Raw genomic sequence first — 57,251 nt, 5'->3', positions numbered from 1 at the left:
CCTTGACCAACGACACCGCATACCCCGGCACCAGGTCGCGCAGCTCCACCAACGGCAGGTAGAAACCGGTGAGCAGCCGCCGTACGAGCACCTCGTCCCCGCCCGTCACCGCCTTGTGGAAGGCCAGCGCGATCTCGGGTGCGAAGGCGAACACGGCGCTGGAGTACAGGCCCACCCCGAGTCCGCGGTAGGCGGGCACGGTCAGCTCGGCGGTGGGCAGGCCGTTGAAGAACGTGAACTCCCCGGCGGGCGCCGCCGCCCGGACGGTCAGGATGATGCGCTGGAGCAGGTCGAGGTCGCCGAGCCCGTCCTTGAAGCCGATGACGTTCGGCAGGGCGGCGAGCTCGGCCACGGCGGCGGGGGAGAAGCGCGCGTTCCCCCGCTGATAGATGATGACCGGCAGGTCGGTGGCGGAGGCCACTTCGCGCACGTACCGCACCAGCCCGGACGGCGGGCCGCTGACCAGGTACGGGGGCAGCAGCAGCAACCCGTCGGCGCCGCTGTCGGCGGCGGCCCGCGCGACGGCCCTGGCGATGGGCAGCGGCCCGCCCGCGCCCCCGAACACGGGCACCCGGCCCCGCGCCGCCGCCACCGACGTGGCCATGACCTTGGCGTAGTCGGCGAGGTCGAGGGCGTTGAACTCACCGGTGCCGCACGCGGCGAACACTCCTCCCGCCCCGGCCGCGACCCCGGCGGAGACGTGCTCGGCCAGCACCGGCTCCGAGACGGCCCCGTCGCCGTCGAAGGGGGTCACGGGAAAGAAGAGAACACCATCCAGCCGCATCGGCAGTCCTTCCAAAGAGGGGGTCTAGCGGATGCCCTCCCTGCGCAGAGTGGCAGCCAGCTTGCGGGTGTGCTTGATCACCGCTTCGGTGATGCGCTCGATCTCGGCGGGCGGCAGCGCGACCGGCATCGAGCAGCTGATCGCGTCGGTGGCCGGGATGCGGTAGTCGACCGCCACGGCCACGCAGGCGACGCCGGGGGTGCCCTGCTCGCGTTCGAGGGCCCAGCCCCGGGTGCGGACCTGGTCGAGTTCGCCGGTCAGCTTGGTCAGGTCGGTGATGGTGTGCTCGGTCAGCGCCTTCAGCGGGTCGGGCAGCAGGGCCACGACCTCGTCGTCGGTGAGCTGGGCGAGCAGCACCTGGCCGAGCGCGGTCACGTGCGCGGGCAGCCGCCGGCCCACCCTGGGGATCACGTGGCCCGCCTCGCGCGACTCGCGGGTGGCCAGGTAGAGGACGTGGGCCTCGTCCCTGCGGGCGAAGTGCACGGTCTGGCCGATCTCGTCCCGCAGGTCTTCCAGGGTCTCCTGGGCGAAGCGCAGTGCCGGGTCCTTGTCGAGGTAGGCGGTGCCGGTCAGCAGGGCGTGCGGCCCGATCCCGAACGCCGACCTGGTCGTGTCGGTCTCCACCCAGTTGAGCTCGACCAGGGTGCGCATGAGGGCGTGCAGGCTGCTGCGCGGGAAGCCGGTGCGCCGCTGCAGCTCCGACAGCGTCAGATGGTCGGAGGACTCTGCCAGGGTCTCCAGGATGCGTACGGTCCGCTCGGCGGACTTGACCAGCTGTGGCTCCATACTCGTCCCATCTCGGCGGCGGCTTCAGGGTGTCAGGATATGGGATCCCGTCCAGATACATGGACATCAACCCTTGATCGCGCCACTCGTCAGACCCCGCATGAACTGCCGCTGGAACGCCAGGAACGCGACGATCGACGGCAGCAGCGCCAGCAGCGAGGCCGCGAGCAGCACGCCGATGCCGACCTCCTCGTCCGAGCGGAGTGAGCGCAGGGCGATGGGCAGGGTCCAGGTGCTGGAGTCCGTCGAGACGATCAGGGGCAGCAGGTACTGGTCCCAGATCATGGTGAAGCCGAAGACGCCGATCACGCCGAGCGCCGGACGGCACAGCGGCACGATGATCGTCGCGAAGATGCGCAGCTCGCCCGCGCCGTCGATGCGGGCGGCCTCCTCCAGCTCGACCGGCACCTCCTTCATGAACTCGGTCATCACCAGGATCGAGAAGCCCCAGGCGCCGACGGGCAGGATCATCCCGGCGTACGTGCCGATCAGGTTCAGGTGCAGGACGGGCAGGTCGGCCAGGACCAGCGACAGCGGGATCGCGATGATCTCCTCGGGCAGCATCATCGTGGCCAGCATGAGCAGCATCACGACCGTCATGCCGCGGAACTTCTTGCGCGCCAGCGAGTACGCCGCGAACACGCTCACCAGCAGTTGCAGCAGCAGCCCGAACCCCACGACGACGAAGGAGTTGAACAGGTACAGATAGACGTTCTTCTCCCCGGCCTGGACGAAGTTCTCCAGCGTGAGGTCGTCGGGCCACAACGAGAAGGACGTCGGGTCGAGCGTCCTGCTGAACGCGCTGACCAGCAGCCCCACCAGCGGCCCGGTGAAGACCAGGACCATCGCGGAGTAGAGCGCGACCTTGCCGGCGGTGGCCAGTGCCCCCTTGCGCGCCTCCAGGCCCAGGGCGCTGTCGAACCTCATGTCGCCTGCCTCCTGCGCAGTGCCTGCACGACCAGGGTCAGCGCCAGCGTGGCCAGGAACAGCACGATCCCGCCCGCCGAGGCGACCCCCAGCTCGTTCTTCTGGAAGCCGAGCTTGTAGATCAGCGTCATCAGCACCTCCGACGAGCCGTTGGGGCCGCCGTTGGTCAGGACGTACACCTCGACGAACACCCGCAGCCCGCGGATGGCGGCCAGCGTGAACAGGATCCAGAACACCGGACGCAACGCCGGCAGCGTGATGTGCCGCAGCCGGTGCCGGGTGGAGGCGCCGTCGACGGCGGCGGCCTCGTACAGGCTGCGGTCCACGCCGACCAGGCCGGCCAGGAAGATCATCATGTCGTACGGCGTCCCCCGCCAGACGCTCATCAGCATGATCGACCAGAGCGAGGAGTCCTCGCTGCCCAGCCAGGGCTGAGGGTCGAGGCCCGCCCACCCGATGACGACGTTGAGCATGCCGGTGTCGCCCGGATGGAACATGATCCGCCACACCTCGGCCACCGCCGCCATCGTGGTGACGACCGGGAGGAAGGCCGCGGTCCTGACGAACCACAGGTAGCGGGCGGGCCCCTCGATGAGCAGCGCGAGCACGAGCCCGAGCAGGAGCGAGCCGAGCGTGGTGCCGAGCGCCAGCACGAGGCTGTGCCAGATGGCCGCGACGAACGCGTCGTCCGCGATGATCGTGCGGTAGTTGTCGAGGCCGACCCATTCGTCCGAGGCGTACTGGACCTTGTTGAAGCTCTTCCACAGGCCCAGGACCATCGGGATGAACTTGAAGTACAGGAACAGCAGCAGGGCGGGCGCGAGGAACAGCCAGGCGGCCAGCGTCCCGCGCCGCCGCGCCGGCCTGGCGCGGCGTCGCGGGGGTGCCGCCGTGGCCGCCGCCCGGGTGACGGTCGGGGTCATGACGCTTTCTGGCTCTGCAGTTCCTGGTTGAGCTTGGTGGTCAGCTCGTCCATCTTGGTCTTGACGTCGGCGCCGCAGTCGGCCCACACGGTGTTGATGACGTCGGCCGAGTCCTGCCGGATGGGCGCCCAGTTGGGCACCGGCGGCGCGTAGACGGCGTGTTCGTAGGACTCCTGGAACACCTTCCATCGCGGGTCCTGCCGCTCGGCGGCCAGGTCGACGCCCTTGTTCACGGGCAGGCGGACGATGGCGCCGTTGGCGTCCTTGTTCATGCCGATCCGCTGGCCCTCGGGGGAGATCGCGAACTCGGCGAACTTCTTCTGGGCTCCGGCCAGGCCGGAGCCGACCATGAGGTAGACGTTCTCGCCCTCGCCGAGGGTCCCGGGGCCGCCGGACGGGCCCTTGGGCACCGGCAGCACCTCTATCTTGTCGGTGCCGACGCTCTTGACGAACCGGGCCAGCACGTACGGGCCGACCAGGTAGATGCCGCCCTGTCCCTTCTCGAACACCTCGTGCGTGACGGTGGTGTCGTTGCTGACCGCGCCGGGGTTGACCGTCCTGCTCCGGCAGAACTGGTCCTGGAGGTACTGGACGGCCTCGACGGTCCTGGGGTCGTTCGTCATCGCGGTGAATCTGCCGGGGCCGGTGGACTTCACGAAGTCGCCGCCGTTGGCGTAGACGAGGGAGGAGGCGTACCAGGAGGCGTAGCCGCGTTTGGTGCCGGCCGGGATCACGAAGCCCGCGGTGTCCTTGCGTCCGTTGCCGTCGGGGTCCTTCTCGGTGAACGCCCGCGCCAGCCCGGCCAGGTCGGCCCAGGTCTGCGGCGGCTGCATGCCGACCTTCTCCCGCCAGTCCCTGCGGACGATGAGAGCGAAGGCCTGGGCGGAGAAGGGCGCGCCGTAGAACTTGCCGTCGGAGCCGGTGGCCGCCTTCCAGGCCAGGTCGGAGAGCTGGTCGCCACCGGCCAGCCCGGCCTGGTCGATCTCCTGGAGCCAGCCCTGCGAATGCATGTTGCCGAGCTGGGCGGTGTCGTTGATGACGATGTCGGGAAGCGCCTTCTGCGAGGCCTGCTGGTTCAGTTTCGTCTCGAAGTCGTCGAAGAGGGCGACGACTTTGGTCTTCACCCCGCTGGCCTTGGTGAACGCGTCGGCGAGTTTCACCGCCGTCTTCGCGGAATCGGAATCGGGCGCCTGCCTGATCCAGATCTCCAGCGTGTCGTCCTTGGCCGATCCCCCGGAACCGCAGCCCGTCAGCGTTGCGGCCAGGGTCGCGGCGAGCGCGACCCCCAGCAAACGGCGTGACATCAGACCGCCTCCCGTTCACATACGTGGATACGTGTCGTGTGCCTGAACTCGTTCCTGTGACGGTAACTACGGCGGGACAAGGCGGTCAATATTCAAGTATGTGAATTTAGATCAGAATTGTGTACAACGGTTGGCATGCGCATTCTGATGACCGGCGCCGCGGGAAATGTCGGCACGCTGCTCCGCCCGCGGCTGGCCCGTCCAGGTCGTACGCTGCGGCTCTCCGACCTCCTCCCGGTCGAGACGGGCCCGGACGAGGAATGGGCGGGCGCCGACCTCGCCGACCCCGCGGCCATGGCCGCGGCCATGAAAGGCGTGGACGCCGTCCTCCACCTGGGCGGCCAGAGCCGCGAGCGCCCGTGGGACGACATCGTGCACGCCAACATCACCGGCACCCAGGTCCTCATGGAGGCCGCCAGGAACGAGGGCGTCCGGCATCTGGTGCTCATGGGCAGCCACCACGCGGCCGGCTTCCACACCAGGCCGCGGGACGGCTCCGACCTGCCCGACTACGCCTTCCCGCGCCCGGACACCTACTACGGCGTCAGCAAGGTCGTCATGGAGGCGTTGGGCAGCCTGTACCACGACCGGTTCGGCATGAACGTGACCGTGATCCGGCTCGGCACCTGCAACGAGGGCTCGGCCGACACCCGCGGCCTGGCCACCTGGATCTCACCCGACGACCTCGCCCGGCTGGTCGAGGCCGGGCTCACCGCGTCCGGCCACCACGTCGTCTGGGGCGTCTCCGACAACGCCCGCCGGTGGTGGTCGCTGGCGGAGGCCCGCCGCATCGGCTACGACCCCCGCGACAGCTCCGAGCCCCAGGCCGCCGCGCTCATCGCCGAACAGGGCGAGCCCGACCTGTCGGACCCCGTGCACGACCGCGCCGGCGGGGTGTTCACGCTCAAGGAGCTCGGCGGCTCCTGGTAAGCAAACGGTTGCAGAAACCTTGACGGCTAGACTGCCAAAGGTCAAGGCTTGGCTCTGGCAACCGTTTGCAAGGAGGACGACGATGACGGTGACGATCAAGGACGTCGCACGCGCCTGCGGCGTGCACGTGTCGACCGTCTCGCGCACCTTCTCGGCGCCGCATCTGGTCAATCCTGCCACGCGGAACCGGGTGCTGGCCGCGGCCGACGACCTCGGCTACCGGCCCAACCGGGCGGCCAGGGCGCTGACGACCGGGCGCACGTTCAACCTCGGCCTCATCGTGGCCGACATCGCCAACCCCTTCTTCCCGCCGCTGATCAAGGCCGCGCAGGCGCAGGCGCGAGGGCGCGACTACCACGTCTTCGTGGCCGACACCGACGAGGACCCGCGGGTCGAGGAGGAGCTGATCCGCACGTTCGCCAAGCAGGTGGACGGCGTGCTGCTGTGCAGCCCCCGGCTGTCCAACCGGATGATCGAGCGCCTGGCCGAGGACGTCCCGTTCGTGCTGGTCAACCGGCGGATCAAGGGCATGCCCGCGGTGCTGATGGACGTCGGCAAGGGCGCCAGGCTCGCGCTGGAGCACCTGGCCGGGCTCGGCCACCGCAGGATCGCCCTGCTGTCCGGCCCGCCCGGCTCGTGGACCAGCAACGAGATGCAGGCCGCCGCGGCCGAGATGCCGGGCCTCGACCTGCTCTTCTTCGGCCCCAACCAGCCCACCGAGTCGGGCGGCCTGGCGGTGGCGCCCGAGGTGGCCGCCTGCGGGGCGACCGGCGTGCTGGCCTACAACGACCTCGTCGCGCTCGGCCTCATCGAGGGGCTGACGGCGATGGACATCGAGGTGCCGGGCCGGGTCAGTGTGATCGGGTTCGACGACATCCTGCCCGGGCGGCTCGGCCGGCCCAAGCTCACCACGGTGGCGATGCCCGCCGCGGCGGCCGGGCGGATGGCGGTCGACCTGCTGCTGCAATCAGAGGGCGAGGGCGCGGTGATCAACCTGGACACCGACCTCATCGTCCGCGAGTCCACGGGAAGGGCCAACACATGATCTTCGGAACGCTGCCGTCCGGCGAGACCGTCGAGCGCGTGGAGCTGTCGTCCGGACGGCTGCGCGCCGAGGTGCTCACCTACGGCGCCGTCCTGCGCTCGCTGGAGGTCTCCGGCCTCGACGTCGTGCTCGGCCTGGACACGCTGGAGGACTACCTGACCCGCAGCCGCTACTTCGGCGCCGTGGTCGGCCGTTACGGCAACCGCATCGCCGGCGGCCGGTTCACCCTCGACGGCCGCGAGCACCGCCTGCCGGTCAACAACGGCCCCAACAGCCTGCACGGCGGCACCGAGGGCTTCGACGCCAGGGTATGGACGATCACCGCCCGCACCCCCTCCTCGGTCACCCTCGAACTGACCAGCCCCGACGGCGACCAGGGCTACCCCGGCACGCTCACCGCCGCGGTCACCTACACCCTGGAGGACGACGCGATCCGCCTCGACTACGCCGCCGAGACCGACGCGCCGACCGTGCTCAACCTCACCAACCACTCCTACTTCAACCTGACCGGCGGCGGCGACGTGCTCGGCCACGTGGTCCGCATGGACGCCGGCCACTACCTCCCCGTGGACGACGGCAAGATCCCCACCGGCGAGCTCGCGCCGGTCAAGGGCACCCCCTTCGACTTCACCGGGCCGCACGCGGTGGGCGAGCGGATGGGCGGCGGCTACGACCACTGCTACGTGCTCGACGGCGACATCGAGGTCAGCGCGGGCGGCCTGACCATGCGGGTGACCACCACCGAGCCCGCCGTGCAGTTCTACGCGGGCGGCATGCTCGACGGGGTCGCCACGCCGTACGGGCCCTTCGCCGGGTTGTGCCTGGAGACCCAGCACCTCCCTGACTCGCCGAACCAGCCGCACTTCCCCTCCACCGTGCTGCGGCCCGGTGAGCGCCACACCTCCTCGACCACCTACCGGTTCACGGCCTGACCCCGCGCAGCTCCGTCGCGGCCTTGATGACCAGCAGCGCCACGTCGTCCTGCGACGGCTCCTGGGCGAACGTCTCGACCGCCTGCCGCACGCGTTCGGCCACCGCGTGGGCGCTCAGCCCCCGGCAGGTGGACAGCAGCGCCGACAGGCCGTCGTCGTCGTCGAGCAGCCGGTCGCCGTCGCGCCGCTCGGTCACGCCGTCGGTGACGCACAGCAGCACCTCCTCCGGCGCCAGCTCGAACGTCTCGACGTAGAACCTGGCGCCGGCCTCGATGCCGAGCAGCAGTTGCGGCGCGGCGACGGTGTCCACCACGCCGTCGGCGCGCAGCAGCAGCGGCGGCGGGTGCCCGGCCGACGCGATCGTGCACAGCGCACCGCCCTGGGGGAGCGGGGTCAGCTCGCCGCACAGCAGGCTCAGGAAGCGGCCTTCGTCCCCTTCCTCCAGCAAGGCCTGGTTGAGCCGGTCGAAGATGTCGGCCACCGTGTAGTGCTCCTTGGCCAGCAGCCGTACGGCGTGCCGGGCCAGGCCGGTCACCGCGGCCGCCTCCGGGCCGCTGCCGCACACGTCGCCGAGGGCGAAGCACCAGTGGTCGGAGACCGTGAACAGGTCGTAGAAGTCGCCGCCCACGTCGGCGCCCTCCTCGGCCGGCTCGTAGACGACCGCCGACTCCAGGCCCGGCATGGGGGCCGCGCGCATGGGCAGCAGGCTGCGTTGCAGCACCCGCGAGGTGGTCGCCTGCCGGGCGTACAACATGGCGGTGTGCAGGTTGAGCGCGACCAGCCGGCACAGGTCGGCCAGCAGGTCGGCCAGCTCCAGCGGCAGGGTCGGCTCGGCGCGGCCGATCACCAGCGCGCCGTGCGACCTGCCCTGCGTGAGCAGCGGGAACGACAGCACGGTCTCGGCGCCGACCGGCCAGCTCACCTCGTTGAGCGCGGTGCGCGGGATCGCCGGCAGCGACCTGCGCAGATTGGCGTTGTAGCGCTCCTCGCTGTGCCAGACGTGGGCGAGCCTGGTCATGCCCGCCAGATCGGTCAGGTAGACCGCCGCCCACGTCGCGATCTTCGGCACGACGAGCTGCGCGGTCAGCGCGGCGATCAGCTCCTCGTCGTGCACCCCGGCCAGCAGCTCGCCCGCCTCGGCCAGGAACGACAGCCGGCCGCGGTGGGCGCGCTCGCGCTCGGCCAGCCGCTCGCGCTGCACCGGCACGGCCACCTGGTCGGCGATGTGCTGGAGGCTGACCGTGAGCTCCTGGTCGAAACGGCCCGGCTGGGCCGCGGTCACCACGATGTAGCCGGTCACCTCGCCGCCCACGGTCATCGGCGCGCACGCCAGCGACCTGGCCCGGAGCTGCTGGGCCAGCTCGACGTCGCCGGCCAGCAGGTCGTCGATCATCGACGGCGTCCTGCCGTCGGGGCCGAACACGCCCGCGGCCAGCACGCCCACCAGCCCCGCCGTCGCGCCCGCGCCCGCCGCCACGCCGAACCGGTCGCCGCCCTCGGCGGCCAGCAGCACGTACGCCGCGTCGCCGCCGCTGCTGGTCTGGACGATCCGGGCGATGGTGTCCAGCAACTCCGCGAACGGCATGTCCCGGTCGAGCAGGTCCTTGATCCGCCGTCCGGCCTCCCTGCGCAGCGGCGCCGCCGGCGGCGTCAGCACGTAGCGGTGGTCGCCGGCCACCATCATCCAGACCGACCGCCGGTCCTCCGGCCCGCCGCGGCTGCGTACGTGGGAGACGTAGACGGGGATCAGCCGGCCGTCGAGGTGGCGCATGCGCGCCTCGCCCCGCCAGCGGCCCAGGGACAGCGTCGAGGCCAGGGACATCGCGTACGGGCCGTGGCCGCGCCAGGCCACCAGGTCGGCCAGCGGCCTGCCGACGGCCTGCTCGGACGTCCAGCCCAGCAGGTGCCCGGCCTCGGAGTTCCACGACAGCACGGTTCCGTCGCCGTCGGCGAGCAGCACGCCGACGTGCAGCCCCTCGATGGGCGCGGCCACGGTGGCGGGCGCCAGGCCCGGCGTGCCGACCATGACCTCCTGGTGGTCGGGCCCGTCGGTCAGCTCCATGCGCACCCACACCCGCTTGGCGGTCCTGGTGTAGGTGACGCCCCACGCGTCGGCCAGCATGGCGGCCAGCGCGAGCCCGCGCCCGGACGCGCGCACCGGGTCGGTGGACGGGCTCTCGGGCGTCGGGACCGTCCTGCCGGGCCGGTGGTCGTCGACCTCGATCTCCAGCCTGGCCGGGCTCGCCGCCACGTCGAGGCGGCAGGTCAGCTCGATGCCGGTGCCCGCGTGCAGCACGGCGTTGGTGACGAGCTCGCTGGTCAGCAGCACCGCGTCCTCCGCCAGATGGCTGAGGCGCCACTCGGCGAGCACCTGGCGGATGAAGCGGCGCGCGTGCGCCGGGGCGTGGGGAGTGCCGTCGAAGGCTGTGCTCGACACTCTGGTCGTGTCCACTGTGCGTCCTAGAACATCACTCGTTGTGGCAGTTGGGTCACAGTCAGAGTGTCAGATGGGTGCCGTTGATACCTCCGGTTGTGAAGAAGGTGCTCCCGGCCGGCACACGTCCCGGAAAAGGCCGGTCAGCACTGCCTGCATGTGGCCGAGGGGTGAACCCCGCGGCACCTTAAGGTGTTCACGTGCCACGACAAGCCCGCTACCGGGAGATCGCCCGACTCCTCGGCAGGTCCATCGAGTCGGGCGAGCTGGCGCCGGGCGAGCGCCTGCCCACCGAGGACGCGCTCGCCGAGCGCTACGGCGTCCACCGGCTGACCGCCCGCCAGGCGATGGTGGAGCTGCGCAAGGCCGGCCTGGTCGAGACCCGGCAGGGGCTCGGGAGCTTCGTCAGGCGGGCGCCGCGCCGGATCGAGGTCTCCATCGACCCCGAGACGCGCCGGCACCGCCCGTCGGACATCGCGGGCCTGGCGGGCGTGTTCGGCGGCGGTGAGCGGGTCGTGGAGCGCGCCGAGGCGGCCCATCCGGCGGCGGCCGGTCACCTGCGGCTGCCCGGCGGCCTCGTGCACGAGATCACCACCCTGCTCGGGAACGCCGAACGGCCCTGCGTGCTCAGCCGCTACCGCCTGGGCCCCGAGCTGGCCGGGCTGCGCCTCGACGCCAAGGCGGGCGTGCTCGGCTCCCTGGAGGCCGCCGGACACCCCAACCGCTACGCCTGGCACGCCATCTCGGCCGAGCCCGCCGACCTGCACGACCAGAGCATGCTGGAGATGCAGGCGGGCGAGGCGGTGCTGGTGCGGGAGGGGCTGCTCACGCACGACGGGCGGCCCCTGTGCCATGTCGAGCGGCGCTGCCGCGGCGACATGATCTCGTTCGTCACCCGATATGACTGAGCAGCACCTCGGTGTCCAGCTCGTGGACCGGCGGCGCGGCCGACAGCGGCACGAGCGTGGCCCGCGCCCCTGACGGGCCGAGGTCGGCACGGGTGAACGTCATGACCGTACGATGCGTGGCGCTACGGAACGTGATCAGCCATCTATATGATGAGAATTGGACATTCCCGGCGCACGGCGCGTCTCCGCGCGTGCGGCGGCGTCTCCGACGTACCTTTGGCATCATGGCCACCCGTACGCCGAAAAGCGCATCGAAGGGGCCGGCGAAGCGGTCGACCTCGCCTCGATCGACCCCCGCGAAGCGGCCGGCCACGGCGGCGGGGCGACCGAGGGCGAAGGCCGCGAGCTCCGGCCGCAAGTCCTCCGTGACCCATCCCGACCCGATCAGCTGGGTCTTCACGATGGTCGGCAAGCTGATCGTCGGGTTGTGGATGCTGCTCGCCAACGGCATCGGCAGCACCGCCCGCGCGCTCGGCAAGAACGCCCGCGAGCTCGACCCCGCCCACCGGCGCGACGGCGTGGGCCTGTCGGTGCTGGCCGGCGCGATCGTGCTGGCCGCGATGACCTGGCGCAACCCCGAGGGCACGGTCTCGGGCGTCGTGAACACCGTCGTGCACGCCGTGTTCGGCTCGCTGGCCTGGGCGCTGCCGTTGCTGCTCGGCCTGCTGGCCTGGCGCTACCTGCGCCACCCCGACCAGAACGCCGACACCGGCCGCATGGTCATCGGCTGGAGCGCGCTCATGATCGGCGTGCTCGGCGTCATCCACGTGGCCAACGACACCCCCTACCCTGCGGGCCAGGGGCAGGGCATGGACAAGGTGTCGGCCGCCGGTGGCATGGTCGGGTTCATCGTGTCGGCGCCGCCGATGAGCATCCTGCCGTCCTGGATCACGATCCCGCTGCTGCTGCTCCTGTCCGGGTTCGGCGTGCTGGTGATCACCGCCACGCCCGTCCACCGCATCCCCGAGCGGCTGTCGGAGCTGCGGCACATGCTGTTCGAGCGGCACGCCGAGCCGCTCGGGCACCGGGAGCCGGCCAAGCGCAGGCCGCGGACCAAGAAGGCGCAGGCCGAGGGCGCCGAGACGGTCAAGCCGTACGACACGCCGGTCCTCGCCGAGAAGGACAAGCTGGCCGACCACTCGCCGGAGATCGTGCCGGGGCTCGTCGACGGGGCCGCGGACGAGGAGCCGTCCGTCCCGGAGCGCAGGCCGGAGCCGCCGGAGCCGACGCCCGCGCCGCGCAAGGTCGAGCAGCTCGTGCTGTCGCCGCAGGCGGGGCCGTACAGCCTGCCCGACCTGCAGTTCCTCAAGCCCGGCAGCGCGCCCAAGCCGCAGACCAAGGCCAACACGACCGTGGTCAACGCGCTGACCAGCGTGCTGGAGCAGTTCTCCATCGACGCGCAGGTGATCGGCTTCACCCGCGGCCCGACGGTCACCCGCTACGAGATCGAGCTGGGCCCCGCGGTCAAGGTGGAGAAGGTCACCGCCCTCACCAAGAACATCGCCTACGCCGTCAAGTCGGCCGACGTCAGGATCTTGTCCCCGATCCCCGGCAAATCGGCGATCGGGGTCGAGATCCCGAACGCCGACAAGGACCTGGTGGCGCTCGGCGACGTGCTGCGCTCCCAGGTGGCCCAGGCCGACCATCATCCGATGATCGTGGGCCTGGGCAAGGACGTCGAGGGCCGTACCATCGTGGCGAACCTCGCCAAGATGCCCCACCTGCTCATCGCGGGCGCGACCGGCGCCGGCAAGTCGGTCTGCGTCAACGGCCTCATCACCAGCATCCTCATGCGCTCCACCCCCGACGAGGTGCGCATGGTGCTGGTCGACCCCAAGCGGGTCGAGCTCAGCGTCTACGAGGGCATCCCCCACCTCATCACCCCCATCATCACCAACCCGAAGAAGGCCGCGGAGGCCCTCGAATGGGTCGTGGGCGAGATGGACCGCCGCTACGACGATCTGGCCGCCAGCGGCTTCCGGCACGTCGACGAGTTCAACAAGGCCGTGCGCGCGGGCAAGCTCGTGCCGCCGCCGGGCAGCGAGCGGGTCTACCAGCCGTACCCGTACCTGCTGGTCATCGTGGACGAGCTGGCCGACCTCATGATGGTGGCCCCGCGCGACGTCGAGGACTCGATCGTGCGCATCACGCAGCTCGCCCGCGCGGCCGGCATCCACCTGGTGATCGCCACCCAGCGGCCCTCGGTCGACGTCGTCACCGGCCTGATCAAGGCCAACGTGCCGTCCAGGCTGGCCTTCGCGGTGTCGTCGCTGACCGACTCGCGGGTCATCCTCGACCAGCCCGGCGCCGACAAGCTGGTCGGCCAGGGTGACGCGCTGTTCCTGCCGATGGGCGCGAGCAAGCCCATCCGCATCCAGAACGCGTACGTCTCCGAGCGGGAGATCGCCGAGATCGTCACGCACTGCAAGGAGCAGATGCAGGTCGAGTACCGCGACGACGTGGCCGCCGCGCCGGTCAAGCGGGAGATCGACGAGGAGATCGGCGACGACCTCGACCTGCTGATCCAGGCCGCCGAGCTGATCGTGACCACCCAGTTCGGCTCGACCTCGATGTTGCAGCGCAAGCTGCGCGTCGGCTTCGCCAAGGCCGGACGGCTGATGGACCTGCTGGAGAGCCGCAACGTGGTCGGCCCCAGCGAGGGCTCCAAGGCCCGAGAAGTCCTGGTGAAACCGGACGATCTGCCTGGCCTGCTGGCCGACCTGCGTGGCGAATGACCCCAATGCACGGTTCCACGGCGATAACTGATTGAATATGAACCACTACGCACTGTCGTGGTGGGGAGGCGTTCGCTGTGCAGGAACAGAGCATCGGGGCCATGCTGGCAGCGGCCAGGCAGGCGGCGGGAATGACGGTCGCGCAGGTCAGCGCGGCCACGCGGATCCGAGAAACGATCATCAACCGCATCGAGCAGGAAGACTACGACCAGTGTGGGGGCGGCTTCTACGCCCGCGGCCACGTCAAGGCCATCGCCAAGGTCGTCGGCCTCGATCCCGAGGCCACCGTCCACCTGTTCGACCAGCAACACGGCGGGGCGCCGCAGCCCGTGCGCGCGGCCGCCGTGTTCCAGGCCGACCGCACGCTCGCCCTGCGCGAGCGCCGGGGGCCCAACTGGACGATGGCGCTCGGCGTGGCGCTGGCCGTCGTGGTGGTCTTCGGCGCGGTGCGGGTGCTCGGCGGCGCGAGCGACCAGGTGCGCACGGCCGACGTGCACGCCATCACGCCCAGTGCCAGCGTGCCGCCGAACACGCCGATCACCGAAGGGCCCCGCGCGGCGGCGGCCAAGGGCAAGGCGGGCAAGAACCTGGTGACCTTGAAGATCAAGGCCAGGCGTACGTCGTACGTGAACGTGCGCGACGGCCAGGGCCGCATGCTCTTCGCCGGGATGTTGAAGGAGGGGGACAGCTCGACCTGGCAGGCCGCCGACAGGCTGAGCCTGCTCCTCGCCGACGCCGGCGCGGTGTCCTTGCAGGTCAACGGCAAGAAGGTGGACAAACTCGGTGGCCGGGGGGAGATGGTGAGCCGCTCGTTCGGCCTCACCACGTCGCCTCCGCGGTAGTCCGGCGGGGAGGCCGTGCATCAGGTGGTGGCCAACTCCCGATACCGTAGTGTTCACCATGTCATCCCGCCGAACCGCATCGCTGATCACCCTGGGCTGCGCGCGCAACGAGGTCGACTCCGAGGAGCTGGCCGCGCGACTTGAGGCTGCCGGCTGGCAGCTGGGCGACGACGACCCCGACGTCGTCGTCGTCAACACGTGTGGCTTCATTGACTCGGCCAAGAAAGACTCCATCGACACGCTGCTCGCCGCCGCCGACTCCGGGGCGAAGGTGGTGGCCGCGGGTTGCATGGCCGAGCGCTACGGCAACGAGCTGGCCGAGGCACTGCCCGAGGCGAGCGCCGTCATCTCCTTCGACGACTACACCGAGATCGGCGGCCGGCTCGACGACGTGCTGGCCGGGCGGCCGCTCAAGCCGCACACGCCGCGCGACCGCCGCACGCTGCTGCCCATCTCGCCGGTCGAGCGCGGGAACGCGCCCAAGACCGGCATCCCGGGCCACGGCGAGCTGCCCGACGGGCTCGCGCCCGCCAGCGGCCCGCGCGTGTTGCGCAGGCGCCTCGACGAGAGCCCGGTCGCCTCGCTCAAGCTGGCCTCCGGCTGCGACCGGCGCTGCACGTTCTGCGCCATCCCGGCCTTCCGCGGCGCCTACGTCTCGCGCAACCCCGACGAGCTGCTCGCCGAGGCCGACTGGCTGGCCCACCGGGGCGTGCGCGAGCTCGTCCTGGTCTCCGAGAACTCCACCTCCTACGGCAAGGACCTGGGCGACCTGCGGGCGCTGGAGAAGCTGCTGCCGCAGCTCGCCGCCGTGCCGGGCATCGACCGGGTGCGGGTCAGCTACCTGCAGCCCGCCGAGCTGCGGCCGGGCCTGATCGACGTGATCACCGCCACCGAGGGCGTGGCCGACTACTTCGACCTGTCCTTCCAGCACGCCAGCGGGAGCGTCCTGCGCCGGATGCGCCGCTTCGGCGACCCCGAGCGGTTCCTCGGCCTCCTGGAGAGCGTGCGCAAGGGCGCTCCCGAGGCGGGCGTGCGCTCCAACTTCATCGTCGGCTTCCCCGGCGAGACCGAGGAGGAGTTCGGCGAGCTGGTCGGGTTCCTGGAGCAGGCCAGGCTCGACGTGATCGGCGTGTTCGGCTACTCCGACGAAGACGGCACCGAGGCGGCCAAGCTGCCGGGCAAGCTCGACCAGGAGGTCATCGACGAGCGCGTGCGCGTGCTCACCGAGCTGGCGGAGGAGCTGACCGCCCAGCGCGCCGAGGAGCGCATCGGCACGGAGGTCGACGTGCTCATCGACGACGACCTGGGCGACGGCGGCTACGAGGGCCGGGCCGCCCACCAGGGCCCGGAGGTCGACGGCTCGGTGACGGTCCAGGGCATCGGCCTGGTCAAGGGGCAGATCGTGCGCGCGGTCGTGGTCGACGCCGAGGGGGTTGACCTGATCGCGCGCATCAAGGCCAGTCCATGACCAGGGACGAGCGCCGCGTGGTAAGCCCGTGGAACATCGCCAACGTCCTCACGGTCCTCCGGTTGGTGCTCGTCCCCTTCTTCGTCGCATGCCTGTTCCTGCCCGGCACCGGCTGGCGGCTGGCGGCCCTGGGGGTGTTCGGGGTCGCCTCGATCACCGATCATCTCGACGGCGAGCTGGCCCGGCGCTACGGGCTGATCACCGATTTCGGCAAGATCGCCGACCCGATCGCCGACAAGGCGCTCACCGGGGCGGCGCTGGTGTGCCTGTCGATCCTCGACGAGCTGCCGTGGTGGGTCACGATCGTGATCCTGGGCCGCGAGCTCGGCATCACCCTGCTCCGGCTGGTCCTGCTGCGGCACGCGGTCATCCCGGCCAGCTACGGCGGCAAGGTCAAGACCGTGCTGCAGATCGCCGCCATCGTGCTCTACATCCTGCCCGGGGTGCCGGAGCCGCTGCGGTGGGTGGTGATGGGCGCGGCGCTGGTCGTGACGGTCGTGACGGGCGGCGACTATCTCGTACGGGCGGTCAAGTTGCGCCAGGTGGCAAGACGGGCGCGTGGGGAGTGATCTGAGCGATGGCGGACGTGGCCGAGGTTCTGGCCCTGCTGGTGCGGCAGGAGGCCACCGTGGCGGTGGCCGAGTCGCTGACGGGCGGGCTCATCGGGGCCGCGTTCACCTCGGTCTCGGGGGCCTCCAAGGCGTTCAGGGGCGGCGTGATCTCCTACGCCACCGATCTCAAGCACGATCTGCTGGGTGTGCCGGAGGAACTGCTGCGGCGCGAGGGAGCCGTGCATCCCGAGGTGGCCGCGGCGATGGCGAGGGGGGTCGCCCGGGTGTGCGGAACCGGCTACGGCCTGGCCGTGACCGGCGTGGCCGGCCCCGAACCGCAGGACGGAAAGCCCGTGGGCCTGGTGTACGCCGCGGTCCACGGTCCGGGCGGGGAGAACCTGGTCCGTGAGTTGACCCTGGACGGGCCGCGTGAACGTATCAGGGTAAGGACGGTGCACGAGGCAGTCGATCTCCTCGCAGGTGTGCTTAAGGCTAACAAAGGGGAACATTCCGGATGATTACCGTGTTACGTCCCGAGCGAACATGCGAAGCACGGTCTGACGCGGTGTCGGTGGATACGGGTACGGTGGAGCTGTGAGTGAGGTCCGTGAGCCAACTGCAAGCACCGAGCGCCCGGCAGGCGGGCCTGATGAGTCGCGCGACCAGGCACGAGCGGCAGACCCGGGGCGGCGACGCCCCATGATGACGGCGAGGAGTATGTACGAAGCCAAGAAGACCAATGTGCGGCACGATCCGATCGCGCGGGGCGTGGTGAAGACATCCACGCCGGGGAGGGAGCGACAGATGATTCTGCTGCGTCAGCTGCTCGGTGACGTGCTGAGGCGGTTGCGGGTGCGTCAGGGGCGCACGCTACGTGAGGTGTCCACGCTGGCGCGTGTCTCGCTCGGCTATCTGTCCGAGGTCGAGCGTGGCCAGAAGGAGGCCTCGTCCGAGCTGCTCGCGTCCATTTGCGGTGCCCTCGGAGTGCCGCTTTCGCAGGTGTTGCGTGAGGTTTCCGACCAGTTCGCGCTGGCGGAGCTCCAGGCCACCCCTGTCATGGCCGACGTGCCCGAGCACGAGCGCCTGCCCCTTGCCGAGACGGTTCCCGGCTCGATCGGCGACACGGTGTTCCCCGAGGTCAAGGACATGGTGGCGGCCTAACGCGGCTGGCAGCCACCACACCACAGGATGAGCCTTTCCTGTGGCTGTGCCCCCATCTCCCCGCGGCTGATGCGCGTGCCGCATCGGCGACAGGGTCTCCCTGCCCTGCCATAGACCCAGGTCTGGTTCGCCGGGCGGCGATCACCTGTCGTCACTGTGCCGCCATGCCCCTTGTTGGCCTCCAGCAGCCGGTGGGCCAGCGTGACGAGCCCTTCGAGATCCTCGATCTCCCCGACCTTCTTCCACGGCCAGATCCCGCGCAGGAACAGGGTCTCGGCGCGATAGATCGTGCCGATCCCCGCGAGGTTGCGCTGATCGAGCAGCGCTTCGCCGATCGTCCTGTCCGGCGCCCCTCGTAGCCTTCGCACGGCCTCGCCCGGATCCCAGTCGGCGCCCAGCAGGTCAGGCCCCAGGTGCCCCACCAGCCGCCTTTCGTCGGCGGTCGTGACCAGGTCGACCATGCCGAGCTTGATGCCCACCGCCTGCCACTGCTCGTTGGCCAGGATCAGCCTCACCTGGTCGCCGCCGGCCGTACGCCGCCCCGCGGGCACGACCCGCCAGCTTCCGTCCATGCGCAGATGGGTGTGCACCGTCAGGCCGCCCTCGATCCGGGTCAGCAGGTGCTTGCCCCTGGAGACGGTCGTGAGCACCCTGCGGCCGGTCAGGTCGGCGGTGGCGTGCCGCGGGACGCGGAAGTCCGACCTGGTCAGCACGCGGCCGTCGAGCGCGCCGCGCAGGCGGCCCGCGGTGCGGTAGACGGCGTCTCCCTCGGGCATCCCTCCAGTCTAGGTACCGCTTCCCGGCCAGGGACGGCGGCCACGGCCCGAGGGCGCCCGCCGTGCCGGACGGTGAGAGGTCAGTCCCAGGCGGCGGGGTCGGCGGCGAGCTGGCGGACGCGCTCGGGAAGGCTGCCCGATGCGACCTGGTCGAGCGTGACCTCCTCCAGGATGGCCCGCTCGGTGGCCCGCAACGCGATCCACACCTGCTGCAACGACTCAGCCGGGCCCCGGTAGCCGACGTGTTCGGGACGCTCGCCGCGCACGTTCGCCAGCGGCCCGTCCACGGCCCGGATCACGTCGGCGAGCGAGATGTTCGCGGCGGGCCGGGCCAGCACGTAGCCACCCTCGGGACCCCGCTGGCCACGCACGAGGCCCGCGCGACGCATCTGGAGCAGGATGTTCTCCAGGTATTTGGGAGGCATGTCCTGTTCCTTGGCGAGTTCACCCACGGTAGTCGGGCCCGCGCCGGCTGCGGCGAGTTCAGCGGCGGCGCGGAGGGCGTAGTCGACACGAGCGGAAAGGCGCATGTTCTCGATTATCCCTCCTGGTCAACACTGGTTAGGCGCAAGGTCGTCAGAAGGGGCAGGTGATCCGAATACGGCAAGCGCGGCGCCTGCGCGGAAATCGCGGTCAATCCCTTGGTGAGCAGCACGTGGTCGATGCGCTCCCTGGGGGCGTCGGCGGGCGAGGTCGGCGGGTCCCCGAACGCGGTCAGCGGGTCGCTCAGCCCGGCCGCCTTCAGCACCTCCATGGCCGGATCGGTGGGCCGCGTGTTGAGGTCGCCCGCCAGGATCACCGGCCGCCTCACCTGCTCCCCGGCTCCGGCGGCGCGGTGCCCGGCCTCGTCGGCGTCCCGGCCGGCGGCCAGGGCGCGGGCGATCGCGGCCACCTCCGGGGCCTGGCCCTCGGGGGCCTGGAGGTGGGTGTTGACGATGCCCACCTCCCTGCCGCCGACCTCCAGGACGATCGCCTGGGCCTGGGCCCCCGTCGGGTAGTCGTGCGCGCCCAGGGGGTGGGAGTGCACCTGCTTGACCGGGAGGTTGGTGAGCAGCGCGTCGCCCCACACCTTGTCGGCGGCGGGGGCGAAGTGGTAGCGCATGCCGAGGCCGCGGGCGATCCTGGCCAGGTCGTCGTGGCCGCCGTTGAGCAGCCAGCCGCGGTCCACCTCGCTGAGCAGCACGACGTCGGGCTTCTGGGCCGCGGCCCACGACGCGATCTTGTCGAGCGACAGGCGGCCGTCCAGGCCGTAGCCCATGCGGATGTTGTAGGCGATCAGGGTGAAGGTGTCGCCCTGCTTGGCCCGTACGGGCGGCGCGGACGGCGTCCCGAGCGTGACGAGCCCCACCATGAGGACGGCGACCGCCGTCGGCAGCCATCCGAGGCGAACCGGCACGACCGGAGCCGGCGAGTGCCGGACCAGGGCGGTGATCACGCTGAGGGCGGCCACCAGCACCGCCACCGCCACGAGGATCAGGCCGTTGGGGAAACCGAGGTTCATGTCGTAGGCCGCGTAGTAGACGAACAGGCCGACGAAGAAGACCAGCCCGCCGCCGAGCACGGCCACGCCAGGACGTCGCCCGGCGGGATAGTCCGGCCGCGCGGTTCCGGCGAGCAGGGTGCCGAGCCAGCCGATCATCAGCACGGCGGCGTAGGGCGCCGACAGGGTGAGGATCAGTGTGAAGACCACCAGCAGGACCCCGGCCATGAGATCGAAGACGGGGGACAGCGGCGGGTGGGCGGCCTGCACGACGACCATGACCAGGACGATGGCGACCAGCCCGAGGCCCCCCAGCACCTGCCACAGGTCGGTCGGGCTCGTCTCGGGCTTGGCCCAGCCCGTGGCGGCCACGCCGGTCAGCAGCATCGCCGGGCCGAGCAGGAACCACGTCAGCGTGGGCGCCCGGTCCACCTCGGCGTCCGCCGGGCGCAGGAGGCTCAGGAAGGCGGCGCAGACGGAGAGCACCGCCAGCCACGGGACCAGGCCGTCACGCCAGACCAGATCCACGCCGTCCAGCAGCAGGTGGACGATCAGCGACAGGCTCAGCCCGCCCATGACGCCCACGGGGACGGCCCGGCGCGGCACGGTGTGGGCGCAGCCGTACAGGAAGACCAGGCCCGCGGTGACGCCGGCGGAGGCGACGTAGAGCTGGCCCACGCCCGCCTGCAGCAGGATCCTGGTGAGGACCAGCGCCGCGGCGCCGCCGAGCAGAGCGTGGCGCGGCTTGGCTAACAGCGCCAGGAAAGGCAGGATGAACCAGGCGGCGGCGTAGAGGCCCATCAGCTCCGGCGGCGTCTCGCCCGCGCGGCCGAACAGGGTGATCAACGACGGGAGGAAGACCCTCAACACGTCCAGCAGCAGCACGAGGCCGAGCGCGAGCATGATCGCCGGGCCGCGGGGGATGGTCATGAGGCATCCTCGTGTTCGGCTCCGATGATATGCAAGAGCTGGGGCGCTAAACTTCCAACAACCTTTTCGATTTGACGGTGGGAATCAGCGTGGAGCGTCGTCCTGGTGTGCCCAGACTTCTCCGGGAGATCAACGATCGGGCCGCACTGGAGCTGTTGCTGGCCACCGGCCCCATGACGAGGGGGCAGATCGGCGACCTGACCGGTCTGTCGAAGGTCACCGCCTCCCAGACGCTCGCGCGGCTGGAGGAGCGCGGCCTGGTCGAGGTGGTGGGCGCGCAGGCGGGCGGCAGGGGGCCGAACGCGGCGCTCTACTCGGTGATCCCCTCCAGCGCGTACGTGGCCGGTCTGGAGGTCGGCCCGGAGCTGATCTCGACCGCCGTGGCCGACATCCACGGCCGTACGATCGCCGAGGTCACCGTCGATCCCGGCGGCCACGACGACCCGGTCGCCGCCGTGCACGGCGCGATCGTCAAGGCGTGCCGCAGCGCCAAGGTGAGCCTGGCCAGGCTGCGCGGCGTGGTGATCGGCACCCCGGGCGTGGTCGACCCGCGCAGCGGCGACGTGCGCTTCTCCTTCGACCTGCCGGGCTGGCACGAGGGCATCCACGAGGCGCTCGCCGGCGACCTGCGGCGCGAGGTGACCATCGAGAACGACGTGAACCTCGCCGCCATCGCCGAGTACGCCGACGGCGCGGCCAAGGGCGTCGACGACTTCGTGCTGGTGTGGGCGAGCCGCGGTCTCGGCATGGCCGTCATGCTGGGCGGCAAGCTGCACCGGGGGCGGTCGGGCAGCGCGGGGGAGATCGGCTACCTGCCGGTGCCGGGCGTTCCGCTGCCGGAGGACATCCGTACCAAGCCGGGCCGGCTGCCCTCGCTGGCGGGCGGCCTGCAGTCGCTGGTCAGCGCCGAGGCGGTGGCCGAGCTGGCCCGTGGCTACGGTTTCACGGCCGAGAGCGCCGGAGAGTGCGTCGAGGTCGCGGTGGCGGCCGGGTCCCGCGGCGAGCCGATGCTCGATGAGATCGCCCACCGGCTGGCGCTGGGCGTGGCGGCGGTCTGCGTGATCCTCGACCCGGGGCTGGTCGTGCTGGCCGGGGAGGTGGGCCACGCCGGGGGATCCGCGCTGACCTCCCGGGTGGAGGAGGCCGTGGCGCGGATCTGCCCGGTGCGGCCGCAGGTGGTCACCACGGCGGTGGCCCATGCGAACCCGGTGTTGCGCGGCGCGGTGCTGGCCGCGGTGGACCAGGCGCGCGAGGAGCTCCTCGCGCCCTGATCCGGCGGGGGCGTGGTCGCCCGCCTCAGGCGGTGATCAGTTCCACGGCGGCCTGGGCGTTGGCCCTGGCCGCCCCGTACGTGGCGATGTAGGCGGCGCTGTCCGGCCGCCAGACCGGCAGGCCCATCTCGATCACCGTCGCGTCCTGGCGGGCCGCCACCAGCGCGGAGACCAGTTCCTGGCTCGCCTGGTAGCGGTGGGCGTCCTTCACCACGATGACCAGCGACCGGTTCGCGGCCTTGGCCAGCAGGGCGGGGACGTCGGCGGCCGCGGGCTCGACGCGGATGATCTCGGCGTCCGGCAGCCACGGGCCCACACCCCATGGCACGGTCCCCACGGCGATCGTGGGCGGGGTGTCCACCTCGATCACCAGGGGTTCGACCAGGGGTTCCGTCTCACCGGTCAGCCGCACGGCGCGGCGGGCGGCGTGCAGGCCGACCCCGTTCTGCTCGGCGGCGACCACCTCGGACGCGCCGAACCAGGCCCGCAGCGCCCGCACGCGCTCGGCCGCCTCCTCCAGCCTGGCGGCCGGCAGACGGCCCTCGGTCACCGCGGTCACGATCTCCGCGATGACCCGCTGGACGTCGTCCTCGCCGGGGATCGGGCCGAGGCAGATCAGGTCCGACCCGGCCGCGAGCGTGAGCACGGCGCCGTTGGCCAGGCCCACGCTCTTGGTGATCGCGTGCATGTCCAGCGCGTCCGTGATCACCACGCCGTCGTAGCCGAGCTCGCCCCTGAGGAGCCCGGTCAACGCGGCGGGCGACAGGGTGGCCGGGGTGTCCCCGGTCACCACCGGCACCGCCACGTGCGCGGTCATCACGGTCTTGGCGCCGGCCTCGATCGCCGCGCGGAACGGCGCGAGCTCGCGGGCGCGCAGCACGTCCAGGCCGACGTCCACGACGGGCACGGCCAGGTGGGAGTCCACCCGGGTGGCGCCGTGGCCGGGGAAGTGCTTGACGCAGGCGGCCACGTTCACCGACTGCAGCCCGTTGACCGCCGCGACCGTGTGCCTGGCCACCAGCGCCGGGTCGGCGCCGAAGGACCTGGTCCCGATCACCGGGTTGTCGGCCTCGGTGTTGACGTCGGCGCTCGGCGCGAGGTCCAGGTTGATGCCGCACGCGGCCAGCTCCGACCCGATCGCCGCGTAGACCCGGCAGGTCAGGTCCACGTCGTCGACCGCCCCCAGCGCCGCGTTCCCCGGGTACGGGCTGCCGACGTGGTAGGCCAGCCTGGTGACGTCCCCGCCCTCCTCGTCGAGCGAGATGACGGGCTCGGCCGAGGCGCGCAACGTCGCTGTGAGCGACCTGACCTGGTCGGGACCGGCGACGTTGAACCCGAAGAGCGTCACGCCGCCCAGGCCGTTGTCCAGCTCACGCAGCACCCAGCCGGGCGCCGTGGTGCCCTGGAAGGCGACGAGCAGCGTGCCGGCCGCGAGGCGACGCAGCCCCCGATCACTCTGACTCATGGCTCCTCATCACTTGAATGACGGCACGACCGGGTACGGCTCGGACGAACCCGAGCCGTACGAGGATCAGTGCCTGTTACCCCTTCACGGCCCCGGCGGTGAGACCGGCGACCATGCGGCGTTGTACCAGCAGGAAGAAGACGACCACCGGAAGGGTCATCAGGGTGGAACCGGCCATGATCGCGCCCCAGTCGACGCCCTTCTGGCCGAAGAAGTACTGCAGGGCGACCGGCATCGTGTAGCCCTCGGACCCCGACATCAGGTAGAGGGCGAACACCAGATCGTTCCAGGCGGTGATGAACGAGAAGATGCTCGTGGCCACCAACCCCGGCGCGACCAGCGGGAACAGCACCTTCCAGAACGTGGTCAGCCGGCTCGCCCCGTCGATCCAGGCCGCCTCCTCCAGCGTCCGCGGCACCGCCGCCACGAACGTGCGCAACATCCAGATGCCGAACGGCAGCGTCAGCGCGACCTGGGTGATGATCAGTCCGATGAGCTGGTCACCGAGGCCGACCCGCTTGACCATCATGTACAGCGGGATGAGCAGGCCCTCCGCCGGCAACATCTGCACGATCAGCAGGATGACCAGGAACGTGCCACGCCCCTTGAAGCGGAAGCGGGCGATGGCCGTGGCCGACAGCAGCGCGAAGACCGAGCCGATGAGCACGGTGCCGAGCGCCACGATCGCGCTGTTGCGCATGTAGAGCCAGATGGAGTTGTTCGCCACGCCCTCGGTCAGCACCCGCGCGAAGTGGTCGAAGGTGAAGTGCGTCGGGAACGGGATGAACTCCGTCGTGAAGATCTGGTCGTTCTCCTTGAAGCCGGTGGAGACCATCCAGTAGACGGGGAAGACCGCGTAGAGGAAGACCAGCACACCGGCCGTGTTCAGGAGGATCTTCCCGAGCTTCTTGCGGGCCAGCGGGTTCACATCTCCTCCTGCTTCACGATCTGTCGGACGTACGCGACGGTGATGACGAGCAGGATGATCGTCAGCACGATGGAGATCGCCGCGCCCGTGCCCAGCTTCTGCGGGGGCCTGAACGCCTCCGCGACCGCGTACATCGACAGGTTGAAGCCGTCACGGTTGGTCGGGCCGTTCATCAGCACGTAGAGCTGGCTGAAGACCTTGAAGTCCCAGATGATCGACAGGATCGTCAGGACGGCGAAGACCGGCTTGAGCAGCGGCAGGGTGATCTTCCTGAACGTCCGCCACGCCCCCGAGCCGTCGACCTTCGCCGCCTCGTACAGCTCGGACGGGATGCCCTTGAGGCCCGCGAGCACCGAGACCGCGATGAACGGGAACCCGGCCCACACCACGCACACGATCAGCGCGACGTAGAGCGGGAAGGTGTCGTTGAGCCAGGGGGTGCCCGTCCAGTCCCGCTGGCCGGCGGGCGGCGCGGCCAGCCAGTCGGGCAGCAGGTTGAGCAGCCAGTTGACGATGCCGGACTCGGCGTCGAAGAGCGAGCGCCAGATGACGCCCTGCGCGACCGGCGGCACGGCCCAGGCGAACATGCACCCGATGACCACGAACAGGGACATCTTCTTGCCGAGCTTGTTCAGCAGCACGCCGACCGCGGTGCCCACGATCAGGGTGAGGCTGACGGCGACGAAGGCGAACACCACGGTGTTGCGCAGAGCCGACCAGAAGATGTCGTTGGAGAGGACCTTGGTGAAGTTGTCCAGGCCCACCCATTCGGCCGGCTTACTGCCCCTGATCTGCGCGAGCCCGACCTTCTGGAAGGCCATCACGCCGAGCTGGAACATCGGGTACAGCAGCAGCCCCGCGATGACCAGCAGACCGGGGATGAGCAGCACGTACGGGATGCTCCATGTGGGCATCCCGGTGGCCTTGACGGGCCCGCCGCCCTTCTTACGGCGGCGCCCCGGGGCGGGGGACGAGCCCCTGCCCCGGGTGACCGTAGTCGTGTTCGCCATCGTTACTGGTTCAGGATCTCTTCGAGTTCCTTGTTGGCGTCAGCGAGAGCCGTGGTGGTGTCCTTCTTGCCCTCGATGACGGCGCGCGCCGCGTTCTGCAGCACGGCCTTGGTGGCGTCGGCCTCGGCCCAGTTCGGGTCGGCCGGGAACGCCTTGGCCTTGGCGAAGGCCTGGGCGAACGGGCCCTGCGCCGGGTCCTCGTTCAGCGCCGCCAGGGTGTCGGGGTAGACCGGCAGCAGGCCGCCTTCCTTGGCGTAGCGGTCGGCCCAGGTCTTGCTGGTGGCGAGCTTGATGTACTCCTTGCCGAGGTCGGCCTCCTTGGTGCCGCCCCACAGCGCGATGTCGTTGCCGCCGAAGAAGGACGGGGCCAGGCCGCCGGTCTTGGCGGGCAGCGGGAAGAAGCCGAGCTTGTCGCCCTTCAGCTTGCCCTTCGAGTCCTCCTCGATGCCGGGCAGGTCCCAGCCGGCGGTGAGGTACATCGCCACCTTGTTGTTGGCGAAGCGCTTGCGGATGTCGACGGTGTTCAGCGTCAGGTTCGCCTTGCCGGACAGGCCGCCGGTGACCAGGCCGGTGTAGGTCTCGAAGCCCTTCTGGAAGCCGGGGTCGGTCAGCTTGCCGACCCACTTGTCGCCTTCCTTGACGGCGAACTCGCCGCCCTCGGACCAGGCGAACGCGGCCAGCAGGTGGTTGGCGTCCGAGCCGCCGTTGAAGGCGAAGCCGTCGACGCCGGCGCCCTTCTCCTTCTGGATCTTCTTGGCCGCGGCGACGAGCTCGTCCCAGGTCTTGGGAACCTCGATCTTGAGGTCGGCGAACCAGTCCTTGCGGTAGAGCACGGCGCGGGCGCCGGCGCCCCACGGGATGCCGTAGACCTCGCCGTCGACCGTCTCGTAGCCGTAAAGGTTCTGGGGGATCTGGGCCCGGTCACCCTCGTGCGCGATGTCGGTGATCGGGGTGAGCGCGTCCTGGCTCTGCCACATCGGGACCTGGTCGTTGCCGATCTCGGTCACGTCCGGGCCGGTGCCGGTCGCGGCGGCGGCGAACTTGTCCGCCACCTGCGGCCACGGGATCCACTCAAGCTTTACCTCGGCGCCGGTCTGCGTCTTGAACTCGGCGTTGAGCTCTTCCATGTACTTGGCGGCGGCAGGGTTGCTGTCGCCCAGACGCCACACGCTCAGCGTCTTGCCCGCGAACTTCGGGCCGCTGGAAGCCGGGGCGGCCGCGCTGGACGACGGCTTCGGCTCCTCGCTTGACCCACAGGCAGCCAGGCCCAGGGCCAGGGCGGCCGTGGTGACCGTAGTGGCTGTGATCTTCGCGATCCTCACAGGGTTCTCCCTTCCCGGGTGCTGGCCTACGGTCCCGCACCAGGCTGATCGTCAAATGCCGAACGACGCTGTTAAACTAACAAGAAACTTTCTTAAAAGAAACGCTCGTTAGCCATTCGTGACGAGAGGGGTGCGGTAATGAGTCGAAGCCCGGGGATCCCCCGGTTGCTGCGCAGGTTGAACGACCGCTCGGCACTTGAACTCCTCCTCGCGGACGGTCCGCTGACCCGCGCCGAACTGGGGGAGCGAACGGGGCTCTCCAAGGTAACCGCAGGTCAGCTCCTGGCCCGCCTGGAAGAACGGGGCCTGGTGGAGGTCGCGGGCGAGCGCGCCGGCGGGAGGGGACCGCACGCCGCCCTGTACGCCGTGGTTCCGTCGAGCGCGTACGTCGCCGGGCTGGAGGTGCTGCCCGACAGCCTCACCGTCGGTGTGGCGGACATCACAGGTAAAATCGTCGTCGAGGTGACGGTCAACCCGTCCGACGCCCGCGAGCCGGTCAAGGCCGTCCACTCGGCCGTCCAGCGGGCCTGCGCCACGGCCAGCGTCGAGCTCTCCCAGCTCCGCTCCTTCGTCATAGGGACCCGGGGCGTCGTCGATCCCCGCAGCGGCGACGTGCGCTGGTCCTACGACCTGCCCGACTGGCACGTCGGCGTGCTGGCCAGCCTCCGCCAGACCCTGGGCGGCTCGGTCACCATAGAGAACGACGTCAACCTGGTCGCCCTGGCCGAGAGCCGCTACGGCGCCGCCGTCGGCCACGACGACTTCGTGGTCATCTGGGCCGGCGTCGGCCAGGGCCTCGGCGTCATGCTCGGCGGCCGGCTGCACCGCGGCATCACCGGCGGCGCGGGCGAGATCGGCTGGCTGCCGGTGCCGGGTGAGCCGCTGCCCTCCGACGTGTCGCAGCCGCAGTCCGGCTCGTTCCAGCGCCTGGTGGGCCACGACGCCCTGCGCGGCCTGGCCGGCGAGCACGGCGTGATCGGCCACACCGTGCCCGACCTGGTCCGCAACGGCGACGAGGACTACCTCGACGAGGTGGCGGGACGCCTGGCCGTGGGCGCGGCGGCCGTGGCCGTCGTGCTCGACCCCGAGCTGATCGTGCTCAGCGGCGACGTCGGGCGGGCCGGCGGCGAACGGCTGGCCGCCAAGGTCGAGGAGGCCGTGGCCCGCGTGTGCCCCAGCCAGCCGACCGTGGTGACCACCAGGGTGACCGGCAACGCGGTGCTGCGCGGGGCCCTGGTCGCGGCCCTGGAGCAGGCCCGGGAGCAGGTTTTCTCCGACACTGTGTGAGAATTTCTGCCCATGTGGCAGCTCGACACCGACGTAGTCCTCATCTCCGACCCGCGCGTCTCGGCGATCCCCGTCCGGGAGTGCGGCGAGCCGCTGGCCGACGTACGCGGGCGGCTGCGGGTCGACACGCGGATGGCCGACGCCGACGGCGCGTACGCGCACCTGCGCGCGGGGCTGCTCGACCGGCTTGAGCAGGCCGAGAGCGCGCTTCCCGACGGCTTCCACCTGCTGATCGTCGAGGGCTACCGGCCCATCGCCACCCAGCGGCGCATCTTCGAGGGCTACCGCGCCGAGCTGCTGACCACCTATCCCGGCATGACGCCCGGCGAGTCGTATGTCGCGGCGAGCCGTTACGTCTCGCCCGTCGAGGTCGCCCCCCACACCGCCGGCGCCGCCGTCGACCTGACCCTGTGCGCGCCCGACGGCACCGAGTACGACATGGGCACCCAGGTCAACGACAACCCCGAGGAGAGCGGCGGCGCCTGCTACACGGCCGCCGAGGGCATCCCGGCCGAGGCACGCGCCCACCGCGAGATCCTGGCCGCCGCCCTGGAGCCCGTGGGCCTGGTCAACTACCCGACCGAGTGGTGGCACTGGTCCTACGGCGACCGCTACTGGGCCATGTCCACCGGCGCCCCCGCCGCCCTGTACGGTCCTGCCCCCTTCTAGCCAGGTTTCTCCCCGGCAGCGGTACGGGCACAACCTGTGGCGGAGGCTTTTGGACTCCCCAGCGAGGTGTGCATGGTTCCGTTGATCGGGATCGAAGAGGAATACCTCGTCGTCGATCCCCACACCCGCCACGTGTCCCCCCGGGCAGCCGACGTCCTGGCCGCCGCGACGGACATGCTCGACGTGGCCCACGAGATCACCCGTTTCCAGGTGGAGGCCCGTACGCCGCCCTCCGCCGACCTGAGTGAGCTGGGTTCCCAGCTACGTACAGCACGGAAGGAGGTGGCCGAGGCGGCCCGGTCCTGCGGCCTGGCGGTCGTGGCCAGTGGCATCCCGGTGCTCGGCAACGTCATGCCGCCGCCGCTCACCGACGACCACCGCTATCTGCAGGGCAAGGAGCTCTACCGGGCGTTGCAGGACGAGATCAGCATCTGCGCGCTGCACGTGCACGTCGACGTACCGGACGAGGAGATCGCCGTCTACGTCGGCAACCATCTCAGACCCTGGCTGCCGACGCTGATCGCGCTGGCCGCCAACTCGCCGTTCTTCGTGGGCCGGGACACCGGCTACGCGTCCTGGCGGGTGATCAGCTGGGGGCGGTGGCCGGTGTCCGGCGCGCCGCCGTACTTCCCGACGTTCGGCGACTACGAGCAGGCGCTGCGCGCGCTGTCGGAGTCGGGCGCGCTGATGGACCCCAAGACGGTCTTCTGGGACACCCGCCCGTCGCCACGGCTGCCGACGGTCGAGATCAGGGTGGCCGACGTGCCGCTCGACGTGAGCGACAGCCTGACGATCATCGGCCTGATCCGGGCCCTGGTCGTGACCGCGTTGCGGGAGGTGGCGCGCGGCGACCGCGGGCTGCCGATCCCGTCGGAGGTGCTGCGGGCCGCCTACTGGCGGGCGGCCCGGGACGGCCTGGTAGGCGACAGCCTCGACGTGCGGCACGGAACGCTCGTGCCCGCCACGGTGATGGCCCGCCGCCTGTTCGGCCACGTACGCGCCGCGCTGGCCGAGGCCGGCGACCTGACCTTCATCGAAGAGGGTCTGGAACGGCTGCTGAGCAAGGGCTCCGGTGCGGTGCGCCAGCGGCGCGTGCACGCCCGGGGCAACGACCTGACCGACGTGGTGGACGATCTGATCGAGGCCACCGTCGCCTGAACCGCCCGTTCAACGCAGCGCGAGCACCGCCGCCACGCCGAGGCCGAAGGTCACGACGACGCCGCGCAGCACGTTCGGCGGCATGAGCCGGGCCACGCGGGTGCCGAGGAAGCCACCCGCCAGGCTGGACGGCGCCACCACCGCCACGGCCTGCCACTCCACCGGCCCGAACAGCGAGAACGCCACCACCGAGACCGTGCTGACGACCAGCGCCAACGCGGCCCGCACGGCGTTGACCCGGTGCAGGTCGTCGTGCAGGAACATGCCGAGCACGGCCAGCAGCAGCACGCCCATCCCGCCGTTGAAGTAGGCGCCGTAGCAGCCGCCCAGGAACACCCCGGCGTACACCAGCCTGCTCGGATCCTGTCCGGCCGCGCCGCCGAAGCGGGCCCGCAACCACGGCTGGGCCAGCAGCGCGAGGCTGGCGAAGGCCACCAGCCACGGCACCAGCGAGTCGAACAGCCGGCCCGGCGTGAGCAGCAGCAGCGAGCTGCCCGCCACCGCGCCCGCCACGGTCGTGGCCGACAGCCCCGCCACCCCGCGCCGCTGTCCGCGCAGCTCGGCGCGGTAGCCGAGGACGCCGCCCAGATAGCCGGGCCACAGGGCCACCGCGTTGGTCACCGACGCCGTGACGCCCGGATAGCCGAAGGCCACCAGCGCCGGGAAGGAGACCAGCGTGCCGCCCCCGGCCAGGGCGTTCACCACCCCGGCCACCAGTCCGACCCCGGCCAGAAACGCAAGCTCCCCGACCGTCACCACCCCACCCCCGGCCGGGACCCGTGGCCGGCGGTCGTCATCGGCCCGCTCCCTGAGAGGGACGCGAGGGCGGGGGCGTCATCGGCCCGCCGCGTAGCCCTGGGCGCCGCGAGGGTTGGCCGCGGCCTTCAGGAAGCCGCCGTCGCGGGCCACCGCGCTCAGCCTGCCGAGCGACCACGGCCCCTCGACCTCGACCTCGTGCCCGCGCCGCCGCAGCTCGGCCACCACACCAGGGTCGAGCCGCTCCTCGACGTGCAGCACCCCGAGACGCGAACCCCGCGGGAAGAACGAGCTGGGGAAGTGCGCCGAGTGGAACATGGGGGCCTCGATCGCCTCCTGGAGGTTCAGCCGCCCGTGCACGACGGCCAGGAAGAAGTTCACGCTCCACTGGTCCTGCTGGTCGCCGCCCGGGGTGCCGAACGCCAGCCACGGGCTGCCGTCCCTGGTGGCGAACGACGGCGACAACGTCGTGCGCGGGCGCGCGCCGGGCCGCAGCGAGGCGGGCAGCCCCTCCTGGAGCCAGAACATCTGCGCTCGAGGTCGAACCCGGCCAACAACGCGAGCTGCTGCAGGAAGACCGGCCCCTGCCCCCAAGGTCCCGTCTTGTACACGGTGTGCCCGCGGTAGTCGAAGCTCACCGGTTCCTCGACCGAGGCCGACCAGCGGGCCAGGTCGTCCCCGGTGAGCAGGCCGCCGTGGACCTCGCCCGAGCTGTCCCGCCAGGCGGTGCCGGAGCTGAAGCCGGCGACGGCCTCGGCGACGAAACCCTCGTACCAGGCATGTCTGGCGGCGGCGAGCTGCCCTTCGCGGGTACCCGACGCGGCCTCGGCCTCGGCGACCAGCCTGCGGTAGGTCGCCGCGAGCACCGGATTGGCCAGCCTCGACCCCGGCGCCGGCACCCGGCCGTCCGGCAGCCAGGTGGCCGCCGACGTGGGCCAGTCGCGGGTGAACAGCTCCTCGACCGTGCCGATCGTGGCGGCGATCCGGTCGAGCACCGGCACGCCGTGCTCGGCGTAGTGGATCGCCGGGGCCAGCACCTCGGCCGGCGACCAGGTGCCCCAGCGCTTCAGCAGCAGCATCCAGCCGCCGAACGCGCCCGGCACCGTCGCCGCCAGCAGGCCCGTGCCGGGGACGACGTCCAGGCCCATCGCGGTGAAGCGCTCGACGGTCGCGGCGGCCGGGGCCACGCCCTGGCCGCACACCGCCGACACCTTCTGCTCCTGCTCGCTCCATAGCAGGATCGGCACCTCGCCGCCGGGGCCGTTCAGGTGCGGTTCGGCGACCTGGAGCACGAACCCGGCCGTCACCGCCGCGTCGAAGGCGTTGCCGCCGCGTTCCAGGACGCCCATTCCGGCCGCCGAGGCCAGCCAGTGGGTGCTGGCGACCATGCCGAAGTCGCCCGTCAGTTCGGGCCTGGTGGTGAACAACGGTCTCTCCTCCGGGGGACGGTTCAGGAGACTGTATACAATCCCCGCGTCTCAACCGTCCTGCGGGGGGTCGGTTGTCACCTGGGCGTCCCCGTCCGGGCGGTCCGTCGTACGGGCCACGGCCGCGAGGAACGACCGGCGCGCGGCGGCGACGTGCGCGACCGCCCTGGCCTGGGCCTCGTCCTCGTCGCCCGCCGCGATGGCCTCGCACAGGCTCAGGTGCTCCGTCCAGGAGTGCGGCGCCCGGACGGCGGCGGTCTGGCTGAAGACCCACTGCGCCCGCTGCACCATCGGCTTCATCATCAGGTTGAGGTAGGAGTTGCCCGCCGCCTCGCCCACGGCCAGGTGGAAGGCGGTGTTGAGCTCGGCCACCTCCGCCGGCCGCCCGGCCTCGACGGCTTCCCTGGCCGCGTCGAGCACCCGGCGCAGCCGCTCGACGGCCTCGGGGCGGCGCTTGCGTGCCGCCAGCCGGGCGGCCAGGCCCTCGACCGCCATGCGCACGTCGAAGAGCTCCTCGCCCTCCTCGGCCGACAGCCGCGCGACCGTCGCGCCGATCCGCGGGACGACCTCGACGAACCCCTCGGTCGCCAGCACCCGGATGGACTCGCGCACGGGGTTGCGCGACACGCCGAGCAGCGCGGCCAGCCGGTCCTCGACCAGCCGCTCGCCCTGGGCCAGCTCGCCGGAGAGTATGCGGCGGCGCAGGTCTTCGGTGACCTCGACCCGCAGGGAGGTGCGGGCCGCGCCCGACGTCAGTTCAGCCATATGACGGCCCATCGTATACAGACTCGGTCAGTCGCCGAGGCCGTCCGCGGCGGTGGCGGGTCTGGCCACCTCCCACATGCGGTCGAACTCGGCCATGAAGTGCCCGTACCAGAAGTGGTCGCGGCGCGGGGTCAGCGTGAAGACCGGATCGCGGCCCGCGGTGCTGTGCGTGCCCAGCTCCACGTGGATGATGCCGTCGTCGTCGCCGGGATCGAGCAGGACCAGCCCGAACGCGGGCACGAACGGCAGGAAGCGCACCTCGACGCGGTCCCGGCGGGGCAGGTCGCGCAGCAGGTAGAGGGTGGACTTCACGCGATGGGTGAAGACGTCGGTCTGCTCCGGGATCGTGCTCCGCCTGGCCGCCTCCTCGGGCGCGGTGCCCGCCGGGTCGATCACCAGGACCTTGAGCGACGCGCCGCGTTCCAGCGCCTTGTGCAGGTCGGCGACGTGGGCGCGGATCGTGCGGCTCAGCGTCACCCCGGCGAGACGCAGGTCGCCGGTGCGGGCGACCCGCTGCTCCAGGCCCTCCTTGCGGGTGGTCAGGAACGTCTCCCCGGCCAGGCGGTCGCGTACGAGGGCGTTGAGCTCGGCCACGCGGGCCTCCAGGTCGGCCACCTGGTGCTTGGGGCCGAGCGCGGACACCGCCAGCAGGGCGAGCGTGGCCAGCGTCGCCGCCGCCAGGATCTCGCCCTTGACCACGCCGACGACGCCGAGCACGCCCACCACGAGCGCGATGACCGTCGTGACGTAGATCTCCAGGTTCTTGCCGGAGCCGAGGTCGGAACGTAAGCGTCGCAGAGGCGGCATGCCCCCATCCTCCAGCCTTTCCGGCCGCCACGCTCGTCAGGCGCGCAGGCGCAGCCCCCTCGGGGTCGGATGGAACCCGGCCGCCTCCAGGGCCGCGGCCAGCGGCGACTCCACGATGGACGCGCCGTCGGCCCGCTCCACGGTCAGCTTCCCGAGCGCCCCGTCGCGGACGGCCAGGGCCAGGGCGTCGACGGCCGGCCGCAGCCGCTCGTCGTCGGCGAACGACAACAACGTCTTGCCGCCCCGCTCCACATAGAGGACGAGGTAGCCGTCCACGAGCACGACCAGCGAGCCCGCCTTCCTGCCCGGCTTGTGCCCGACGTCTCCAGGGCGCTGCGGCCAGGGGAGCGCGGCCCCGTACGGGCTGGCCGGATCGGCCGCGGCCAGCACCACGGCCCGCCGCCCCGGCGTCACCCGCCGCTCCCAAGCGGGGGCCCCGGACGCGGGACCGGAGCCCTCATCCGGCCCGCCCCCCGTCGGCGCGATGCTCGGGGCCATGGCGCGCATGCGGTCGACCGCGCCCGGCAGCGCGAACTGCGCACCCCCCAGCCCCTCGACGAAGTAGCCGCGGCGGCACCGCCCGCTCTCCTCGTAGGCGCGAAGCACCTGGTAGACAGGCGTGAACCCGCCAGGCAGCCGTTCGGAGGTCACCGCCCCCCGCGTCACCACCCCGTGCCGTTCGAGCAGCGCCTCGGCCTGGGCGTGCGCCCGCTGCGTCGCGTCGTCGGCGGGCCCGGGCAGCAGCCACCACCGCCCGGCCACGGTCGGCGGCCCGCTCCTCGACGGCAGCACGGCCCGGCGCCGCCGCGTCGTGGCGGGCCTGTGAGCGGGACGCCCGGTGCCCAGCGTGGCCCGCAGCGGCGCGAGCGTGTCGCCGGAGACCCGGCCCGACCACACCAGATCCCACAGCGCGGAGACCAGCGCCGCGTCGTCGAGCGCCCCGCCCTGGGCCCCGAGCTGGTCGGAGATGCCCCGGAAGAACAGCGCGCCCCCGCCGCCCAGCAGGTCGAGCACGCGCTCGTGCAGCGGCGTCATCGTGATCTCGGCGGGCTCGGGCAGCAGCAACGGCGCGGTGTCGGCGAAGTAGAGCGACACCCAGCCGTCGCCGCCGGGCAACGACCCCTGCCCCACCCACATCACCTCGCCCGACGAGGTCAGCTCGTCGAGCAGCGCCGGATGGTAGCCGGGCACCCGCGAGGGCAGCACCAGCGTCTCCAGCGCCGACGCCGGCACCGCCGCCCCCTGGAGCTGCTCGACGGAACGCACCAGCGCGTCCATGGCCCGGGCCGCCCCGGCACGCGAGCCGTCGGGCGAGCCCGAACCGGTGATGCCGTGCCAGGCGGGCAGGAAACGGGCCAGCGTCTCGGGCGCGACCGGCTCGACCTCCTTGCGCAGCCGGGCCAGCGACCTGCGGCGCAACATCCGCAGCACCCCGGCGTCGCACCACTCCTCGCCCCGGCCGCCCGGACGGAACTCCCCGTTGACGACCCGCCCCGAGGCGGCCAGCCGCCGCAGCGTGTCGGTGACCACGGCCGCGCCGAGCCCGAACCTGGCGGCGGCGGTGCCGGCGTGGAAGGGGCCTCGGGTACGGGCGTGCCGGGCCACCAGGTCGGCCAGCGGGTCGGGCACCGGCTCCAGGAACACGTGCGGCACCCCCACGGGCAGCGGCACGCCCAGCGCGTCGCGCAGCCGGGCGGCGTCCTCGACGGCCGCCCACTGCTCCTCGCCCGCGACGCGCAGGCGGATGGCCCGGCGCGCGCGTTCGAGCTCCTCCAGCCAGGACGGGTCGCCGCCGCGCACGCTCACGTCGGGCGTCAGCAGCGGCCCGTGCGAGCGCAGCAGGTCGGCCAGGTCTTCGGCGTCGCGCAGCGGCCGGTCGAGCCGGGCCAGCTCGCGCTCGCTGCTCACGATCACGTCGGGGTCGAGCAGCTCGCGCAGGTCGGCCTGGCCGAGCAGCTCGGCCAGCAGCGTGGTGTCCAGCGCCAGGGCCTGCGCGCGGCGTTCGGCCAGCGGCGCGTCGCCCTCGTACATGAACGCGCCGACGTAGTGGAACAGCAGCGACGCGGCGAACGGCGAGGCCTGCGAGGTCTCCACCTCCACGACCCGGATCCGGCGCGCCGCGATGTCGCGCATGAGCTGGACCAGCCCCGGCACGTCGAACACGTCCTGGAGGCACTCGCGCATCGTCTCCAGCACGATCGGGAACGAGGCGTACTGGGAGGCCACGCCCAGCAGGTGGGCGGCCCGCTGGCGCTGCTGCCACAGCGGGCTGCGCCGGCCCGGCACCCGGCGCGGCAGCAGCAGCGCCCGCCCGGCGCACTCCCTGAACCGGGAGGCGAACATGGCCGAACCGCCCAGTTCCTCGGTGACGATCTGCTCGATCTCCTCGGCGTCGAACGCCGCCACGTCGGTGGGCGGCTCGGCCAGCGTGTCGGGAATGCGCAGCACGATGCCGTCGTCGGAGTGCACGGCCTGCACGTCGATGCCGTAACGCTCGCGCAGCCGCCGGTTGATCGCCAGCGCCCAGGGGGCGTGCACCCGCGCGCCGTAGGGGGAGTGGATCACCACCCGCCAGTCGCCCAGCTCGTCGTGGAAGCGCTCGACCAGCAGAGTACGGTCGTCGGGCACGTAGCCGGTGGCCTCGCGCTGCTCGTTGAGGTAGGCCAGCAGGTTGCCCGCGGCGAACTCGTCGAGCCCCGCCTCCCGCATGCGGTCGGTGGAACCGTGCTTGGCCTGCTCCCGCAGGAACTGCCCGATCGCCCGGCCCAGCTCGGCCGGCCGCCCGGCCGCGTCGCCGTGCCAGAACGGCAGCTTGCCCGGCTGGCCGGGAGCGGGGGAGACCAGCACCCGGTCGGCCGTGATGTCCTCGATCCGCCACGACGTCGCGCCCAGCACGAACACGTCGCCGACGCGCGACTCGTAGACCATCTCCTCGTCCAGCTCGCCCACCCGGGACGCCTTCTCACCCACGAGGAACACGCCGAACAGGCCCCGGTCGGGGATCGTGCCGCCGTTGGTCACGGCCAGCCGTTGCGCGCCGGGCCGCCCCTGGAGCGTGCCGGAGACGCGGTCCCAGACGATGCGCGGCCGCAGCTCGGCGAACTCCTCGCTCGGGTAGCGCCCCGCCAGCATGTCGAGGGTCGCCTCCAGCGCGCTGCGCGGCAGGGTGGCGTAGGGGGCGGCCCGCTTGACCACGGTCTCCAGCTCGTCGACGGTCCACTCGTCGAGCGCGGTCATGGCCACGATCTGCTGGGCCAGCACGTCGAGCGGGTTACGCGGGTAGCGCAGCTCCTCGATCTGCCCGCCGCGCATGCGCTCGGCCACCACGGCCGTCTGGACGAGGTCGCCCCGGTACTTGGGGAAGATCACCCCGCGGGACACCGCGCCCACCTGGTGGCCGGCCCGGCCGATGCGCTGCAGCCCGCTGGCCACGCTCGGCGGGGCCTCCACGCACGCCACCAGATCGACCGCGCCCATGTCGATGCCCAGCTCCAGGCTGGAGGTGGCGACCACGGCGGGCAGCCGCCCCGACTTGAGCGCCTCCTCGATCTGGGCCCGCTCCTCCTTCGACACCGAGCCGTGGTGGGCCCGGACGATCTCCGTCACCACCCCCTTGCTCGCCCCCGCCTGCGCCATCGTCTCGGCGGGCATGCGCCTGGGCGGCGCCGGGGGCTCCCGGCGGTCCGGCGGCGCCTCCGGACTCTCCACCGGCGTCTCCCAGATCGACAGGTCGATCGCCTCCAGCCCCTGCCGCCGCGCGTAGGCCAGCTCGTTGAGCCGGGTGCACAGCCGCTCGGCCAGTCGCCTGGAGTTGGCGAACACGATCGTCGAGCTGTGGGCCTCGATGAGGTCGAACAGGCGGTCCTCCACATGGGGCCAGATCGACCGGCCGGAGGACGGCTCGGCCTGCTCGGGATCGGGCGCCCCCTCCATCTCCGTCATGTCCTCGACCGGGACGACGACCTCGATCTCGATGCGCTTGTCGGACGGCGGCTGCACCACCGTGGCCGGACGCGTGCCGCCGAGGAAGGCCGCCACCTCGCTCACCGGCCGCACGGTCGCCGACAGCCCCACCCGCTGCGCCGGACGCTCCAGCAGCGCGTCGAGCCGCTCCAGGCTGAGCGCCAGATGGGCGCCGCGCTTGGTGGCCGCGACCGCGTGCACCTCGTCGACGATCACCGTCTCGACGTCGCGCAGCGCGTCGCGCGCCTGGCTGGTGAGCAGCAGGAACAGCGACTCGGGGGTGGTGATCAGGATGTCGGACGGCTTGGCCGCGAACCGCCTGCGCTCCTCGGCCGGGGTGTCGCCGGAGCGGATCGCCACCGAGATCTCCGGCACGGGCAGCCCGAGCCGGCGCGCCGTCTGCCTGAGCCCGGCCAGCGGCGCGCGCAGGTTGCGCTCGACGTCGACGGCCAGCGCCTTGAGCGGCGACACGTAGAGCACGCGGGTGCCCGGTTTGGGGGCTTTCGCCGTCGTCTCGCCGGAGGGCTGCCCGGCAGCCCGCGCCGCGAGCCTGTCGAGCGACCACAGGAAGGCCGCCAACGTCTTGCCCGACCCCGTAGGGGCCACGACCAGCGTGTTGTCGCCGCGCGCGATCGACTCCCACGCGCCCTCCTGGGCCGCCGTGGGCGCCTGGAAGGCGCCGGCGAACCATTGCCTGGTCACCTGGGTGAAGTGGTCTAGCGAGCTCACCAGCACATACTGCCTCGCGTCACCGACAGAAAACGCATTGGAGCGGCGCCGGGCGATTGAGTGGGGGTCAAGGCGGACATACAGCGACCGTGACCATTGATTATGCCGCCGTCGAGAGCCGACGCGCACAGTTGCGACGCCAATACGCCTTACCGCACCGGCCGTCGAGCAGCGCCCGTGGCCTGCACCACGTGGCGATGTTGTCGTCCGATGTGGAGCGGACCATCAAGTTCTACCAGGAACTTCTGGAGTTCCCGCTGACGGAGATCATCGAGAACCGCGACTACAAGGGTTCGAGCCACTTCTTCTTCGACATCGGCAACGGCAACCTGCTCGCCTTCTTCGACTTCCCGGGGCTCGATCTCGGCCCGTACCAGGAGGTGCTCGGCGGGTTGCACCACGTGGCGATCTCCGTCGACCCCGCCACCTGGGAGCGGTTGCGCGGCAAGCTGGAGATGGCCGGCGTGCCGCACCAGATCGAGAGCGGCGCCTCCATCTACTTCAAGGACCCCGACGGCGCCCGCCTGGAGCTGCTCGCCGACCATCTCGGTGAGATGTACGGTACGCGAGTGTTGTGACCGTGCGTCCCGGCTCAGCGCCGTGACGCCCTGCGCGTACGCGGCCTGCCCGCGCGCGGCTCCCGCCTGATTCCCGCGTGCAGCTCCGATCGCTGTCCCTTCTCCTTCTGTACGGCCTGCCGCATCGCGAGTAACAGCCGGCGGCGCCGCGCCCTGTTGGCCTTGGTCCTGGCGGTCTTCGGGGGTGAAGACTTGGGGGTCTTTGGCATGCGGATGTCTTACCCACACCTGACGCGATTCCATACTTGGTGCATGCGCCTGACCGAGTTCTGGAGAAGGATGAACGCCCATTTCGGCGAGACCTATGCCGAGTCGTGGGCCCGCGACTACGTGATCGCCCCGCTGGGCGGCCGTACCGTGACGCAGGCGCTGGCCGACGGCGAGAGCGCCAAGACCGTGTGGCGGGCCGTGTGCCAGGTGGAGGACGTCTCAGCCGGACTGCGCTGAGTCGAGCGTGCGGCGGAGCGCGTCCGCCGTGCCCTCCAGGTCGTCCGCGCCGCCCTGTCCGCCCGGCGACCACAACAACGTCCAGCCCCCGCTGGAAGGGGTGGCGAAGACGATCGTCTGGCGGCGTGTGCGCGGATGCCACACCCACAACACCGGCTCGTCGCCGCCGACCATGCGGCTGACCAGCCCCCGATGGGGCAGCAACTCGGCGAGCGCCTCCAGAAGGGTGCGTCGTTCCCCGGTGTAGCCACTCGCCACTTCGCCGCCTCCAAGCCAGTACCCTGCAAGTGAGTCTCCCCAGCTCACGGCGTATGACAACACGTCGGCGGCAACCCGCGCGAGAGATCGGGAACGTTCCGCTTCCCGTGTCCCGCCCGTCACTTCGGCCCCATGGGCGGCCTCTCCGTACCGGTGGGGAGAACGTCCGTGACGTCTCCCCGCGCGGCGATCCCCTGGGTAACATGTCGACCGTCGGCAGGGGACAGGCGTCCGTCCGGGCCGGGTCCGTGCCACCGCGCATCCGGGCGCACCCCGTCACGTCCGCCCGTCGTGCCCGGTTCCACGGCCACGATCCCCAGGGCAGACCCCACGGCCGATCCGCCGGCGACCACCATGAACGCGAGCGGCGTCCGAGCACCGGCCTCGCCCTCCCCATGAACACGCCGCATGCATCCCAGCAGCGTGTTCGTGATGTGATCGAACAGCCGTTCGGCTACGATGAACCTTGCCGAACCCGGCCACGTCTTCCCCGACCGTCTCAGAAAATGTCGGTGGCAGGCCGTAGCTTTCACTCGACTGATCGGACCACGACCCTCCAGAGGGAGCTCCCATGGCTATCAACGACCGCGAGAAGGCCCTCGAGACCGCGCTCGCTCAGATCGAGCGGCAGTTCGGCAAGGGCTCCGTCATGCGACTGGGCGACGACGCCCGAGCCCCCATCGAGGTGATCCCCACCGGGTCGATCTCCCTTGACGTGGCCCTCGGCATCGGCGGTCTCCCGCGCGGGCGCATCGTCGAGATCTACGGCCCCGAGTCCTCGGGCAAGACCACGATCGCCCTGCACGCGGTGGCCAACGCCCAGCGGGCCGGCGGCATCGCGGCGTTCATCGACGCCGAACACGCCCTCGACCCCGAATACGCCAAGAAGCTGGGCGTCGACACCGACGCCCTGCTGGTCTCCCAGCCCGACACCGGTGAGCAGGCGCTGGAGATCGCCGACATGCTGATCAGGTCCGGCGCGGTCGACATCATCGTCATCGACTCGGTGGCCGCCCTGGTGCCCAAGGCCGAGATCGAGGGCGAGATGGGCGACAGCCACGTCGGCCTCCAGGCCCGCCTGATGTCCCAGGCCCTGCGCAAGGTCGCCGGCGCGCTCAACAGCACCGGCACCACCGCGATCTTCATCAACCAGCTCCGCGAGAAGATCGGCGTCATGTTCGGCAGCCCCGAGACCACGACCGGTGGTAAGGCGCTCAAGTTCTACGCCTCGGTCCGCATGGACATCCGCCGCATCGAGACCCTGAAGGACGGCACGGAGGCGGTCGGCAACCGCACCAGGATCAAGGTCGTCAAGAACAAGATGGCCCCGCCCTTCCGCGTCGCCGACTTCGACATCCTCTACGGTGTGGGCATCTCCCGCGAGGGCGGCCTCATCGACATGGGCGTCGAGCACGGCTTCGTCCGCAAGTCGGGTGCCTGGTACACGTACGAGGGCGACCAGCTGGGCCAGGGCAAGGAGAACGCGCGTAACTTCCTGAAGAGCCACCCCGACATGGCCAACGAGATCGAGAAGAAGATCAAGGACAAGCTGGGGGTCGGTCCGAAGCTCGACGCGCCCGCCGAACCCGCCGCCGCCGCCGTCCCGGCTCCCGCCGCCGCGCCCTCGGGTCGTGGCTCGAAGTCCACCCCCAAGCCGGGTGACGTCTGATCGGTCGGCGCATGAGTGACAGGGATCCGTCGCAGGCGCCCCGTTCCCAGGACTGGGGCGCACGGCCCGACCTCCCCGCCTCGGGGGAGCGCAAGAAGCGCGGACCCCGCGGCCCCCGGACCACCACCCCGGAGCCGACGGCCTGGGCAACCACCTCTGAACCGGTGGCCGCCAGTCCCGAGTCGGTGACCACCACGGCCGCCGCCACCGAGCCGGTGACCCGGGCGACCGGTCGCCGGGCCTCCGGTGGGGGCTCGCGTGGCGCCGACCTGGCCCGATCGGCCGCAGACGGCTGGCCATCGGTAGACGAATGGCACGAACAACGCGCCCGCCTCCGAGCCGCCGCGTCCCAGACCCCCACCCCGGACGACGACCACCTCCCGACCACCACCGCCCACTCCGCGGCCCTCGACACAGGGGCGGATGACACGGCTGCCCGCGACGGGCTGGACGACGCGACCGATCCCGCCAGGGCCGATGGCACGGACGTCCACTCTGAAGCGGACGACGCAGCCGTCCTGGACGACGCGGGCGTTCACCATGAGGAGGACGATGTGATCGTCCATGCTCGGGTGGATGACGAGGGCACGCCCGGCTGGCGTACGGGTGGGCGGACCAGCGCTGTGCCCCCGGCATGGGGGCCAGGACGGGAGATGGCCGCGCCGACCTTCCACTGGCCGGGCGACCAGCGCACCCAGGCCGACGAAAGTGCCACAGGTTCAGTCGGTGCGGCCGACGCGAGCCTGAACGATGTGACCGACGGCGGGCTCAGTGCTGGGCTGCGCGAGGAGACAGGCGTTGGGCTCAGTGCTGAGGCTGGTGCTGGGCCGGGCGATGAGGCCGGCGTTGGGACGGGTGGGGAAGCGGTCAAGGCGTGGTGGGTCGTTGAGGGTGACGACCCGTCGGACCGGCCCGCTCCCGGCCGGCGTCACCCGGCCGATCATCCCACTCCGGACGAAGAAGCAGCCCCCGATGACCTCCGCTCAGGCGGTCGTGGTCGAGCCAGGGGACGGGGTGCTGGTCAGGCCGGGGGGCGGGCGTCCCGGGGGCGCTCGGAGGAGAGTGCCGACGCTCCGATCTTCGTCTGGCCGGGCGAGCGCAAGCCTTCTGCCGACAGTGACACCGTTGCGAGCGCCCCTTCCGAAAACGCCCGCACGGGACGCGCCCGCGAGAGCGGTTCTGGACGACGTAAGAGGAAGACCCAGGTCGATGAGGATTTCTCCGGAAGCCCCGCGGACGAGCTGAAGGGCCATGACGGCGAGGAGCCTGTCGGGCGGCGTACGAGCAGGCGGAGGGCTCAGGATGGTGAGGGTTTCGCCGGCAGGAGGTCGGCTGGGCTGAGTGGTCAGGACGGCGACGTCCCTGAGGAGCGCCTACCGGAGCGGGAAGATCCGCATGAGCCCGACGGAGTCGAGGAGACGCCGGAGGGTGTGGCTTCCCCCGCGAAGAAGCATGGCGCCGATGAGTGGCATTCAGACGTGCTGGCCGGAAGCAGTTGGTCCGGCGACGAGCAGGGCGCGGGTGGGAAGAAGCGTTCGAGCAAAGGACGCCGTACAGGCGGCCGGGGAACCGGGTGGGGCAGGGGGAGCGGACGCTTCGGGAGAGGTACGTCAGACAGTGGCGGGCCGCTGCCTGACGGGCCGGACGCCGACAGTCCCGCTGCGGCGGCACCCGAGGCTGACCCGGAGTCCGTGGCACGGGCCATCTGCCTTCGGTTGCTCACCATGGCTCCGAAGACCCGGGCGCAGCTCGCCGAGGCCCTTCGCAAGCGGGACGTGCCTGATGAGGCTGCAGGAAAGGTGCTTGATCGGTTCGTCGAGCTCGGGCTGATCAATGACGAGGCGTTCGCGGAGGCATGGGTCGACTCCCGGCATCACGGTCGTGGCCTGGCGAAACGTGCGCTCGCGGCCGAGTTGCGCCATCGGGGTGTGGACTCCGAGACCGTGCAGGACGCCGTGGAGCGCCTGGATTCCGACCAGGAGGCCGAGACGGCCCGGCGACTGGTGGACCGTAAGCTCGCCTCCACCCGGTCCCTCGACCCGCAGACCCGTACGCGGCGTCTGGCCGGCATGCTGGCGCGCAAGGGGTACTCGTCGGGGCTCGCGTACCGGGTGATCCGGGAGGCTCTTGAACAGGAGGGCATCGACCTGGAGGACGACTTCTCCTGATCCCTGAGGCCGCCTGACCTGGTTCAGGCCCGGACCCCGCTCATGCCCGAGCTCACGCCCCGGCGGACGGCCCCAGCCGGTGCTGGCCGATGTCCACCTCGACCAGCACCTCGATCGGCGGTCCCGGCAGGCGTCCGAGACCGGCGGCCACCTCAGGCGAGTCGAGGCTGCCCCGCACCCGGGCCTGCGTGCTGCTGCGGACCAAGACCATGGCCGCCGAGCTCGGCGGGCACGGCATCCGGGTCAACGCCCTGTGCCCCAGGGGGCGAGGGGATCGAGGGGTTACCGGGCTGTCGTCGGCTGGGGCCATCGGGCTGCCGCAGGCCGGGGGCCGATCGGGATGGTCGGGCCGGGCTGGGTTCGAGGTCGGTTTCGCCGGGTTCGCGTTTGCCGCCGGGGATGTAGTAGGCGTTCTTGCCTCGCGAGCGGGTGCTGAGGATCTTGCCGTTGTCCAGGTGGATCCAGGCGATCTTGTCGATGGTGCTGCTCAACGTCTGCTCCTGCTGTCCGGGGTGGTGTGAGGGGGCGTGTGCCAAGGTCGGGGGGAGTATGGACGGCCTGCGGCCTGAAGGCGGGCTGCGGTTGCGGCGGTGGGCCTGGGGACGGCTGCTGGGGTGGCGGGGCTCCGGAGTCGGCTGAGGGCTGCACGGGTGTGTCTCCTTCAGGCTCCAAGGTTTCATGGGTGAGGGTGTCGATTGGCTTTGGCTGGGCTTTTGGGGGTTGGAGAGGTGAGGGTGGGGGACAAATGGGGGTGATCGTGGGTTATGTGGTTGATTGGGGAGATGCGGGCCCGTAAGACACGCTTGAGGACGCGTTTGCTTGCTCGTGACCTGTTCGACGCATAACCTCGACGGCAGTGAGGAGTTACTCCGCGCAGCGCGGATTGCCATACCGGTGAACGACGGACGAACGAGCTCGGTTGATCGAGGCAGGCGAGGTGTCGGCTATGGGGGCCGATGCCCGGTCCGCCTTGGCCTGACATCTGTCCTGGAGACGACGCCGACCGGGCTTTCCGTGGCGCGCACGTGACCCCTCCGTTTTGGGTCCGCGTTCTGAGGTGTTGACGACGCGAGGAGGGCGGGGCGCACATGCAGCCGCTTGTCGTGGTGCTGATGGTGGCGGTGCTCGTGCTCGCGTTCGGGATGATCGTGGCGCTGCTCGTCGTCATACGCCGGACCTCTGGCGGTCTGCCCCGTAAGGCCCAGCCGAGCCCGGAGCAGGTGGAGGCCGTACACGCGGAGCTTGAGGAGGCGCGGGAACGGGCCAAGGAGATCCGCACCAAGGCGGAGAGCGACGCCGAGGAGATTCTGCGCAGGTCGGAGAGCGCCACCGAGAGCGCCGTGCAGATGCGGCGGGAGGTCGAGGAGGAGAGCCGGATCCTGAAGTCCGAGCTCAAGGAGCTCCGGACCGATCTCGAACGCAGGGAGGCCAGGCTGGCCGAGCGCGAGCAGCGGCTCGACGAGGAGGCCAGACGGCAGGCCGAGCGGGACAGGAAGCTGGTCGAGACCGAGGTCGAGCTGGCCGACCGGCGCGAGGAACTGCTCCAGGTCGAGGACGAGCGGCGGGTGATCCTGGAACGGGTCGCCGGGCTGACCGGGGAGCAGGCCAAGTCCGAGCTGGTCAAGGAGATCGAGAACCAGGCCAAGCGCGAGGCGGCGCTGATCATCCGGGAGATCGAGGGCGAGGCCCGCAAGGAGGGCGAGAAGCGCGCCACCAAGATCGTGACGCTGGCGGTTCAGCGGGTGGCGGCCGAGCAGACGGCAGAGTCGGTCGTCAGCGTGCTGCACCTGCCCGGTGACGAGATGAAGGGCCGGATCATCGGGCGCGAGGGGCGCAACATCCGGGCGTTCGAGTCCACCACGGGCGTGAACCTGATCATCGACGACACGCCCGAGGCGGTGTTGTTGTCGTGTTTCGACCCGGTTCGCAGGGAGACGGCGCGGCTCACGCTGGAGAAGCTGGTGCTCGACGGACGCATCCATCCGCAGCGGATCGAGGAGGCCCACGACCGCAGCCGCCAGGAGGTGCAGGACCTCTGCGCGCGGGCCGGCGAGGACGCGCTCGTCGAGCTGGGCATCACGGACATGCATCCCGAGCTGACGCTGCTGCTCGGGCAGCTTCGCTACCGCACGTCCTACGGTCAGAACGTGCTCAAGCACCTGATCGAGTCGGCGCACATCGCCGGGATCATGGCCGCCGAGCTGAAGCTGAACCAGCAGCTCATGAAGCGGTGCGCGCTGCTGCACGACATCGGCAAGGCCCTCACGCACGAGGTCGAGGGCAGCCACGCGCTGATCGGCGCCGAGATCGCCCGCCGGTACGGCGAGCAGGAGGACGTGGTGCACGCCATCGAGGCGCACCACAACGAGGTCGAGGTCCGTACGGTCGAGGCGGTGCTCACCCAGGCGGCCGACGCCGTCAGCGGCAGCCGTCCGGGGGCGCGCAGGGAGTCGCTGGAGGCGTACGTCAAGCGGTTGGAGCGGCTGGAGGAGATCGCGCAGTCGTACGAGGGCGTGGAGAAGGTGTTCGCCATGCAGGCCGGGCGGGAGATCCGGGTCATGGTCAAGCCGGACGCGATCGACGACATCCAGGCGCAGGTGATCGCCCGGGACGTGGCCAAGCAGGTGGAGGAGGAGCTGACGTACCCGGGGCAGATCCGGATCACGGTGGTGCGCGAGTCCCGCGCGACCGAGTTCGCTCGCTGATCCCGCTGCTTCTTCCCAGGAAACCCGCTGTGCCACTGAGCTTCAAGGGGCAAGGCTCAAGGGGTAAGGGGCCAAGGGCGGGCGCGGGGTGGGCGCGCCCGCCGGGAGAAGTGTCTCTTTCTGTGTCAGGCCAGGCGGATCCGGGGGTCCAGGAGGCCGTAGGCGATGTCCACGATCAGGTTGGCCACCACTACGGCGGTGGTGGCCAGGACGACGACGCCCATGATCACCGGCAGGTCCCCGCTGATGAACGCCTGCACCACCGCCTGCCCGATGCCGCCGAGCCCGAAGACCGACTCCGTCACCACCAGACCGCCGATCAGCGTGCCGATGTCCACGCCGAGCTGGGTCACCACGGGGGTGAGCGCGGCGCGCAGGCCGTGCCGGTAGATGACGCGGCCCTCGGGCACGCCCTTGGCGCGGGCCGTACGGATGTAGTCCTCGCCGAGGACGTCCAGCATGGAGCCCCGGGTGAGCCGGGCGTACGAGGCCGCCTGGACCATGGCCAGCGTGATCCACGGCAGGATCAGGTGCCGGGCCCATTCGCCGGGGTTCTCGGAGAAGGGCACGTACGAGTCGGGTGGCAGGATCGGGGCGCCCGCCATGGTGAGCTGGAAGAAGAAGAAGTACAGCAGGAGCAGGCCGACCACGAACGTCGGCATCGAGACCCCGGCCAGGGCCAGCGTGGTCAGCGCGCGGTCCAGGAACGAGCGGACGCGGGTGGCGCTGAGCACGCCGGCGCCGACGCCGAGGCAGAGCCACAGGACGGCCCCGCCGAGCACCAGCGAGAACGTCGGCGGGAAGTCCTGGGCGAGCAGCTTGCCCACCGATTCGCCCGAGAAGTACGACTGGCCCAGGTCGCCGTGCAGGAGCCGGCCCAGGTAGTCGAAGTACTGGACGATGGTGGGACGGTCGAGGCCGAGGTTGTGGCGGATCAGGTCGACCTGCTCGGGGGTGGCCTGGCGGCCGGCCAGCGTGCGGGCAGGGTCGCCGGGGGCGACGAAGAACAGGAAGAACGTGCCCAGGGAGACCAGCCACAACACGAGCAGCCCGAGCAGCGTCCGCCGCAGCAGGAACCGTCGCAGCATCAGCCCTCCACCTCCTGACGAAGTCCCGGCATCCCGCCGCGGAACCCACAAGATCTCCCGAGCGCGCGAACCGTAGCGGGCGCGCGAACTGAAGCGGGCGCGCGAACCGTACCGAGGATGCGAAGCCGGGCGGGATCATGAAGTCGCGGCATCGGACCTCCCGGCGACGGGCGCGGACGCCGGAGCCGGTGGGGAGCGGCGCTTGCGCCGTCGCCGGCTGAACAGCCGTTCCATCCGGGGATCGATGGCGTCCCTGATCCCGTCGCCCACCAGGTTGAACGCCAGCGTCGTGATCAGCAGGGACGCCGCGGGGAACCCCAGGTACCAGTACGCCACCCGGTAGAACCCCTGGGCCTCGCTCAGCAGGTTCCCCCACGACGGGGTCGGCGGAACGATCCCCAGCCCCAGATAGGACAAGGTGGACTCGAACACGATCGCGGCCGGCACCAGCAGCGTGGTGAGCACGATGACGGGCGCCAGCAGGTTCGGCAGGATGTCCACGAACATGATCCGCGCGTCGCCGGCTCCCAGGGACCGGGCCGCCTCCACGTACTCGCGTTCCTTGAGCGACAAGGTCTGACCTCGTACCACGCGGGCGATCGCCGCCCAGGAATAGAACGAGATCACCCCGATCGTCGCGGTCAGCGAGGGCCCGGCGATGGACACCACCGCGATCGCGAAGATCAGGTACGGGAACGACAACACCACGTCCATGAGCCGGGACAGGATGGTGTCGATGACGCCGCCGTAGTACCCGGCCAGCAGCCCGACGACCACCCCGACCAGCGCCGCCACGCCGGTCGCGACCACGCCGACGAGCAAAGAGACGCGCGCGCCGTACAGGACCCTGATGAACAGGTCGCGGCCGAGGCGGTCGGTACCGAACCAGAACTCGCCGTTGGGCCCGACGGGCAGGCCCTGGTCGGTGATGCCGGTGTCGCGGAACTGCTCGTCGGGGTCGTGGCCGCTCCAGGCCGAGATGAGCGGCGCGGCCAGGGCGAGCAGGCACAGCAGCACGACGACGATGCCCGAGATCAGGGCCACCCGGTCGGACCTGATCCGGGCCCAGGCGAGCTGCCAGGGGCTGCGTCCGGCGATCGTGCGGTCGGCGACGAGGTCCGGGCGGATCTCCGTGAGAGTCATGCGGTCCTCCCGGTGGTCAGGTCCTCGCCCGCCTCGACGGGGTAGTGACAGGCCACCAGGTGCTCCTGCGGCACCAGCAGCGGCTCCTCGGCCGAGCAGCGTTCGCGCGCCTTCGGGCACCGGGGATGGAACCGGCAGCCGGAGGGCGGGTCGATCGGCGAGGGCACGTCGCCGGTGAGGATGATGCGGTGCCGCCGTTCGGCCTCGTCGGGGTCGGCCACGGCGGTCGCCGACAGCAGCGCGTTCGTGTACGGATGGCGCGGCACCGTGTGCAGCTCCTCCGCGGTGGCCAGTTCGGCCACCTTGCCCAGGTACATGACCGCGATCCGGTCGCTGACGTGCCGCACCACCGACAGGTCGTGCGCGATGAACAGGTACGTCAGCCCGAAGTCGTCCTGCAGATCTTTGAGCAGGTTGAGGATCTGGGCCTGGATGGACACGTCGAGCGCGGACACCGGCTCGTCGCAGATGATCAGCCGGGGCCGCAGCGCGAGCGCCCGCGCGACCCCGATGCGCTGCCGCTGACCGCCGGAGAACTCGGCGGGGAAGCGGTTGTAGTGCTCGGGGTTGAGCCCGACCCGTTCCATCAGCTCCTGGACGGTGCGCCGCAGCTCCTGCCCGCTCTGCACCCGGTGGATGACGAGCGGGTCGGCGATGATCGACCCGACCCGCCGGCGCGGGTTCAGCGAGCCGTACGGATCCTGGAAGATCATCTGGATGTCGCGCCGGTAGGGCCTCATCTGGCGTCGCGGCAGGTTGGTGATGTCCGCGCCGTCGAAGCGCACGCTGCCGGAGGTGATGGGATGCAGGCCCGCGATGCACCGGGCCAGCGTGGACTTGCCGCAGCCGGTCTCGCCGACCAGGCCGAGCGTCTCGCCGGGCGACAGCGACAGGCTGACGCCGTCCACGGCTCTGACCTGCCCGATCGTCTGCTTGATCAGCATGCCGCTGGTGATGGGGAAGTGTTTGACCAGGTTCTCGACTTCGAGCAGCATCACGCCTCCTCCGCCGTGACCCGCGCCGCCCGCTTGCGCAGCGCCTCGGCCTCCGTACCGAGCCCGATCGCCTCGTGCGGCAGCCAGCACGCCGAGGCGTGCCCGCGCGCGCCCGCGATGGAGGCAAGCGGCGGCCGTTCGGCGGGACAGACCGGCATCACGTACGGGCAGCGCGGATGGAAGGCGCACCCGGACGGGATCGCGATCAGGCTGGGCGGCGAGCCGGGGATGGGCCGCAGCCGTCCGCCCCGGTCGCCGGTGCTGCCCGGGATCGACTCCAGCAGGCCCTTGGTGTACGGGTGGTGCGGGTGGTAGTAGAGCGTGCGCCGGTCGGCCCGTTCGACGACGAGCCCGGCGTACATGACCAGGACCTCGTCGGCCATGCCGGCCACGACGCCGAGGTCGTGCGTGATGAGGATGAGCGCGATGTCGAACTCGGCCTGCACCCGCCCGATCAGCTCAAGGATCTGCGCCTGGACGGTCGCGTCCAGCGCGGTCGTGGGCTCGTCGGCGACGATGAGCTTGGGGTTGAGCGCGAGCGACATGGCGATCATCGCCCGCTGCCGCATGCCGCCGGAGAACTGGTGGGGATAGTCGTCCACCCGGCGGTCGGGGCGCGGGATGCCCACCAGGCCCAGCAGCTCGACGGCCCGTTTCCTGGCCTCGGCGCGGCGGGTGCCGGGAGTGTGGACGCGGATCAGCTCCTCGATCTGCCAGCCGACCTTGTAGAGCGGGTGGAGGCTGGTCAGCGGGTCCTGGAAGACCACGCTGATCTCCGCGCCGCGGATCCGGCGGAGCTGCTCGTTGTCGAGTCCGAGCAGGTCGATGCCCTCGAACAGGGCCGTACCCGAGATGTCGGCGTCGGGGGTCAGCCCGAGTATCGCCTGGGTGCTCACGGTCTTGCCGCTGCCGGACTCGCCGACGATCGCCAGGGTCTGACCGCGATCGACGGTGAACGACAGCCCCCGCACCGCCTGGACCACGCCGTCGGATGTGGGGAAGGCCACCTGGAGGTCGGTCACCTCAAGCAGGCTCATATGTCTCCCTCGCGGTTGTCCCGCGGGCCCGCCTGCCGGCGAGCCCGCGGGACACCGGTCGTCAAGGCGTGTTGGGGTTCAGCCAGAGGTTGGTGACGTCGAAGATCTGGTACGACGGCAGATACAGGGCGTTCTGCACCCGCTTGTTCTTGTAGAGCGGCGTGTTCTGGTTGTTCAGCGGCACGATCACCGCGTCGGCCAGCACCGTCTGGTCGGCCTCGTGCCACAGCGCCGCGGCCTTGGCCTGGTCGGTCTCGGCGAGCGCCCGCTTGATCAGGTCGTCCACCTTGGGGTTGCTGTAGCAGCCGTAGTTGCTGGTGCCGGCGTTGCAGTTGGTCTGGAACAGCGGCTGCATGACCGCGCGGCCGTTGTTGCCGTACCAGTCGGGGATCCAGCCGGGGGCCGACAGGTCCCACTCGCTGTTCTTGGCGTGCGAGGGCGTCTGCAGGTAGGTGTAGTAGTCGCCCTGGCGCAGCGGCAGGCCCTTGACGGTGATCCCGCACTGCTTCAGGTCGGCCGCGTACGACTGGAAGTTGGCCGGGTGGTTGCCCGCGTTGCGGAAGGCGCCGATGAGGGTCAGCCCGTCGGGGTAGCCGGCCTCGCTCAGCAGCTGCTTGCACTTGGCCGGGTCGCCCTGGTCGCCCTGCGTCGGGTACGGGTTGTACTCCTGGTAGCCGATGTTGCCGGGCGGGATGACCGTGTGCAGCGCGGTCGCGACGTCGGCGCCGCCGTAGATCTTGGCGATGGCGGTCTTGTTGATCGCGTACTCGATGGCCTGGCGCACCTTGAGCTTGCCCATCGCCCCACCCGCGTTCTTGCTCTGCAGGTTGAACACCACGTACGGGTTCGTCACCGCGCCGGGGAAGATCGTGAAGTTGGGGTCGTTGCTCTTGAGCTGCGGGATCTGCGAGGTCGGCACCGGCAGGTCCCAGGACAGGTCGGCGCTGCCGGCCTCGATCTGCTGCTGGACGGCGTCCGGCTCGCCGACACCCATCTTGACGTCGATGGCGTTGACGTACTGGTGCCTGATCGGGTCGGACTCCTGCTTCCAGGACGGGTTCTTCTCCAGCCTGATCGACTTGGTGGCCACGTACGAGGTGATCTTGTAGGGGCCGTTGGAGATCACGTGCTGGCGGAAGGTGGCGTCGTCGGGGACGTACTGGTCGTACTCCTGCGGCGCGGCCGAGGCGAAGTTCAGGGCCAGGATGTTGAGGAAGTCACCGGCCGGCTGGGTCAGGGTGAAGACGATCGTCTTGTCGTCCTTGGCCTGCACGCCGGCGATGTCGTGGCCGTTCTGGAAGTCGGCCAGGGCCTTGGCGGTGGGCTTGGCCTTCTCGAACGCCTTGATGTAGGCGTCGCAGTAGTCGGCCATGCCCTTGATCGTGCTGGTGTAGTAGCCGGGCGCGCCGGAGCCCGCCACCGGGTTGCAGATGCGCTTGAACCCGCGCACGAAGTCGCCCGCCGTCACCGGCCGCGGCGGCTGGGTGTCCCACTGCACGCCGTCGCGCAACTTGATCGTGTACGTGAGCTTGTCGGCGCTGAGACCGCCATTCGCCTCGGTGGGCAGCTCGGCCGCTATGTCGGGCAGCACCTCGTAGCCCTTGGTGGTGTCGGCTCCCGGCGCGACGCCCTGGAGGGCGTAGAGCTGGCGCGAGTAGCCGCGCATGATCCCGATGGTGACGACGTAGTAGATGCTGGTCGGGTCGAGATGGTCGACGTCGCCCGAGCCCACGAGCCTGAGCGTGCCGCCCGAGACGGGGCTGCCGGAGCTCTGGCTCGCCGCGGTGGGCGGAGCGGAGTTGCTGGTTCCGTTCTGCGTCGCGCAAGAGGTGGCGAGCAGAGTTGCCGCCGCCACCGTGATGATGCTGAGATGGCGCAAGCTGGCCATCTGGCCTCCCTCGTGCCGAGATGGGGGTGTTCTTGGCTGGCACAGCTGGGGCGCGTGTCGTGGCCGCGACGCGCGCCCCACGTTTACTGAAACGAGCAACCCATGCCGGAGGAAGACTGTCGAGGTTGGTTACGTAACTGTTTGCGACTAGCGACTGGTCGGTAATGCTGGTTCAGTACGGGATTTGTCTGGAGATCGCGACATTAACTGAATAGCTGCTGGTAGAACGCCAGCTCGGCGGCCAGTGCCGCGACGCGCGTCTCCAACCGGCGAAATCCGTGGGATTCGCCGTCGAAAGCGAGATAGGTGCAGGGGACTCCGCGCTCGGACAACGCGTCGGCGAAGGCCGTCGACTGCTCGGGCGGCACCACCGGATCGTCGAGCCCCTGAAGCAGCAGCATCGGGCAGGACACCCCCTCGACCAGGCCGAGCGGCTCCCTGGAGGCGTAGACGGCCGGGTCGTCGCCGACCAGCCACTCCACGTAACGGGACTCGAAGTCGTGGGTGTGCGCGGCGAGCGGCGCGAGCGCGCTGACGCCGTAGTAGGACACCCCGCCCGCGAACACGCCGGAGCGGCAGCAGGCGGCCATCACCGTCCAGCCGCCCGCGCTGCCGCCGCGCACCGCGATCCGGGCCGGATCGGCCAGCCCGGAGTCGGCCAGCCACTGGGCGGCGGCGACCGTGTCGGCGACGTCGACCAGCCCCCACTGGCCCCGCAGCCGCTCCCGGTAGGCGCGGCCGTAGCCGGTGGAGCCGCCGTAGTTCACGTCGAGCACGCCGATGCCGCGCGAGGTCAGGAACGCCTTCTCCAGGTCGAGCGCCGTGTCGGAGTGGGCGGTCGGGCCGCCGTGCACGAAGACGACGTACGGCGTGGGCTCCTCGCCGACCTGGTGAAGGAACGCGTGCACGGGCCGCTCGCCCGGCACGACCACCGGCCGCGGATCGGGCAGCCCGGACAGGTCGGGCAACTGCTCGGCGGCGCGCGCCAGCGGCTCGGCCCGGCCGGCGGCGACGTCGACCCGCACGACCGACCGCGGCAGCCTGGCCGCGTGCCCGACACCCGTCACGGACATGCCGTCGGCCGCGAGCACGGCCTGCCATCCCGTGTAGGGCAGGTCGAGGTCGTGGAGCGCTCCCGTGGCCGGGTCGAGCACGCCCAGCCGCAGGTCGCCGCGCCCGTGCAGGACCGCGAGCCGCCCGTCGCCCAGCACGGTGTACGGCGCCCCGCCGAGCTGCCACGGCGGCTGCGTGAACTCCTCCTCCGCCGGGCACAACGCCCGCGGCGCCCCGCCGTCGAGACCGCACTCGTAGAGGTTCCACCAGCCGGAGCGGTCGGAGACCAGGTAGAGGGTGGCGTCGTCCTTCCAGGCGGGCGACAGGACGGACTCCGCCTCGCCGCCCAGCACCGTGCGGGTCTGCCCGTCGCGCAGCCGGACGACGCGCAGCTCGGTGCCGTCCCAGGGCATGCGGGGGTGGTTCCAGCAGACGTAGGCCAGGTGGGCGCCGTCGGGGGAGAGCACGGGCGAGGCGTAGAAGTCGTGGCCCGACGCCCGCTCGCGGGGCTCGCCGCCCGCCAGCGGGATCGACACGACGGAACGGCTGATCTTGCCGTGCTCGCCGTGGCGTTCGCGCACCGCCCAGATCTCGCCGTCGTGGACGGTCAGGTCGGCGTAGCGGGAGCCCTCGGCGGTGAGAGGTTTCGGCTGGCCGTTTTGCCCGACAATGTACAGGCGCTGATCGGCCAGCTCCGCGAAGACCACGTCGCCGCCGGGCGTCACGGCATAAGGGCGGCCGCCGTACTCGTGGACGCGGGTGCGGGCGCTCCAGGGCGCGGGCAGCAGGTCGCGGCAGGTGCCGTCGGCCTCGCGGCACACGATCGCGGTGCGGCCGCCCTCACCCGGACGGTCTTCGGTCCACCACACCCGGCCGCCCCGCGCGACGGGCCAGCCGGGACGCAGACCGGCGGCGGCGACGTCGCGGGCGGAGATGGGGGACGGCCAGAAAGGCATACCCGCATCCTGCCCGAAGATCCGAGGCCGTGGGGCGCGATCAAGAACATCTCTCCTGCGGCGGCATCGACGAGGGCAGCTTGAGCCCGGTGTCGCCGAACCATTTGTGCAGCAGCCGCGTGGCCGTCCCGTCCCGCCACATCTCGGCCACGGCCCGGTCGGCGGCCTCGCAGGTCTCGATGTCGCCCTTCTTCAGCCCGATGCCGTACCGCTCGTCGGTGAAGGGGTCGTTGAGCAGCCGGAACAGGCCGGGGGCCTCCTGGGCGAAGCCGGCCAGGGTCAGGTCCTCGGTGGAGACGGCGTCGAGCTCGTTGTCGGAGAGCTTGCGCACGCAGTCGGAGTAGTTGGCCGCGGGCACGGCCACGACGGGCAGGTCGAGCTTGCCGTCCGGCGGCGGGTCGGCGACCCGCTTGAAGGAGTTGGAGCCGGCCACCTGGCACACGCGCTTGCCCCGCAGGTCGCCGACCTTACGGATGGTGGGATCGTCGGCCCGGACCATCGTGTCCTGGTGCACGACCGCGTACGGGCCGGCGAAGGTCACCTTGGGCCTGCGGGACTCGGTGATGGAGTAGGTGGCGAACACCATGTCCACGGTGCCGTTCTGGAGCAGCGCCTCACGGCCCGCGGCGGGCGCCTCCCACCAGGTGATGCGCACGGGCCGGCCCTCGGCCAGCTTGGCGACGACGTACCGGGCGACGTCCACGTCGAAGCCCACCGGGTCGCCGGGGCCGCTCTTCAGGCCCAGGCCCGGCTGGTCCCACTTGGTGCCCACGATGACCTGGCCGGTGCCCCTGATCTTGCCCACGACGCTGGAGTAGGCGCCTCCGCCACCGCACGCGACCGGTACGGCGACCGCGACCGTGCCGGCCAGCGCCACCACGACTCCACGCATCCGCACGCACAGGAGTCTGTGGGCTGGACGGCCCCGGAGAGCCGCTCTGCGTGCCGCATCGGCGAAGATCTGGGCTTTTCTTTACGAGACGGCGGCGGCCGGGAGCTCCGGAGCCGTCCCCGGAGGTACGGCGGCGGGCCCGCGAGCCCGCCGCCGTACCCGCCGGTCACTCCACAGGGATGTCGGGCGCCAGGCCGCCGCCCTCGGTGCCCTGGCCGGTGCCCACTCCGACGGCGGCCGCGCCGGGGGTGGCGATCGGCCGCGCCGAGGTCTTCCTGCTGCGCCTGCTGCGCCGCTCCAGCAAGGTGGCCAGGTAGCTCAGCGTCATGTTGAGCGCCACGTAGATGACGCCGACGACGATCGCCGCCGGGATCAGCGAGCCGAAGTACGCGGCCGGCAGGACCTTGAACCCGGTGTTGAGCAGGTCGACGTAGGCGATGATGTAGCCGAGCGCGGTGTCCTTCAGCAGCACCACGAGCTGGCTGACGATCGCCGGCATCATCGTCGTGACCGCCTGCGGCAGCAGGACCATGCGCAGCACCTGGTTCTTGCGCATGCCCACCGCGTAGGCGGCCTCGGCCTGGCCCTTGGGGATGGCGTGCACGCCCGCGCGCACGATCTCCGCCAGCACCGAGCCGTTGTACAGCATCAGGCCCAGCACCACCGCGATGAAGGCGTAGTCGCCGCCACCGGCGATGGCGGGCGCCAGGTAGAAGATGAAGAAGATCAGCAGCAGCAGCGGGATGGACCTGAAGACCTCCACCACCGTGGCCGCCGGGACCCTGATCCAGGCGTGGTCGGAGAGCCTGGCCAGGCCGAAGACCGCGCCGAAGACCAGCGCGAGCACCGCCGCGGTGGCCGCCGCCCTCAGCGTGCCGAGCAGGCCCGGCAGGATGAACTCCCGCCACACCTCGGCCGTCAGGAACGGCTGCCAGATCTTGCCGTCCCACTGGCCCTTGGCGTCGAAGCCCCGGTAGACGAAGTACGCGACGGCCAGGACCGCCAGGACACTGATCGCCGTCAGCAGGTGGTTGCGCAGCCGGGCCCGCGGTCCGGGGGCGTCGAACAGAACGGACGCGCTCATCGTGCCACCGCCAGACGCCGGGCCAGCCAGCCGGAGAAGAAGCCGATCGGCATGGTCACGATCATGAAGGCCACGACCACCCCGAGGAAGATCGGGATCGAGGCTCCCGTGGTGTCGAACGTGAGCTTCATCTCGGCTGCCACGTCGGCGGCGTACCCGCCGGCGACCGCCACCGTCGTGTTCTTGATCATGGCGATCATCACGCTGGCCAGCGGCGCGATGACCGTGCGGAACGCCTGCGGCAGAATGATCAGCCGCAGTGTCTGCATGAAGCTCAGCCCGATCGCCCGGGCCGCCTCCGCCTGTCCCATCGGGACCGTGTTGATGCCCGAGCGCACCGCCTCGCAGACGAACGCCGACGTGTAGATCGACAGGCCCATCGAGACGATCCAGAAGGAGTTCGTCCGCGGCTCGCCGGAGAAGACCAGGCCGAGCTTGTCGCTCAGGCCCAGTGCCGAGAACGCCAGCACCAGGGTCAGGGGGGTGTTGCGCACTACGTTCACATAGACCGTGCCCACCGCGCGCAGCACGGGCGTCGGGGAGACGCGCATCCCGGCCAGGACCGTCCCCAGGATGAGCGAGACGACCGCGGCCACGAGCGCGATCCTGATGTTCCCCCAGAAGCCCATCGCGAGGTTGGGCAGGTACTTGATTAGTTCATCCATCGTGCTCCACCGCATAGAGCGGCGGCGGGCGGGGGCCCGGCCCCCCCCCCCCGCGGGGCCCGCCCCCCCCCACCGGCGGGGGGGCGGTCTACCACAGCGTGAGGCCCTGGGTGCCGCCCCACCACATATCCCACAGCAGGGTGCTGGTGGGG

47 protein-coding genes and 1 pseudogene (1 of these 48 running past the window's edge) are annotated in these 57,251 nt (G+C 71.1%); 19 read left to right on the top strand and 29 right to left on the bottom strand.

The genetic code is table 11. From position 1 onward, the window contains the following. The 5 genes from ACIHAD_RS44345 to ACIHAD_RS44325 form a co-directional block, all read right to left on the bottom strand. Positions 1-784, bottom strand: partial view of a 5-dehydro-4-deoxyglucarate dehydratase gene (locus ACIHAD_RS44345; protein ID WP_397360861.1) — the 5' portion only. 125 nt of this gene lie to the left of the window's left edge; the window shows 784 of its 909 coding nt (coding positions 1-784); it begins with the start codon at positions 782-784; its stop codon lies beyond the left edge, outside the window. A gap of 24 nt (positions 785-808) precedes the next feature. Next, positions 809-1,570, bottom strand: a complete 762-nt coding sequence (locus ACIHAD_RS44340; RefSeq protein ID WP_397360860.1) for an IclR family transcriptional regulator — start codon at positions 1,568-1,570, stop codon at positions 809-811. A gap of 66 nt (positions 1,571-1,636) precedes the next feature. Further along, positions 1,637-2,497, bottom strand: coding sequence for a carbohydrate ABC transporter permease (locus ACIHAD_RS44335; RefSeq protein WP_397360859.1), 861 nt, complete (start codon positions 2,495-2,497; stop codon positions 1,637-1,639). Further along, positions 2,494-3,420 (bottom strand): carbohydrate ABC transporter permease, encoded by a 927-nt coding sequence (locus ACIHAD_RS44330; RefSeq protein WP_397360858.1) that lies wholly within the window; start codon positions 3,418-3,420, stop codon positions 2,494-2,496. Before ACIHAD_RS44330 ends, ACIHAD_RS44335 begins: the two co-directional genes overlap by 4 nt. Next, positions 3,417-4,724 (bottom strand): sugar ABC transporter substrate-binding protein, encoded by a 1,308-nt coding sequence (locus ACIHAD_RS44325; RefSeq protein ID WP_397360857.1) that lies wholly within the window; start codon positions 4,722-4,724, stop codon positions 3,417-3,419. The genes ACIHAD_RS44330 and ACIHAD_RS44325 overlap by 4 nt, the downstream gene beginning before the upstream one ends. Before the next feature lie 135 nt (positions 4,725-4,859). Between ACIHAD_RS44325 and ACIHAD_RS44320 the strand changes: the two genes are divergently transcribed. The 3 genes from ACIHAD_RS44320 to ACIHAD_RS44310 all read left to right on the top strand — a co-directional run bounded on the left by ACIHAD_RS44320 (position 4,860) and on the right by ACIHAD_RS44310 (position 7,631). Next, entirely contained in the window at positions 4,860-5,654 is a 795-nt protein-coding gene (locus tag ACIHAD_RS44320; protein ID WP_397360856.1) for an NAD-dependent epimerase/dehydratase family protein, read from the top strand. Between the two features lie 82 nt (positions 5,655-5,736). Continuing rightward, positions 5,737-6,699 (top strand): LacI family DNA-binding transcriptional regulator, encoded by a 963-nt coding sequence (locus tag ACIHAD_RS44315; protein ID WP_397360855.1) that lies wholly within the window; start codon positions 5,737-5,739, stop codon positions 6,697-6,699. After that, positions 6,696-7,631, top strand: a complete 936-nt coding sequence (locus ACIHAD_RS44310) for an aldose epimerase family protein (protein ID WP_397360854.1) — start codon at positions 6,696-6,698, stop codon at positions 7,629-7,631. The genes ACIHAD_RS44315 and ACIHAD_RS44310 overlap by 4 nt, the downstream gene beginning before the upstream one ends. On the opposite strand, the gene ACIHAD_RS44305 is transcribed toward ACIHAD_RS44310, so the two are convergent. Further along, on the bottom strand, positions 7,621-10,083 hold the full coding sequence (locus tag ACIHAD_RS44305; protein WP_397360853.1) for a SpoIIE family protein phosphatase: 2,463 nt from the start codon (positions 10,081-10,083) through the stop codon (positions 7,621-7,623). The two genes, ACIHAD_RS44310 and ACIHAD_RS44305, sit on opposite strands and share 11 nt — an antisense overlap. A gap of 182 nt (positions 10,084-10,265) precedes the next feature. Here ACIHAD_RS44305 and ACIHAD_RS44300 point away from each other — a divergent pair, with 182 nt between their 5' ends. The 7 genes from ACIHAD_RS44300 to ACIHAD_RS44270 all read left to right on the top strand — a co-directional run bounded on the left by ACIHAD_RS44300 (position 10,266) and on the right by ACIHAD_RS44270 (position 17,730). Continuing rightward, positions 10,266-10,973 carry a GntR family transcriptional regulator gene (locus tag ACIHAD_RS44300; protein WP_397360852.1) on the top strand — a complete coding sequence of 236 codons (708 nt, stop codon included), beginning with the start codon at positions 10,266-10,268 and terminating at the stop codon, positions 10,971-10,973. A 224-nt stretch (positions 10,974-11,197) separates the two neighbouring features. Continuing rightward, positions 11,198-13,708, top strand: coding sequence for a DNA translocase FtsK (locus tag ACIHAD_RS44295; protein ID WP_397360851.1), 2,511 nt, complete (start codon positions 11,198-11,200; stop codon positions 13,706-13,708). Positions 13,709-13,785: 77 nt separating this feature from the next. After that, positions 13,786-14,550 (top strand): helix-turn-helix domain-containing protein, encoded by a 765-nt coding sequence (locus ACIHAD_RS44290; RefSeq protein WP_397360850.1) that lies wholly within the window; start codon positions 13,786-13,788, stop codon positions 14,548-14,550. Positions 14,551-14,608: 58 nt separating this feature from the next. Continuing rightward, on the top strand, positions 14,609-16,018 hold the full coding sequence (rimO, locus tag ACIHAD_RS44285) for a 30S ribosomal protein S12 methylthiotransferase RimO (protein WP_397360849.1): 1,410 nt from the start codon (positions 14,609-14,611) through the stop codon (positions 16,016-16,018). Further along, a complete protein-coding gene (gene pgsA, locus ACIHAD_RS44280) occupies positions 16,015-16,587 on the top strand; it encodes a CDP-diacylglycerol--glycerol-3-phosphate 3-phosphatidyltransferase (RefSeq protein WP_397360848.1) in 573 nt (190 codons plus the stop codon). Before rimO ends, pgsA begins: the two co-directional genes overlap by 4 nt. 8 nt (positions 16,588-16,595) lie before the next feature. After that, positions 16,596-17,087 carry a CinA family protein gene (locus ACIHAD_RS44275; protein WP_397360847.1) on the top strand — a complete coding sequence of 164 codons (492 nt, stop codon included), beginning with the start codon at positions 16,596-16,598 and terminating at the stop codon, positions 17,085-17,087. A gap of 286 nt (positions 17,088-17,373) precedes the next feature. Continuing rightward, positions 17,374-17,730, top strand: coding sequence for a helix-turn-helix domain-containing protein (locus ACIHAD_RS44270; protein WP_397360880.1), 357 nt, complete (start codon positions 17,374-17,376; stop codon positions 17,728-17,730). On the opposite strand, the gene ACIHAD_RS44265 is transcribed toward ACIHAD_RS44270, so the two are convergent. The 3 genes from ACIHAD_RS44265 to ACIHAD_RS44255 form a co-directional block, all read right to left on the bottom strand. Next, the gene (locus ACIHAD_RS44265) at positions 17,727-18,506 is read right to left on the bottom strand and encodes a DNA-formamidopyrimidine glycosylase family protein (protein WP_397360846.1); all 780 of its coding nucleotides are present in this window, start codon (positions 18,504-18,506) and stop codon (positions 17,727-17,729) included. The genes ACIHAD_RS44270 and ACIHAD_RS44265 overlap by 4 nt on opposite strands. Before the next feature lie 80 nt (positions 18,507-18,586). Next, positions 18,587-19,036, bottom strand: coding sequence for an RrF2 family transcriptional regulator (locus ACIHAD_RS44260; protein ID WP_397360845.1), 450 nt, complete (start codon positions 19,034-19,036; stop codon positions 18,587-18,589). Positions 19,037-19,044: 8 nt separating this feature from the next. Further along, on the bottom strand, positions 19,045-20,916 hold the full coding sequence (locus ACIHAD_RS44255) for an endonuclease/exonuclease/phosphatase family protein (RefSeq protein ID WP_397360844.1): 1,872 nt from the start codon (positions 20,914-20,916) through the stop codon (positions 19,045-19,047). An 89-nt stretch (positions 20,917-21,005) separates the two neighbouring features. On the opposite strand from ACIHAD_RS44255, the gene ACIHAD_RS44250 reads away from it, so the two are divergent. After that, entirely contained in the window at positions 21,006-22,187 is a 1,182-nt protein-coding gene (locus tag ACIHAD_RS44250; RefSeq protein WP_397360879.1) for an ROK family protein, read from the top strand. Between the two features lie 25 nt (positions 22,188-22,212). On the opposite strand, the gene ACIHAD_RS44245 is transcribed toward ACIHAD_RS44250, so the two are convergent. The 4 genes from ACIHAD_RS44245 to ACIHAD_RS44230 all read right to left on the bottom strand — a co-directional run bounded on the left by ACIHAD_RS44245 (position 22,213) and on the right by ACIHAD_RS44230 (position 26,912). Next, positions 22,213-23,652, bottom strand: a complete 1,440-nt coding sequence (locus ACIHAD_RS44245) for a glycoside hydrolase family 3 protein (RefSeq protein WP_397360843.1) — start codon at positions 23,650-23,652, stop codon at positions 22,213-22,215. 76 nt (positions 23,653-23,728) lie between these two features. Further along, positions 23,729-24,580, bottom strand: coding sequence for a carbohydrate ABC transporter permease (locus ACIHAD_RS44240; protein ID WP_397360842.1), 852 nt, complete (start codon positions 24,578-24,580; stop codon positions 23,729-23,731). After that, a complete protein-coding gene (locus tag ACIHAD_RS44235) occupies positions 24,577-25,590 on the bottom strand; it encodes a carbohydrate ABC transporter permease (RefSeq protein WP_397360841.1) in 1,014 nt (337 codons plus the stop codon). Before ACIHAD_RS44235 ends, ACIHAD_RS44240 begins: the two co-directional genes overlap by 4 nt. A gap of 2 nt (positions 25,591-25,592) precedes the next feature. Next, positions 25,593-26,912: an extracellular solute-binding protein gene (locus tag ACIHAD_RS44230; RefSeq protein WP_397360840.1), complete on the bottom strand. Its 1,320-nt coding sequence runs from the start codon at positions 26,910-26,912 to the stop codon at positions 25,593-25,595. Positions 26,913-27,050: 138 nt separating this feature from the next. On the opposite strand from ACIHAD_RS44230, the gene ACIHAD_RS44225 reads away from it, so the two are divergent. The 3 genes from ACIHAD_RS44225 (at position 27,051) to ACIHAD_RS44215 (ending at position 30,026) form a co-directional block, all read left to right on the top strand. After that, complete coding sequence (locus ACIHAD_RS44225; protein ID WP_397360839.1) at positions 27,051-28,199, top strand: ROK family protein; 1,149 nt, start codon at positions 27,051-27,053, stop codon at positions 28,197-28,199. Positions 28,200-28,211: 12 nt separating this feature from the next. Continuing rightward, positions 28,212-28,868 (top strand): M15 family metallopeptidase, encoded by a 657-nt coding sequence (locus ACIHAD_RS44220; protein WP_397360838.1) that lies wholly within the window; start codon positions 28,212-28,214, stop codon positions 28,866-28,868. A gap of 72 nt (positions 28,869-28,940) precedes the next feature. Then, positions 28,941-30,026, top strand: a complete 1,086-nt coding sequence (locus tag ACIHAD_RS44215) for a glutamate--cysteine ligase (RefSeq protein WP_397360837.1) — start codon at positions 28,941-28,943, stop codon at positions 30,024-30,026. Positions 30,027-30,035: 9 nt separating this feature from the next. Here the strand turns inward: ACIHAD_RS44215 and ACIHAD_RS44210 are convergent, their stop codons facing one another. From ACIHAD_RS44210 to ACIHAD_RS44190, 5 genes and pseudogenes are all read right to left on the bottom strand, one after another. Continuing rightward, positions 30,036-30,782, bottom strand: a complete 747-nt coding sequence (locus ACIHAD_RS44210; RefSeq protein WP_397360836.1) for a sulfite exporter TauE/SafE family protein — start codon at positions 30,780-30,782, stop codon at positions 30,036-30,038. Positions 30,783-30,860: 78 nt separating this feature from the next. Continuing rightward, a pseudogene (locus ACIHAD_RS44205) lies at positions 30,861-32,170 on the bottom strand (gamma-glutamyltransferase family protein). Between the two features lie 90 nt (positions 32,171-32,260). Then, complete coding sequence (locus tag ACIHAD_RS44200; protein WP_397360835.1) at positions 32,261-32,974, bottom strand: GntR family transcriptional regulator; 714 nt, start codon at positions 32,972-32,974, stop codon at positions 32,261-32,263. Between the two features lie 27 nt (positions 32,975-33,001). After that, positions 33,002-33,781, bottom strand: a complete 780-nt coding sequence (locus ACIHAD_RS44195; protein ID WP_397360834.1) for a hypothetical protein — start codon at positions 33,779-33,781, stop codon at positions 33,002-33,004. Between the two features lie 36 nt (positions 33,782-33,817). Continuing rightward, positions 33,818-38,473: an ATP-dependent helicase gene (locus tag ACIHAD_RS44190; protein ID WP_397360833.1), complete on the bottom strand. Its 4,656-nt coding sequence runs from the start codon at positions 38,471-38,473 to the stop codon at positions 33,818-33,820. An 89-nt stretch (positions 38,474-38,562) separates the two neighbouring features. Here ACIHAD_RS44190 and ACIHAD_RS44185 point away from each other — a divergent pair, with 89 nt between their 5' ends. Then, entirely contained in the window at positions 38,563-39,051 is a 489-nt protein-coding gene (locus ACIHAD_RS44185) for a VOC family protein (RefSeq protein ID WP_397360832.1), read from the top strand. Positions 39,052-39,303: 252 nt separating this feature from the next. Then, on the top strand, positions 39,304-39,498 hold the full coding sequence (locus ACIHAD_RS44180; protein ID WP_397360831.1) for a DUF3046 domain-containing protein: 195 nt from the start codon (positions 39,304-39,306) through the stop codon (positions 39,496-39,498). On the opposite strand, the gene ACIHAD_RS44175 is transcribed toward ACIHAD_RS44180, so the two are convergent. Further along, positions 39,481-39,756 carry a hypothetical protein gene (locus ACIHAD_RS44175; RefSeq protein WP_397360830.1) on the bottom strand — a complete coding sequence of 92 codons (276 nt, stop codon included), beginning with the start codon at positions 39,754-39,756 and terminating at the stop codon, positions 39,481-39,483. The genes ACIHAD_RS44180 and ACIHAD_RS44175 overlap by 18 nt on opposite strands. Positions 39,757-40,327: 571 nt before the next feature. Between ACIHAD_RS44175 and recA the strand changes: the two genes are divergently transcribed. Both recA and recX read left to right on the top strand, forming a co-directional pair. Further along, on the top strand, positions 40,328-41,425 hold the full coding sequence (gene recA, locus ACIHAD_RS44170) for a recombinase RecA (RefSeq protein ID WP_397360829.1): 1,098 nt from the start codon (positions 40,328-40,330) through the stop codon (positions 41,423-41,425). An 11-nt stretch (positions 41,426-41,436) separates the two neighbouring features. Beyond that, positions 41,437-43,593, top strand: coding sequence for a recombination regulator RecX (gene recX / locus ACIHAD_RS44165; RefSeq protein WP_397360828.1), 2,157 nt, complete (start codon positions 41,437-41,439; stop codon positions 43,591-43,593). Between the two features lie 152 nt (positions 43,594-43,745). On the opposite strand, the gene ACIHAD_RS44160 is transcribed toward recX, so the two are convergent. Further along, entirely contained in the window at positions 43,746-44,084 is a 339-nt protein-coding gene (locus ACIHAD_RS44160) for a hypothetical protein (protein ID WP_397360827.1), read from the bottom strand. A gap of 597 nt (positions 44,085-44,681) precedes the next feature. Between ACIHAD_RS44160 and rny the strand changes: the two genes are divergently transcribed. Next, complete coding sequence (gene rny, locus ACIHAD_RS44155) at positions 44,682-46,298, top strand: ribonuclease Y (RefSeq protein WP_397360826.1); 1,617 nt, start codon at positions 44,682-44,684, stop codon at positions 46,296-46,298. Positions 46,299-46,423: 125 nt separating this feature from the next. Here the strand turns inward: rny and ACIHAD_RS44150 are convergent, their stop codons facing one another. The 9 genes from ACIHAD_RS44150 to ACIHAD_RS44110 all read right to left on the bottom strand — a co-directional run bounded on the left by ACIHAD_RS44150 (position 46,424) and on the right by ACIHAD_RS44110 (position 57,099). Further along, entirely contained in the window at positions 46,424-47,386 is a 963-nt protein-coding gene (locus tag ACIHAD_RS44150; RefSeq protein WP_397360825.1) for an ABC transporter permease, read from the bottom strand. Positions 47,387-47,521: 135 nt separating this feature from the next. Next, complete coding sequence (locus ACIHAD_RS44145; RefSeq protein ID WP_397360824.1) at positions 47,522-48,529, bottom strand: ABC transporter permease; 1,008 nt, start codon at positions 48,527-48,529, stop codon at positions 47,522-47,524. After that, positions 48,526-49,524 (bottom strand): ABC transporter ATP-binding protein, encoded by a 999-nt coding sequence (locus tag ACIHAD_RS44140; protein ID WP_397360823.1) that lies wholly within the window; start codon positions 49,522-49,524, stop codon positions 48,526-48,528. The genes ACIHAD_RS44145 and ACIHAD_RS44140 overlap by 4 nt, the downstream gene beginning before the upstream one ends. Continuing rightward, a complete protein-coding gene (locus tag ACIHAD_RS44135; protein ID WP_397360822.1) occupies positions 49,524-50,561 on the bottom strand; it encodes an ABC transporter ATP-binding protein in 1,038 nt (345 codons plus the stop codon). Before ACIHAD_RS44135 ends, ACIHAD_RS44140 begins: the two co-directional genes overlap by 1 nt. Before the next feature lie 61 nt (positions 50,562-50,622). Continuing rightward, positions 50,623-52,449, bottom strand: coding sequence for an ABC transporter substrate-binding protein (locus tag ACIHAD_RS44130; protein ID WP_397360821.1), 1,827 nt, complete (start codon positions 52,447-52,449; stop codon positions 50,623-50,625). Positions 52,450-52,652: 203 nt separating this feature from the next. Further along, a complete protein-coding gene (locus tag ACIHAD_RS44125) occupies positions 52,653-54,458 on the bottom strand; it encodes a S9 family peptidase (protein WP_397360820.1) in 1,806 nt (601 codons plus the stop codon). 40 nt (positions 54,459-54,498) lie between these two features. Then, a complete protein-coding gene (locus ACIHAD_RS44120) occupies positions 54,499-55,350 on the bottom strand; it encodes a glutamate ABC transporter substrate-binding protein (RefSeq protein ID WP_397360878.1) in 852 nt (283 codons plus the stop codon). 166 nt (positions 55,351-55,516) lie between these two features. Next, entirely contained in the window at positions 55,517-56,434 is a 918-nt protein-coding gene (locus ACIHAD_RS44115; RefSeq protein WP_397360819.1) for an amino acid ABC transporter permease, read from the bottom strand. Next, positions 56,431-57,099, bottom strand: a complete 669-nt coding sequence (locus ACIHAD_RS44110) for an amino acid ABC transporter permease (RefSeq protein WP_397360818.1) — start codon at positions 57,097-57,099, stop codon at positions 56,431-56,433. Before ACIHAD_RS44110 ends, ACIHAD_RS44115 begins: the two co-directional genes overlap by 4 nt. Positions 57,100-57,251: the final 152 nt, after the last annotated feature.

The organism is Nonomuraea sp. NPDC052265, from assembly GCF_044547985.1.
GTDB lineage: Bacteria > Actinomycetota > Actinomycetes > Streptosporangiales > Streptosporangiaceae > Nonomuraea.
This window is presented reverse-complemented; position numbering and strand designations above follow the sequence as displayed.

Excerpts from the sequence above, each read along its gene's own strand:
- ACIHAD_RS44115 (WP_397360819.1), bottom strand. The coding sequence starts at position 56,434 with ATGAGCGCGTCCGTTCTGTTCGACGCCCCCGGACCGCGGGCCCGGCTG.
- ACIHAD_RS44315 (WP_397360855.1), top strand. The coding sequence starts at position 5,737 with ATGACGGTGACGATCAAGGACGTCGCACGCGCCTGCGGCGTGCACGTG.
- ACIHAD_RS44320 (WP_397360856.1), top strand. The coding sequence starts at position 4,860 with ATGCGCATTCTGATGACCGGCGCCGCGGGAAATGTCGGCACGCTGCTC.
- ACIHAD_RS44145 (WP_397360824.1), bottom strand. The coding sequence starts at position 48,529 with ATGACTCTCACGGAGATCCGCCCGGACCTCGTCGCCGACCGCACGATC.
- ACIHAD_RS44335 (WP_397360859.1), bottom strand. The coding sequence starts at position 2,497 with ATGAGGTTCGACAGCGCCCTGGGCCTGGAGGCGCGCAAGGGGGCACTG.
- ACIHAD_RS44140 (WP_397360823.1), bottom strand. The coding sequence starts at position 49,524 with ATGCTGCTCGAAGTCGAGAACCTGGTCAAACACTTCCCCATCACCAGC.
- ACIHAD_RS44135 (WP_397360822.1), bottom strand. The coding sequence starts at position 50,561 with ATGAGCCTGCTTGAGGTGACCGACCTCCAGGTGGCCTTCCCCACATCC.
- ACIHAD_RS44330 (WP_397360858.1), bottom strand. The coding sequence starts at position 3,420 with ATGACCCCGACCGTCACCCGGGCGGCGGCCACGGCGGCACCCCCGCGA.
- ACIHAD_RS44215 (WP_397360837.1), top strand. The coding sequence starts at position 28,941 with ATGGTTCCGTTGATCGGGATCGAAGAGGAATACCTCGTCGTCGATCCC.
- ACIHAD_RS44260 (WP_397360845.1), bottom strand. The coding sequence starts at position 19,036 with ATGCGCCTTTCCGCTCGTGTCGACTACGCCCTCCGCGCCGCCGCTGAA.
- ACIHAD_RS44255 (WP_397360844.1), bottom strand. The coding sequence starts at position 20,916 with ATGACCATCCCCCGCGGCCCGGCGATCATGCTCGCGCTCGGCCTCGTG.
- recA (WP_397360829.1), top strand. The coding sequence starts at position 40,328 with ATGGCTATCAACGACCGCGAGAAGGCCCTCGAGACCGCGCTCGCTCAG.
- ACIHAD_RS44130 (WP_397360821.1), bottom strand. The coding sequence starts at position 52,449 with ATGGCCAGCTTGCGCCATCTCAGCATCATCACGGTGGCGGCGGCAACT.
- ACIHAD_RS44340 (WP_397360860.1), bottom strand. The coding sequence starts at position 1,570 with ATGGAGCCACAGCTGGTCAAGTCCGCCGAGCGGACCGTACGCATCCTG.
- recX (WP_397360828.1), top strand. The coding sequence starts at position 41,437 with ATGAGTGACAGGGATCCGTCGCAGGCGCCCCGTTCCCAGGACTGGGGC.
- ACIHAD_RS44195 (WP_397360834.1), bottom strand. The coding sequence starts at position 33,781 with ATGCCGCCTCTGCGACGCTTACGTTCCGACCTCGGCTCCGGCAAGAAC.
- ACIHAD_RS44110 (WP_397360818.1), bottom strand. The coding sequence starts at position 57,099 with ATGGATGAACTAATCAAGTACCTGCCCAACCTCGCGATGGGCTTCTGG.
- ACIHAD_RS44220 (WP_397360838.1), top strand. The coding sequence starts at position 28,212 with ATGTGGCAGCTCGACACCGACGTAGTCCTCATCTCCGACCCGCGCGTC.
- ACIHAD_RS44295 (WP_397360851.1), top strand. The coding sequence starts at position 11,198 with ATGGCCACCCGTACGCCGAAAAGCGCATCGAAGGGGCCGGCGAAGCGG.
- ACIHAD_RS44225 (WP_397360839.1), top strand. The coding sequence starts at position 27,051 with ATGAGTCGAAGCCCGGGGATCCCCCGGTTGCTGCGCAGGTTGAACGAC.
- ACIHAD_RS44235 (WP_397360841.1), bottom strand. The coding sequence starts at position 25,590 with ATGGCGAACACGACTACGGTCACCCGGGGCAGGGGCTCGTCCCCCGCC.
- ACIHAD_RS44125 (WP_397360820.1), bottom strand. The coding sequence starts at position 54,458 with ATGCCTTTCTGGCCGTCCCCCATCTCCGCCCGCGACGTCGCCGCCGCC.
- ACIHAD_RS44275 (WP_397360847.1), top strand. The coding sequence starts at position 16,596 with ATGGCGGACGTGGCCGAGGTTCTGGCCCTGCTGGTGCGGCAGGAGGCC.
- rny (WP_397360826.1), top strand. The coding sequence starts at position 44,682 with ATGCAGCCGCTTGTCGTGGTGCTGATGGTGGCGGTGCTCGTGCTCGCG.
- ACIHAD_RS44270 (WP_397360880.1), top strand. The coding sequence starts at position 17,374 with ATGATTCTGCTGCGTCAGCTGCTCGGTGACGTGCTGAGGCGGTTGCGG.
- rimO (WP_397360849.1), top strand. The coding sequence starts at position 14,609 with ATGTCATCCCGCCGAACCGCATCGCTGATCACCCTGGGCTGCGCGCGC.
- ACIHAD_RS44265 (WP_397360846.1), bottom strand. The coding sequence starts at position 18,506 with ATGCCCGAGGGAGACGCCGTCTACCGCACCGCGGGCCGCCTGCGCGGC.
- pgsA (WP_397360848.1), top strand. The coding sequence starts at position 16,015 with ATGACCAGGGACGAGCGCCGCGTGGTAAGCCCGTGGAACATCGCCAAC.
- ACIHAD_RS44310 (WP_397360854.1), top strand. The coding sequence starts at position 6,696 with ATGATCTTCGGAACGCTGCCGTCCGGCGAGACCGTCGAGCGCGTGGAG.
- ACIHAD_RS44120 (WP_397360878.1), bottom strand. The coding sequence starts at position 55,350 with ATGCGTGGAGTCGTGGTGGCGCTGGCCGGCACGGTCGCGGTCGCCGTA.
- ACIHAD_RS44200 (WP_397360835.1), bottom strand. The coding sequence starts at position 32,974 with ATGGCTGAACTGACGTCGGGCGCGGCCCGCACCTCCCTGCGGGTCGAG.
- ACIHAD_RS44180 (WP_397360831.1), top strand. The coding sequence starts at position 39,304 with ATGCGCCTGACCGAGTTCTGGAGAAGGATGAACGCCCATTTCGGCGAG.
- ACIHAD_RS44150 (WP_397360825.1), bottom strand. The coding sequence starts at position 47,386 with ATGCTGCGACGGTTCCTGCTGCGGCGGACGCTGCTCGGGCTGCTCGTG.
- ACIHAD_RS44325 (WP_397360857.1), bottom strand. The coding sequence starts at position 4,724 with ATGTCACGCCGTTTGCTGGGGGTCGCGCTCGCCGCGACCCTGGCCGCA.
- ACIHAD_RS44245 (WP_397360843.1), bottom strand. The coding sequence starts at position 23,652 with ATGAGTCAGAGTGATCGGGGGCTGCGTCGCCTCGCGGCCGGCACGCTG.